This is a genomic window from Erwinia sp. 009765445 (assembly GCF_058137865.1).
The window spans coordinates 1-57,671 of record NZ_JBYUWC010000023.1; the positions used below are offsets into that span (position 1 = coordinate 1).

At 52.9% G+C, this 57,671-nt stretch carries 45 protein-coding genes and 1 pseudogene (1 of these 46 running past the window's edge); 27 read left to right on the forward strand and 19 right to left on the reverse strand.

Annotated elements, in window-relative coordinates:
• The first annotated feature begins 306 nt into the window (after window positions 1-306).
• From AC3Y5R_RS20960 to AC3Y5R_RS20970, 3 genes are all read left to right on the forward strand, one after another.
• The gene (locus AC3Y5R_RS20960) at window positions 307-501 is read left to right on the forward strand and encodes a helix-turn-helix transcriptional regulator (RefSeq protein ID WP_489922941.1); all 195 of its coding nucleotides are present in this window, start codon (window positions 307-309) and stop codon (window positions 499-501) included.
• A gap of 1 nt (window position 502) precedes the next feature.
• Window positions 503-1,342 carry a hypothetical protein gene (locus AC3Y5R_RS20965; RefSeq protein WP_489922942.1) on the forward strand — a complete coding sequence of 280 codons (840 nt, stop codon included), beginning with the start codon at window positions 503-505 and terminating at the stop codon, window positions 1,340-1,342.
• 186 nt (window positions 1,343-1,528) lie between these two features.
• Entirely contained in the window at window positions 1,529-3,139 is a 1,611-nt protein-coding gene (locus tag AC3Y5R_RS20970; RefSeq protein ID WP_489922943.1) for a DUF927 domain-containing protein, read from the forward strand.
• Window positions 3,140-3,397: 258 nt separating this feature from the next.
• On the opposite strand, the gene brxL is transcribed toward AC3Y5R_RS20970, so the two are convergent.
• From brxL to brxA, 6 genes are all read right to left on the reverse strand, one after another.
• Window positions 3,398-5,482 carry a protease Lon-related BREX system protein BrxL gene (brxL, locus tag AC3Y5R_RS20975; RefSeq protein WP_489922944.1) on the reverse strand — a complete coding sequence of 695 codons (2,085 nt, stop codon included), beginning with the start codon at window positions 5,480-5,482 and terminating at the stop codon, window positions 3,398-3,400.
• A 10-nt stretch (window positions 5,483-5,492) separates the two neighbouring features.
• A complete protein-coding gene (gene pglZ, locus AC3Y5R_RS20980) occupies window positions 5,493-8,090 on the reverse strand; it encodes a BREX-1 system phosphatase PglZ type A (protein WP_489922945.1) in 2,598 nt (865 codons plus the stop codon).
• A 189-nt stretch (window positions 8,091-8,279) separates the two neighbouring features.
• The gene (gene pglX, locus AC3Y5R_RS20985) at window positions 8,280-11,981 is read right to left on the reverse strand and encodes a BREX-1 system adenine-specific DNA-methyltransferase PglX (RefSeq protein WP_489922946.1); all 3,702 of its coding nucleotides are present in this window, start codon (window positions 11,979-11,981) and stop codon (window positions 8,280-8,282) included.
• A 44-nt stretch (window positions 11,982-12,025) separates the two neighbouring features.
• Complete coding sequence (gene brxC, locus AC3Y5R_RS20990) at window positions 12,026-15,667, reverse strand: BREX system P-loop protein BrxC (RefSeq protein ID WP_489922947.1); 3,642 nt, start codon at window positions 15,665-15,667, stop codon at window positions 12,026-12,028.
• A gap of 11 nt (window positions 15,668-15,678) precedes the next feature.
• Window positions 15,679-16,281, reverse strand: coding sequence for a BREX-1 system protein BrxB (gene brxB, locus AC3Y5R_RS20995; protein WP_338493630.1), 603 nt, complete (start codon window positions 16,279-16,281; stop codon window positions 15,679-15,681).
• The gene (gene brxA / locus AC3Y5R_RS21000; RefSeq protein WP_338493632.1) at window positions 16,278-16,880 is read right to left on the reverse strand and encodes a BREX-1 system protein BrxA; all 603 of its coding nucleotides are present in this window, start codon (window positions 16,878-16,880) and stop codon (window positions 16,278-16,280) included. Before brxA ends, brxB begins: the two co-directional genes overlap by 4 nt.
• 337 nt (window positions 16,881-17,217) lie before the next feature.
• Between brxA and AC3Y5R_RS21005 the strand changes: the two genes are divergently transcribed.
• Complete coding sequence (locus AC3Y5R_RS21005) at window positions 17,218-17,385, forward strand: hypothetical protein (RefSeq protein WP_338493633.1); 168 nt, start codon at window positions 17,218-17,220, stop codon at window positions 17,383-17,385.
• On the opposite strand, the gene AC3Y5R_RS21010 is transcribed toward AC3Y5R_RS21005, so the two are convergent.
• Together AC3Y5R_RS21010 and AC3Y5R_RS21015 are read right to left on the reverse strand one after the other, a co-directional pair.
• Window positions 17,382-17,999: a Fic/DOC family protein gene (locus tag AC3Y5R_RS21010; protein ID WP_489922948.1), complete on the reverse strand. Its 618-nt coding sequence runs from the start codon at window positions 17,997-17,999 to the stop codon at window positions 17,382-17,384. The genes AC3Y5R_RS21005 and AC3Y5R_RS21010 overlap by 4 nt on opposite strands.
• Before the next feature lie 414 nt (window positions 18,000-18,413).
• Window positions 18,414-19,643: an acyl-CoA dehydrogenase family protein gene (locus AC3Y5R_RS21015; protein WP_489922949.1), complete on the reverse strand. Its 1,230-nt coding sequence runs from the start codon at window positions 19,641-19,643 to the stop codon at window positions 18,414-18,416.
• Between the two features lie 267 nt (window positions 19,644-19,910).
• Here AC3Y5R_RS21015 and AC3Y5R_RS21020 point away from each other — a divergent pair, with 267 nt between their 5' ends.
• The 5 genes from AC3Y5R_RS21020 to AC3Y5R_RS21040 are packed head-to-tail and all read left to right on the forward strand — an operon-like array spanning window position 19,911 to window position 26,495.
• Window positions 19,911-21,551: an ABC transporter substrate-binding protein gene (locus AC3Y5R_RS21020; protein ID WP_489922950.1), complete on the forward strand. Its 1,641-nt coding sequence runs from the start codon at window positions 19,911-19,913 to the stop codon at window positions 21,549-21,551.
• Window positions 21,548-22,564 carry an ABC transporter permease gene (locus AC3Y5R_RS21025; RefSeq protein WP_489922951.1) on the forward strand — a complete coding sequence of 339 codons (1,017 nt, stop codon included), beginning with the start codon at window positions 21,548-21,550 and terminating at the stop codon, window positions 22,562-22,564. The genes AC3Y5R_RS21020 and AC3Y5R_RS21025 overlap by 4 nt, the downstream gene beginning before the upstream one ends.
• Window positions 22,561-23,442: an ABC transporter permease gene (locus AC3Y5R_RS21030; protein WP_489922952.1), complete on the forward strand. Its 882-nt coding sequence runs from the start codon at window positions 22,561-22,563 to the stop codon at window positions 23,440-23,442. The genes AC3Y5R_RS21025 and AC3Y5R_RS21030 overlap by 4 nt, the downstream gene beginning before the upstream one ends.
• Window positions 23,442-25,097 (forward strand): dipeptide ABC transporter ATP-binding protein, encoded by a 1,656-nt coding sequence (locus AC3Y5R_RS21035; protein ID WP_489922953.1) that lies wholly within the window; start codon window positions 23,442-23,444, stop codon window positions 25,095-25,097. The genes AC3Y5R_RS21030 and AC3Y5R_RS21035 overlap by 1 nt, the downstream gene beginning before the upstream one ends.
• 21 nt (window positions 25,098-25,118) lie before the next feature.
• Entirely contained in the window at window positions 25,119-26,495 is a 1,377-nt protein-coding gene (locus tag AC3Y5R_RS21040; RefSeq protein WP_489922954.1) for an NtaA/DmoA family FMN-dependent monooxygenase, read from the forward strand.
• Window positions 26,496-26,733: 238 nt separating this feature from the next.
• Here the strand turns inward: AC3Y5R_RS21040 and AC3Y5R_RS21045 are convergent, their stop codons facing one another.
• Together AC3Y5R_RS21045 and AC3Y5R_RS21050 are read right to left on the reverse strand one after the other, a co-directional pair.
• Complete coding sequence (locus AC3Y5R_RS21045; protein ID WP_489922955.1) at window positions 26,734-26,994, reverse strand: hypothetical protein; 261 nt, start codon at window positions 26,992-26,994, stop codon at window positions 26,734-26,736.
• Window positions 26,995-27,062: 68 nt separating this feature from the next.
• Window positions 27,063-27,824 carry an SDR family oxidoreductase gene (locus AC3Y5R_RS21050; protein ID WP_489922956.1) on the reverse strand — a complete coding sequence of 254 codons (762 nt, stop codon included), beginning with the start codon at window positions 27,822-27,824 and terminating at the stop codon, window positions 27,063-27,065.
• Between the two features lie 483 nt (window positions 27,825-28,307).
• Here AC3Y5R_RS21050 and AC3Y5R_RS21055 point away from each other — a divergent pair, with 483 nt between their 5' ends.
• Entirely contained in the window at window positions 28,308-28,772 is a 465-nt protein-coding gene (locus AC3Y5R_RS21055) for a helix-turn-helix transcriptional regulator (protein ID WP_489922957.1), read from the forward strand.
• 77 nt (window positions 28,773-28,849) lie between these two features.
• Here AC3Y5R_RS21055 and narL read toward each other — a convergent pair whose 3' ends face one another.
• Window positions 28,850-29,497: a two-component system response regulator NarL gene (gene narL / locus AC3Y5R_RS21060; protein WP_489922958.1), complete on the reverse strand. Its 648-nt coding sequence runs from the start codon at window positions 29,495-29,497 to the stop codon at window positions 28,850-28,852.
• 320 nt (window positions 29,498-29,817) lie between these two features.
• Between narL and AC3Y5R_RS21065 the strand changes: the two genes are divergently transcribed.
• The 6 genes from AC3Y5R_RS21065 to lldD all read left to right on the forward strand — a co-directional run bounded on the left by AC3Y5R_RS21065 (window position 29,818) and on the right by lldD (window position 39,371).
• Window positions 29,818-31,212 (forward strand): NarK family nitrate/nitrite MFS transporter, encoded by a 1,395-nt coding sequence (locus AC3Y5R_RS21065; RefSeq protein WP_489922959.1) that lies wholly within the window; start codon window positions 29,818-29,820, stop codon window positions 31,210-31,212.
• 125 nt (window positions 31,213-31,337) lie between these two features.
• Window positions 31,338-35,099 (forward strand): nitrate reductase subunit alpha, encoded by a 3,762-nt coding sequence (locus AC3Y5R_RS21070; protein WP_489922960.1) that lies wholly within the window; start codon window positions 31,338-31,340, stop codon window positions 35,097-35,099.
• Entirely contained in the window at window positions 35,096-36,640 is a 1,545-nt protein-coding gene (gene narH, locus AC3Y5R_RS21075; protein ID WP_489922961.1) for a nitrate reductase subunit beta, read from the forward strand. Before AC3Y5R_RS21070 ends, narH begins: the two co-directional genes overlap by 4 nt.
• Window positions 36,637-37,359 (forward strand): nitrate reductase molybdenum cofactor assembly chaperone, encoded by a 723-nt coding sequence (gene narJ, locus AC3Y5R_RS21080; protein ID WP_489922962.1) that lies wholly within the window; start codon window positions 36,637-36,639, stop codon window positions 37,357-37,359. The genes narH and narJ overlap by 4 nt, the downstream gene beginning before the upstream one ends.
• Window positions 37,360-37,361: 2 nt before the next feature.
• A complete protein-coding gene (gene narI / locus AC3Y5R_RS21085; RefSeq protein WP_489922963.1) occupies window positions 37,362-38,039 on the forward strand; it encodes a respiratory nitrate reductase subunit gamma in 678 nt (225 codons plus the stop codon).
• Between the two features lie 195 nt (window positions 38,040-38,234).
• Window positions 38,235-39,371, forward strand: coding sequence for an FMN-dependent L-lactate dehydrogenase LldD (gene lldD / locus AC3Y5R_RS21090; RefSeq protein ID WP_489922964.1), 1,137 nt, complete (start codon window positions 38,235-38,237; stop codon window positions 39,369-39,371).
• 442 nt (window positions 39,372-39,813) lie between these two features.
• Here the strand turns inward: lldD and AC3Y5R_RS21095 are convergent.
• A pseudogene (locus AC3Y5R_RS21095) lies at window positions 39,814-40,099 on the reverse strand (IS4 family transposase); the annotation flags it as partial.
• On the opposite strand from AC3Y5R_RS21095, the gene AC3Y5R_RS21100 reads away from it, so the two are divergent.
• Window positions 40,100-40,291 carry a hypothetical protein gene (locus tag AC3Y5R_RS21100; RefSeq protein ID WP_489922965.1) on the forward strand — a complete coding sequence of 64 codons (192 nt, stop codon included), beginning with the start codon at window positions 40,100-40,102 and terminating at the stop codon, window positions 40,289-40,291.
• 126 nt (window positions 40,292-40,417) lie between these two features.
• A complete protein-coding gene (gene yajD / locus AC3Y5R_RS21105; protein WP_489922966.1) occupies window positions 40,418-40,765 on the forward strand; it encodes an HNH nuclease YajD in 348 nt (115 codons plus the stop codon).
• 525 nt (window positions 40,766-41,290) lie between these two features.
• Here yajD and AC3Y5R_RS21110 read toward each other — a convergent pair.
• Entirely contained in the window at window positions 41,291-41,869 is a 579-nt protein-coding gene (locus AC3Y5R_RS21110) for a DJ-1/PfpI family protein (RefSeq protein WP_489922967.1), read from the reverse strand.
• A 212-nt stretch (window positions 41,870-42,081) separates the two neighbouring features.
• Here AC3Y5R_RS21110 and mltB point away from each other — a divergent pair, with 212 nt between their 5' ends.
• Window positions 42,082-43,155 (forward strand): lytic murein transglycosylase B, encoded by a 1,074-nt coding sequence (mltB, locus tag AC3Y5R_RS21115; protein WP_489922968.1) that lies wholly within the window; start codon window positions 42,082-42,084, stop codon window positions 43,153-43,155.
• A 9-nt stretch (window positions 43,156-43,164) separates the two neighbouring features.
• Here the strand turns inward: mltB and AC3Y5R_RS21120 are convergent, their stop codons facing one another.
• The 5 genes from AC3Y5R_RS21120 to AC3Y5R_RS21140 are packed head-to-tail and all read right to left on the reverse strand — an operon-like array spanning window position 43,165 to window position 47,485.
• Window positions 43,165-43,941, reverse strand: coding sequence for an ABC transporter ATP-binding protein (locus AC3Y5R_RS21120; RefSeq protein WP_489922969.1), 777 nt, complete (start codon window positions 43,939-43,941; stop codon window positions 43,165-43,167).
• Entirely contained in the window at window positions 43,938-44,624 is a 687-nt protein-coding gene (locus AC3Y5R_RS21125; RefSeq protein ID WP_489922970.1) for an ABC transporter permease, read from the reverse strand. The genes AC3Y5R_RS21120 and AC3Y5R_RS21125 overlap by 4 nt, the downstream gene beginning before the upstream one ends.
• An 11-nt stretch (window positions 44,625-44,635) precedes the next feature.
• Window positions 44,636-45,355: an ABC transporter permease gene (locus tag AC3Y5R_RS21130; protein ID WP_489922971.1), complete on the reverse strand. Its 720-nt coding sequence runs from the start codon at window positions 45,353-45,355 to the stop codon at window positions 44,636-44,638.
• Window positions 45,356-45,413: 58 nt separating this feature from the next.
• Window positions 45,414-46,265: a transporter substrate-binding domain-containing protein gene (locus AC3Y5R_RS21135; RefSeq protein WP_489922972.1), complete on the reverse strand. Its 852-nt coding sequence runs from the start codon at window positions 46,263-46,265 to the stop codon at window positions 45,414-45,416.
• A gap of 29 nt (window positions 46,266-46,294) precedes the next feature.
• Complete coding sequence (locus tag AC3Y5R_RS21140; protein WP_489922973.1) at window positions 46,295-47,485, reverse strand: M20 metallopeptidase family protein; 1,191 nt, start codon at window positions 47,483-47,485, stop codon at window positions 46,295-46,297.
• Between the two features lie 345 nt (window positions 47,486-47,830).
• Between AC3Y5R_RS21140 and AC3Y5R_RS21145 the strand changes: the two genes are divergently transcribed.
• The 4 genes from AC3Y5R_RS21145 to AC3Y5R_RS21160 are packed head-to-tail and all read left to right on the forward strand — an operon-like array spanning window position 47,831 to window position 51,871.
• Window positions 47,831-48,832 carry a TRAP transporter substrate-binding protein gene (locus tag AC3Y5R_RS21145; protein ID WP_489922974.1) on the forward strand — a complete coding sequence of 334 codons (1,002 nt, stop codon included), beginning with the start codon at window positions 47,831-47,833 and terminating at the stop codon, window positions 48,830-48,832.
• Window positions 48,832-49,332, forward strand: a complete 501-nt coding sequence (locus AC3Y5R_RS21150; protein WP_489922975.1) for a TRAP transporter small permease — start codon at window positions 48,832-48,834, stop codon at window positions 49,330-49,332. The genes AC3Y5R_RS21145 and AC3Y5R_RS21150 overlap by 1 nt, the downstream gene beginning before the upstream one ends.
• Window positions 49,329-50,615, forward strand: coding sequence for a TRAP transporter large permease (locus AC3Y5R_RS21155; protein WP_489922976.1), 1,287 nt, complete (start codon window positions 49,329-49,331; stop codon window positions 50,613-50,615). The genes AC3Y5R_RS21150 and AC3Y5R_RS21155 overlap by 4 nt, the downstream gene beginning before the upstream one ends.
• A gap of 23 nt (window positions 50,616-50,638) precedes the next feature.
• On the forward strand, window positions 50,639-51,871 hold the full coding sequence (locus AC3Y5R_RS21160; RefSeq protein WP_489922977.1) for an aspartate aminotransferase family protein: 1,233 nt from the start codon (window positions 50,639-50,641) through the stop codon (window positions 51,869-51,871).
• Here the strand turns inward: AC3Y5R_RS21160 and AC3Y5R_RS21165 are convergent.
• A complete protein-coding gene (locus tag AC3Y5R_RS21165; RefSeq protein WP_489922978.1) occupies window positions 51,852-52,730 on the reverse strand; it encodes a LysR substrate-binding domain-containing protein in 879 nt (292 codons plus the stop codon). The genes AC3Y5R_RS21160 and AC3Y5R_RS21165 overlap by 20 nt on opposite strands.
• Before the next feature lie 95 nt (window positions 52,731-52,825).
• Here AC3Y5R_RS21165 and tam point away from each other — a divergent pair, with 95 nt between their 5' ends.
• From tam to AC3Y5R_RS21185, 4 genes are all read left to right on the forward strand, one after another.
• The gene (gene tam, locus AC3Y5R_RS21170) at window positions 52,826-53,599 is read left to right on the forward strand and encodes a trans-aconitate 2-methyltransferase (RefSeq protein ID WP_489923004.1); all 774 of its coding nucleotides are present in this window, start codon (window positions 52,826-52,828) and stop codon (window positions 53,597-53,599) included.
• Window positions 53,600-54,093: 494 nt separating this feature from the next.
• Window positions 54,094-54,660, forward strand: a complete 567-nt coding sequence (locus AC3Y5R_RS21175) for a fimbrial protein (RefSeq protein WP_233268367.1) — start codon at window positions 54,094-54,096, stop codon at window positions 54,658-54,660.
• Window positions 54,661-54,725: 65 nt separating this feature from the next.
• The gene (locus AC3Y5R_RS21180; RefSeq protein ID WP_489922979.1) at window positions 54,726-55,400 is read left to right on the forward strand and encodes a fimbrial biogenesis chaperone; all 675 of its coding nucleotides are present in this window, start codon (window positions 54,726-54,728) and stop codon (window positions 55,398-55,400) included.
• 76 nt (window positions 55,401-55,476) lie between these two features.
• A protein-coding gene (locus AC3Y5R_RS21185; protein ID WP_489922980.1) for a fimbria/pilus outer membrane usher protein crosses the window boundary here: on the forward strand, window positions 55,477-57,671 show its 5' portion. 331 nt of this gene lie beyond the right edge of the window; 2,195 of the gene's 2,526 nt are visible here — the first part of the coding sequence; the start codon lies at window positions 55,477-55,479; the stop codon falls past the right edge of the window.

Consider the following 57,671-nt stretch of genomic DNA (forward strand, 5'->3'; position numbering starts at 1 on the left):
AATCGTGGTGTGCCCATACGCTCCTCCTATGCTCAAACTATAGGGCAGGATCGTCTACTGGGGTGGGGTCAGTCCAGGGTGGGGTCAGTCCAGTCTACTGGGGTGGGGTCAGTCCACTTATCCAGAAAAGTTATTGAGGCTCAACATATCACTATTGAGGCTCAAACTTATTAAAAAAAACTAATATTTTTTATATGCGTAATTTCAATTGGTTATGTTGGTTTGTGTCGATTTGGTATCCCGTTTTACTTTTCATTTTGTTGAGGCTTTTAAAGAGCTGGCTCCACACACAACCGGAGTCATTAAATGACCAGCCGAATTATCAAGAAATCAGAAGTATTACACCGCTGCGGTATCTCAAACGCGACACTGTATCGCTATATATCAATTGGTTGCTTTCCAAATCAGTTGCGGCTATCGCAACAAGGACGGGCAGTAGGTTGGCTCTCCGAAGATATTGACGCTTGGATTGCTAGCCGTATGCCGGTTAAGGGGGAATAAGATGAAACGACCACATTACACGAACTATACATCAGCATTCCCGGAGCTAGAGAAAGTGGCAAAAGCAATCTGGGAGGTCATGCCAGATTTCGAGACTGTCGATGTTGCGCTGAATGAAAATGTTAAGCGTGCATTTACGTTGCATAAATTCGGTATGCGTAAGGCTAACGAGGAGTGCATTTACGTAGCGAACAAGCTGGAGAGCTGCTCTCCGGAAGAACCGTGCGGAAGTATGGCGTGCAGCTTGTGCCAACGTAACCGGAGGCTTCGGTTTGTGCAGAAGTGGGGGCCCTTCATCAAAACGCATCAAGAAGACTATGTTGCGGTAACACTGGTTTTCTATGCGGATAAACATTCAGCATCAGAACTTTCAGATTGGGAATACAGCAAGTTCAAACAACGCGTATTGAAGGTCATACAACGCATAGGCTTCAAGTCACCGATCATCGGCGGATTCGAGATGGACTACCACAACTATACCCACGATAAGAAGCAAAGCCATTGGTTACCTCATTTGCATTTACTGATGCCAAATGAACCAGAGAAACTGGAAATGTTGAGGCAGTACATGCTTCGTAAAAAGAACCTTCTTGCCCGTGAGGGTAAGCGCAATCGGCCTATGCGTATTGATGTAATCAAGAATGTTGAGCGTCAGATGAGTTATTGCATAACTGGCATCTGGATGGAGTATCCATGGTTTCTCAACGCAGACAACAAGCTTAAGAAGAGTAAGTACCCCCGCCGAATCAAGAGTGCAGGTGTTTACGCCAAATCACTTGTGAAGCTTGATCGCTTAAGCGATGGGATGCTCACGTTCGCTGTAAATGTCCAAGTTGGGTAAAGCATTTACTCGCAAAGATGCCCTCAATGTAGCTGCTAGATGCATCTAGGGCATGAGTTGAGCACATGTTGTGGGTAACACTGATTAGTTTCCCCAGCAGTACTCAAATATTAGGAAATATTACCAAGTAATTTGGTGATTTGGTGATTGGCCTTCCTGATATGAGAAGGCCTAAGGATGAATTCAATGGCTAAGAAGAAGGCATTACCTGTGCGATTACTGGCATTATCTGAGAAAGAGGATGGGCAGGTCGCATACCGCCTGATTAAAGTTAAAGACTGCCACAGTGGGAAATGGATGCTGGTCTTGATTCCGGCCCATATTATTACAGACAAAAAGAAGCTGCGTGAGACGCTGATCGATGCTGGACTCAGTCTGGATTATTCTGAGCGTGTTTTTAACGAGATCATCGATCATCTTAAAACCGTTCCTAAAGATCGCATAAAGTTGTGTATGAGGCCGGGATTTGTAGACGTTGACGGCTCGCTATGCTATCTGACAGGGAGTGGACAGGTTTTAGGCAATGTTGAGGGATGTGCGCCGATGCCATACCCCAATGCCCCGGCATTTAAGGATTGTGAAAATCAAAAGGGCACCTTGAAGCAATGGCAGATGCATGTTGCTTCAGCGGCATTACACAGCCCATACGCCATGCTTACTATGTGCAGCGCTATGGCAGGATATTGCATCTATTTCACGAATTTTGAGTCTGGCGGATTTCACCTTTACGGCGACAGTTCAAAAGGAAAGACCACCGCTCTTCTTGTCGCAGCTTCAGTGTTTGGTAGCGACCAATATGTCTGCGACTGGAATGTTACGGAAACAGCATTTGAAGAGTTTGCAGAGTCCAGAAATAATAGCTTACTCATATTAGATGAACTTGTATTGTTGGATAAAAACGCGAAAGAAGCTGCTCAGAAAATGCAAAAAATGGTGTACCTATTGGGTTCAGGCGGAGGGAAGCAGCGTTCGATTCATTATCAGAAGCATAAAGCTGTATGGCGCTTGAATGCCATTAGTAATGGAGAGAATGGACTTGCACAGCATGCTGCCGACGGCGATATGTCGCGTAAAAAAGGTGAGCAGGCAAGGTTCGTTGACGTGCCTGTAGACTGCGGAAATGATCAGGGTATATTTTTAACTGTTCCTGAAGATATGACGCTCAGTGATTATGCTGAAACTATTAAGGATAATTGCCAGCGCTTTCATGGCACGGCAGGACCAGCTCTGGTAATCAAATTACTTGAGAAAAAAAGCGAATTCCTGACAGAGAAGATTGATCGTTATAGTCGTGAGTTTTTGAAACATCATAAGATTGAAGGGCAGGATGGGCTTGAAAAGAGGATAGCCAGAAGGTTTGCGCTGGCTTATGCAAGTGGTGTTGTTGCCGTGAAATGTAAGATACTTCCTTTTTCGCCACAAGAGGTTATGGAGGGCATATCCTACTGCTATATAAAGGCTTGTGATAAAACACCGCAAACAAAAGAAGTGTTCAATCAGATATTGAAGGATGCGCTGAAGAATGAGGCTTATCCACTTCCAGTTGGTGCTTGGGACATCGAAAAAATTAATGAAGTGAATGTCATTGCAACCACCATTGGTGATGTTGAAGTTCTCGCTGTTAAAGCCGATTTCTTCAAGAAAAATATCATTGGCAATCTATCGCAAGTCACAGATTGGCTGACTAAAAATGACAGTCTATTTGTTGATGCCAGTGGGAGGGCGACCAGGCAGCTAAGGCGCGGTAAATCGTATATCAAACGTCGATATTGTTTAAAAATGCATAATTGGAAATAAGCCTGACGTTAGGGATTGTCGTTTTACCTAAACCTCCGGTGTGTTGTTCGATCCTTGTAGGAATACGCATAATGCTTGAGTGTGAAAGTATAAAAATTATGCTGACTGCAATAATAAGTACGCCCTTATTACCTGGTTTTGGTGTGGTAGAGTTTAATTAAGGAAATGGAATTTTCACATAATATTAAATAGGTTTTTTGTTGTGTTTTGTTACGTCATTGGCGGTCTTATCCTCAATGACGTAACATCTGTTCAGGGTTAATTAACCCCCAATGCTTTATACACCGCATCAACCGGGTCTGAATAAAAACTGACCTGGAATTTAGTAAACAGCTCTGTCGGTACGGTTGGGATGTCCATTGCGGATGCCATGGGTAACAATACGCGCTTCGCACCGCTATCAAATGCCACTTGCAGGCATGCTGCCAGATCCTGCACCGGGTTAATGACACCACCAAGCGTCATGCTACCCAGTACCACCATTTGTTCCTGAACAGGTTTTGACAGCAACACCGAGCAGAACGCAATGAGTGCAGCAAGGCTGGTTGAAATGCTGGGACCGGTGCTATGGAGTTCCACCGCATGCAGATGATATTCATGGTCTGAGAACTTCGCTGTGGCACTGATGCGGCTGAGGTTTCCTTTGAAATAATCAAACCCCACGCGGATAGCTTCTTTAGCGCCGGTATTTGAACCAATCCCGGAAACCGAATGTTTACCGTTCCCCGCTGTCATCTGTGTTTCAAAACGATACAGCCCGGTCATTCCCCCTTCGGCTTGAGTAACCAGATGGACAACACCCGGTTTAGGCATACCAGCAGGAATTAATTCGCTGCCACCCTGTTCTGGCACGCTGACGAAGAATTCTTCCAGCGTCTCGTTATCGATGTAACTGAAATTCACATCAAAGAACTCCAGTCCACCCAGCTTTTTAAGCTGTTCTTTGACACGACGGCGGGCTTCCATGGCGTAGGTCAGGCAAACGCGGACATCTTCTTTGCTGTAGGATCCATTAGGATGCAGCAGCTTCAATAAACCTGATACTGTGCGCCTTACCGCGATAACGTCGCGCTGGTTGAGGTTATTACCCAGCTTGTAGAATTTATCAATGGCACCGGAGAAGCTGCGTTTGCGCATTTCTCGCATGTATTCGGCGAGATAATCAGTGATAAGGCCGTAGCGATTGGTAAAAAATTCCGGGCGCATTTTCGGGATTTCCCAGCCGGGGATATAGGCATGGAAGCGGTCGAAAAATGCTGTGTCGATCATAGCGGCAGGAAAGGGGGCTAACAGATGGCTGGTTTTGACTAACGTCTCTACGCTTTGATTGATGTTGCCGACGAACACCATCGATGCTTTGCCTTCAATCGAATCTCTACCGCGGGAAAAAGAGCCCGACGACATGTAATCTTTCATGATTTGCACGCCGTCTTTGTCTTTGAAAGTGATCCCTGCCACTTCATCGAAGGCCACTACGTCCCACATGCCAACCAGGCCGATCTGGCGGCTGGCCATGTTGTAAAACAGATTTGCAACGGTGGTTTGCCCACCGGAGACTAATAATGAGTTAGGTGAACACTCTTTATAAACATGGCTTTTACCGGTACCGCGTGGGCCCAGTTCGCAGACGTTGTAGTTGTTTTCCACGAAAGGGATCATGCGGGTGACAAGGTGCCACTTGGTACGCTGCTCAATGTTAGCGGGTTCCATCCCCACGGAACGTAGCAGGACATCAATCCACTGATCGCGGTTGAAGTGCGCGCGCGCGGTGAACACCTCTTCCATATCCATATTGGGCATCTGGATAGGTTTGATGGTCATCAGGGAGAAGGGCGACGTTTTCTGCCCTTCCTCAAAGAAATAGTTCACGGTGATCATGCACCAGATGCCGCCGGTCAACAGCTTCTCATTGTCCTTTACCATCTGCGGCGGCACCAGCGCATCTTTAATACCGAGGTTTGAGAGCTGAGCCTCGTAAACATCTTTCTTCTGATTGAGCTTTACCGACACCTTATCAATGATCTTGTAGGATCCGCGTTCACGAATCAGCGATTTCACCTTTTCCGCCTCATCGGGGCGGACGTAGTTATCAGCCAGAATGCGCTTAACGTTCTGCAACCCTTGCTCGACGATCTGGTGATCGTCGGAAGCACAATACATACCGAGTAGATACTCCAGCACATAAACCGGAACGTTAGCCCCTTCCTTGAGCTGCTTGGTCAGATCTTTACGCACCACGCGTCCGCGAAAATGCTGATTCAGCAAAGCGTCCAGATCGTAACCTTCTGCGACGAGTTCCCCTTCGGATATCACTGGAACGGGTAAGTCATGATGGGTTTGCATATCGCCTCACTTAAAAGAAATCATCCTGAAACGCCAGATCGATAATCACAGGGTACTTCTGGTAACCCGTTTCCGTTTGTGCATCTTCAAGAATTAACCAGTACTCATTACGGCGATTGAAATTCGCGCCAATCAGCTTCAGGGTAACGTCACGTACGCGTTTTTCCATGGTGTTGTTATCGCTGTCAAAACTGATTCGCTCTTTGCTGGAAACAATGTTATTCGCACCGTCGACGATGAAAATATTCAGGATACGTGTCTCGTACAGCTCACTTACCGGGTGGGTCTGGAGCAGGCTGACCTTATCAATATTGTTCACCAGCTTGATCATCGGATGATACGCAACAATATCAACCGGACGACGCTGAGGTTGTTTGTCGGCTGCGGTTTTCTGCAGCACTTTCACCTGCAATACCGGCACGCAGACTTCCTGCAACATCGCTCCACCATGCACAAACCGCGCACCACCTGAGAAATGAAAACGCTGGATCCCTTTAGGGATCAGGAACTCGCTGTTATCGCTGACACCCGCGGTATCCGCCACTTTCCCTTTCCAGCAAAAGTCATCGGCAGGAAGCTGATGGCCAACAATAAAGCGTTTATGGTTTTTAATCGTATTGTCCGGCTTGATCTGCAGCGTGGTTTTATCCTGCCCGGAAAGGGGCTGCTGCTGGAACAGGAAACCATGGTCTGCCGTTACGATAATGCGTGTACCGTGGAGTCGGTTTATCACTCGGGTCACCAAATTTTTTAGCTCGACCACTGCATTGCGGCATGCTTCAAAGGTTTTTTCTTCTGTCGATGCGCTGTCGCCGATGGCATCAATAGTGTTATGCCAGATATAAACGACCTCGTAATCGCGAATAAGATCCCGCCCTTCCTGATTTTTCCATTTCAGAAGGTCGTCCGATTTTACTGCCATTCCTTTATATTTCTTGAGAATGGTATCGCGATTAGGCGTACCTGAGGTGGACAACCCGTCCGCATAAACGATGTCGCCATTACCCGGTTGATAGCCCATCTCGTCATGAGGCAGTAATGCTGCCATGCCCATTTGGGTATAGCTGGGTAACACGCCCAACTGGGAACGCAGTTCAGCAGTAAAGCGTTTCTCAGTATTGATCTGGTTGCCCAGTTCTTCAGCCACTTCATAACGCAGCGCATCGGAGATAATCACGAACACGCGCTTGATCTGCGGATTGTTAAACTGTGGTTTGACCGCCTCATTGTAGAAGTTCTGCTGTGACGGAACGCCCGGAATACCCCACTCCTGCATACGATTCTCAGCCGCCAGAACCTTATTCCAGCTCCGGCTCAGTTCCGCAAGATACCAGTTGGAATACAGCGCTTCGATATAGTCATCCAGGCTTTTGAGGATCATTGCGCCTTTGCTGTGAACCAACAGCGCGTATTCGTTAAACAGGCGGTAGGCCTGATCAAAGCGGAACAGCTCTTCGCAGTAGGCTTTCCAGAATGTTGCGCTGTCCTGATAGTGGAAGCCGTCGATGTGACGATTACGCAGGTTCAGCAGTCGTTCGGCCTGACGCAATGCATCATAAATGGCGTAGTATTCCTGGCTTGTCTGGCACCAGTACTTACTCTGACGTTCGGACATGAGCTTACTGAAGGCTTCGCGGTCGAGCGTGGTGCTCTCTTCCTGAAGCTGCGTCACCAGCGCATGAATGATGGTTTGTTCAATGCTCAGCGTTGTTTCGCACGCGTGCAGATCATATGGCGAGCTGAGACGGTACTGGTCTTCTGGTCGCAGCGCATCCTGCATCTGTTGTGCGCAATAATCATAGGCGTCTTTGTAGCGACGATCGGCACGCCAGGTGACCATAAAGGCCAGCGCGGAGGCTCTGCCTGACGGCGTGGTCAGCACGTTTTTTTCCAGCCATGCGCGTTTCTGTGGATCTGCCTGCGCGGAGAGCTCGGTACAGAAAAACTTGAGGATCAGGTTTTCCAGCGAAGGATGTTCGGCCTGGTAGCCCATTTCCTGATTTAGAATGTCCCACAGCACGCCTTCCAGATCGTGGCGTTTCAGCATCGCCTGGGTGTTTTCCAGATCGCTGTCGTCATCTTTCTGCAGATTTACGTATTGGGTTATCAGACTGAACAGGATTTCTTCCGTTTTTGCTGTTTTTACACCAGCGATAACCGCAACCATCTTCTTATCAAGAGAGGCTTCGCTTTCCTGCTCAGTTACCAGACCTTTTAACGCAGAAAGACGTTTAGTGCTGAAAAATGCCTTGCGGCGTTGAATATGCTCGCGCAGGCCAAGCTGCGGAATGCCTAACGTATTCAGCGTGATGGCGGCGAAATCAGCGTGGAACTCCGTACTATAAAGACGAATATCCAGCAGCCAGTCGAACTCTTTGGGAGGCACATCGTAGGGGAACCACAGCAAAAACTGCTGTTCAGGCTCATCAATTTCAATGCGCTTTTTAACCGCCAGCTGCGACTGGTCGGTCATGTCGAGTAGCGTGATGTTCTCCAGTTCGAGATTACCCAGCTCTTCGAGGAAACGCTTATCGGGATCGTGCCAGAAAACGATGCGATGTTCGGCGAATTTTGCTTTAAGGCCGGCAATAAATTCCTGATTTTGCAAGGTCACAATCCCATGTTGATTCGGTAAATTCGAAGTTGTCTGAACGTCTGGAAACTGTGCTCCGCGTTCTGACACAAAGCCGCATTTTATCATGAACTGCAGGTGACGGATGCCTGAATAAGGCTGGTTCCCGTATCGAGATCACCACCGGGCTAAAACCCGGTGGTGTGGAAAGGAATGCTATCTGACTTAAATCACCTCAGGCGCATTGCCGGTAATGGCTTTTACATCTGCCAGCAAATCGCCAAACTTACCGTAGTTAACCTTAACGCCGTCGTCGAGATCAATACTGATTCGCATATCAGCATAGTGGCGTAAGCGATCGTCGAAGCTGCGCAGTTCATTGAATTTTTTGCTCAGGCTATCACGCTCACGCTTCAGACGAGTAGCTTCACCGCCGGACGAGTCATCGACCTGTTCGTTTAGGCGATCGATATTGGCCTGATAGCGCGCCAGCAGCGGAACCACATATTCGGTACGCATTCTCGCTAGTGTCGCGTCGTTGTAGCGATGTAGATAGACCAGGCACTCGAACGCTTTCTCTTTACCGGAACTGAACAGCCAGTATATCGGGCGCTTTTTATACATTTGCATATGATCTTTCCAGAACTGGGTGGAAAGATAGCGGCGGATGTTATCCAGTGCAGATTCACCCTTTTTCGGCTTGATCGCGTACAAACAGAGACTTTCAGCGATAAATTCGAGGTTTTCCTGCAGATGTTCCTCACCCCAGACGGTGCGGACAAACTCTTTGACGCGAGAGGTGACGTCATCGTCAAACCACTCGTCATCCATCAGCGGCAGGATGCCGTCATTGTCGGCCGGGAAGGTTTTGTATACGTCTTCAGCGACCAGTTCGGTAAAGCCTTTATTGCCTTCGTGAGCATAGACAAGACCTTCGCGATCAAGGGAGTAGCGGCCTATTTGGCAGCCTATGATGTAGGATAATAATTCGCAAATATAATCACTTTGAGTTATTGCTGAAATATCAAGTGCTTCTGTGTTGTATCGAAATTGAGGGTTACATAGTAATGTTATATTTTTGTAATCTACAGAGGATGTTAAGAAATTATCCCATTCATAATGAGAAATCATTGTGGCATTGATTTGCTCTTCTGTTTTTTTTAGATTTTCAATTATTTCTTTTATTCGGTTTTTATGGCCATACATGGAAGATGAAATTGTTGTAGTGCCTTTCTCTATTAACGGTGATGATTTAAAGTTAATGTTGAATTCAAATAATGATTCATCCTCTTTTGAAAGTTTTATTGCCTTTTCAACTAATGTGTTGATTGAATCAGGTATGAGTGATATGTCCCCATTAAGAATAGGAAGTGAGTCAATATCACTATTTTGTGTTGATAATGTTGGATTAATAATATTGAGTAAGAAATCACATACTGGTGATGATAAAAAACCAAGGGTTTTATATGTGTTTGAATCTGATGGAAACATCATCGCTCCCTTGTTTGAATCAAACAAAGCTCCAAGATCAGACCATCTGAAAGAAACTGTTGCAGAGGTTAACCCGCCCCATGTTATACCTTTTGAAAAATATTTATCTTCATTAGTGATCTTCCATCCAAGATTATCGCCTAGTTGTGGGTAATTTATTTTAGTAAGCTCTTTTATTTCAAAACCATCACTTTCCCAGTTAACCACTAGGTCATTATTACCATACCAGCGTTTAAAACCACCACCTTTATTATAAGGAAACCACTTGTAATTGCTATTCAAAGCATCGTTTTTATTAAAATAAAGTCCAATCTTACGTATGCTCACTTCTTGCCAATATCTCAAGAAACGAGTGTTATCACCAGTTCTCATACCTGTAAGTGCTTTGCTGAAATTCTTTAAAGGTTCGCTTTTAATATATGTATTAAAGACTTCTTCTGGCGTCCAATAAGCAATAGGAGTTCCTGGTATTTTTTTGAAATCATCTGTTTTAGCTTTATAAAACCATGGGCAATTATTATTGCGAATTGCTTCAAGTGCTTTGGGGCCTTGATTTTGAGCACCACGGAAGTCAGCTAAACGAATGTAGCTGCTTATGAAATTTTCTATCTTTCCCTTTTGTAAGGTAAAAGTGCAAATTGGAACGGTAGCACCATCGAAACCTGAATATTCTAATTGGATTAAGGATGTTAAGTTTTCTTTTTCAATAACTATAGAGCGCAGTGCTTCATAGCTTGAAAGAAACATCCAGACAAAGGGTGTCATAAATCCTAGATGCGCACCATTTTTTGATAATTTTAGATTGTTAATAATAAATGCTGAGAATAAGTCTTTATCATTATTTTTGAAGTTCTCTTTAATATAAGATTTTATGCTTGGAATATGATGGCTACTTCCCATATACGGCGGATTTGCCACCACCGCATCATACCGCTGCGCCAGGATCCACGCCTGCTGAATATACGGAATAAACGCCTTCGCAGCTGCCTTCTGCTGGAAATCTCCTTCCTCTTCCAGGCTATACAGCGCATCGAGAAACGCCTTCAGGTTCGCTTCTTCTTCCTGCGGGACCTGAATCAGCGAGCCCAGCGTTTTGGCATTCACAAACAGCTTCAGCGTGCGCATCAACAGCTGATATTCTGCGCTGTCGGTATGGGCTAATGCGGTATTTTCGGCAAACATATCCCCCATCCTGCCGGTCTGGTTCTGCTGGTGGAAGTTCAACTGCTGCCACAGTTTAGCAATATCCAGATGCAGGCTTTCCTGCAGGGAGACAATATTCAGGCGCACCTCACGGGTGAATATCCGGCGGTCATCCTGACGAGCCATCATTAATAAGGCAAAACCGGAAAGCTGGGCAGCACGGTCATCGATGTCGAGACCAAAAATATTATTTTCCAGGATCAGCTGCGGAATATCGCGGGCGCGATAGCCGCGTTCTTCATAGATATTTTTCAGCACATTATAGGCTTCAATCAAAATATGTCCGGAGCCGCAGGCCGGGTCGAGCACCCTGATGCTTTCTGGTTCGATGCTGGCAGGGGTAATGGCAGCCAGCTGCGCCTGCACTTCCGGCGTCTGTTCGGCTGGCTCAATGTAATAGTCCATTTTGCCTTTCAGCGAAGAGTCCGGGTAGGTCTGCAACCACTGGCGACCGACGGAGTTCTGCACCAGATACTGCACAATCCAGTTTGGGGTAAACAGTTGGGTGGCGGCAGGAATATCTTCGCTCTTTACTACTTTGCCAATAACGGCATCTTTTTTCTCAGAGATATAGAACTGATACAGCCAGCCGATAACTTCGACCTCTTGCCAGTCCTCTTCCGGTATGTTGTCTACCAGATCGCGCAGAATGGAGTCGGAGCGGGTCAGGTTATCCGGTAAAAGCAGCTCGGCTTCATCATCCACCGCGTCAAACAGGAACGGCATGGCGCGGTGCAGGGCATGACACTGTGCTAGCAGTAGTTCTCGGTAAAGCACTTCGTCCTGATTGCCTGAGAGCTTCATCTCAACCAGCTGTGCCTTCTTCTCAGGCAGCAGGGCTTCCGCCACTTCCGGCACATGGTCCAGGACTTCAAAGCCGGTTGGGTTTTCCGGTTGCGAGAGTATGCGGAAACCGTGATCAAGATAACCCTGAATTTCCATATAACGAATGGCACACAGGCGGTTAAACCAGGTGTAGGCACAGTGCTCAACCAGCACGTCAAAGCCCTGCTCGTGAGCGCGTTTGACCAGACGATCGCGGCGGACGAGGGTGGATTTGGGGTAGTCGAACTGGCCATAGCGCACGGTCTCGCCGATGATTTCAGCATCCGCAATCTGCAACGTACCTTTTTTATCGGCGGTAATTCCCAGCGTGGTCAGCTTCTGGATCACCGCATCGCGGAACTGGTTACGGGCCTGTGGCGCGTATTTTTTGATGTTGTTGGTATTCATAGAAAATCCTGCAAAGGACAGCAGAGCGCTGCCCTGAAATGGGGTTACTGAAGACGGATCCGGTCACCTGCCTCAATGGCTGTTAGCAGCGCAGCGCGAAGCGTATCCAGCGCTTTCTCCACCTGCTCGGCAGTTTCCAGCACTTCGCTACCAGCCGCTCTGCGCATCTCACTGGCAACATTCACCAGATGCGTTTTTTTGGGTACCGGTTGGATTGTGGGTTTTTCAGTTGCAACGTAAGACTGCTGTGGTTCTACGGCCTGTTTGGTCTCTTTTAGGGCCCGTAGCTGGGCTTCCTGCTTTTTACGCAGCTCGTCGATCCACTGGTTTATTTTCTTCTCTGCATCCGTCTGCAGCGCCATCGTCTCTTGCTGTTCCGCCAGAATTTCCGGGATCGACTGGCTGACTTCGGCGCGTTTTCTGGCTTTTTGCATAGGTAACAGAACGCTGTTTTGCAGTTCTGCGGTGGCGTGCGCTTCCAGTAAGCGTTGACGGCTCTCTTCAATACGCGCGTCAATGCGTTCCAGGGCATGCTGACGGTGATGTTCGACTAACTGATGGTTGACGTTCTGCACCTGTTCGATCAGCGGCGTAATACGATTGAGATGCTTATAAGGCCCCGGCATCTGCCAGATGTTTTCCAGTTCACCCAACGCTTTTACCGCAACGGCGTCTTTTTCCAGCGCGCTGCGGTTGGATTTAAAGCTGCCATTCAGTGCAGCGCCCAGCTTTTGCCAGGTGGCAAACTGCTTACGGTAAAAATCGACCAAATCTTCGCGATTTTCACTGAAATCCAGCAGTTCATTGGCTTGGCTGGTGAGCTTCTCAATCAGGGAAAAATCTTCTTTTTCGCTAAGAATGGAATTCAGCAGGCGCAGACCTGATTCAATTTCATCTTTTCCTGGATTGTTCCCACCTTCAGCTTTCGCTCTGAAGAGATTTAGTTCCTGTTTCCAGTCGTTGAAGACCTGACGGATATGTTCAACCAGTGGGGGTTCTTCACGCTCGCTAAATGGCTGCTGGGCAATCTGCGCCATAGTTTGCGCGGCTTTGCGAATTTGCGATTCGTCGTGACGGCGAATTTTGTGCAGGCGCAGCTCGCTGTGGCGGCGGCTGTTGTTAAACAGATCCCACGCCTGCTTACGTTCGATATTGTTATTCTGCTGGCTGAAGCTGAATTTACCTTTGCGCGCCAGACGGGCAACCAGCAGCTTCACTTCCTCTTCCGGCCATCCATACGGGCGGCGGGCAAAGTGGTTCAGGATATCGCGTAAATAGACCGGCTTGTTGTATTCAATGTTCATGCCGACCCAGGTTTCCACCTCACGCATCGCGTCGGGATTGGATTCTTCTGTGTCGCCAAGATCAAGTTCGGTGTCATTTTCTAACGTAAGCTTTTCATGAATCTCACGCGCGATTTCGCCATTATAAGGACGCAGCTTTTTTAGTTTGCCGAAGGTATTTTCAATCACGTAGCGGCAGGCTTCATCCACAATGCTGGACGGCGTCGAAGATTTCTTCGGTAAACGCTCGCCAATAGCCCAGATGTCTGCTTCGGCAAGGAGTGACTCCAGCTGTACGCGAAGCATTTTCTCGCGCACGCTGTTCTCGCGGGCCTTTTCTGAAAGCAAGCTGGCCTGTTCCGGGCGCTGACCTGCATTGTCTCTAAGGAATTTTTCAGTCTGGACGACCAAATCTATATCCGTCCAGGTCCGGGCATCGGCAGGTAAACGAATTAAAATGCAGCCATCACCTTCTGAGGTGTATGGGCGGCACGCAGCGTCGTTGTTATAAAAATCATAGGTAGGATCTTTTGGCGTGAGGATTTTCACCACCAGATCGTTAAGCATCGCACCGTCTAACGGGTGCCCGTTCAGGAAGCGGCTGATATCGAAGTCCTGCTTATTTGCCGGGTAGCGATATTTGCGGTTTTTCAAAATATCATCAAAGATGATCGAAGCCAGTTTCTTGTTGATTGCGGAGAAGTCGACTTCAACGTTGCGGATTTCGTTCTCGATCTCTTTTTCTTCATTGGTCAGGAAAACGTGTTTGTCTTCTACACGCGCAATCAACATTTCTCGTTCCAGCTTGTTCAGGCTTTTTTCAACGCGACGGCGCAGCTCAACTTTATCGGTATCAATTTTGTCTATCGAAAGGGTGACCAGGTTATCTAATGTGCTTTTCAGCACATCGACATAGCGGATCAGGAACAGCGTTTTTAGCAAGTTACCATCGAACTCATCAAGGATGCCATTCTGGCAGGCCTGAGTGATGGTGCGGCTGACGGCTGGCTCCAGGAAGCTCTCAATTGCCGCATAAAAACGCCAGAACGGAACCAGAGAATCCAGGCCTTGCGGAGCGATTTGCTTTGCCGCAGTCTGGAAGGCTTCCAGTTGTGAACGTTCACCCATCGCTAACTGTTTACCGGCGGCACCTTTAGTACGAATAGATTCAAAAACCTTCTGCAGAATCTGGTAGTGCCACGGGACAAACGGGTAGTTATCAATAAATTCTTCTTCACTGGTGTAAGGGCGTAATGAAGCGCTTGTTGTGGGATCAAAGGCAAGCTGGTTACGCAGAATGTCGCCTTTTTCCTGCCAAACTTTAGCGAGTGCAGGTTTTGCCGCATCGTTTTTTACCAGCAAACGTTTTTGAATAACTTCGGAAGTATTGGAGCTTGAAAGCTGCAAACGGGTAGAGAAACGGCCCTGGATTTTAGAGAAGTCTTGTCCGTCACGGCTGCTCATACCACCAATGGCCGCATCGATATCCGCTTGAGAGGTGACAATAACCCATGCACGCCCACCGCAGATAACCCCCAAGTTTTCAGTGATGGTCTGCAGCTTCAACATCATCTGCGTATTTTTACCAATAAACTGGCCGACTTCATCCACCATAAAGAGGATATTTTTGCCGTTCTCATCCAGCCACTCTTTAACCCATTGGCAAAAATTATTGATATCCAGAGGAAAATTTTTATCAAGCTGTTCTACCCACTGACGCGAGGCGTCAACGCTTTGACCCGTGGCCTGGCTTAAGGCCTCCGCCATTTCATCGCTGATAAAATAGTAGGAGTCGCGCTCTTTTTCCCAGATCTTACCAGTAATACTTGAGAAAGCCGTTTTAAACGTTTCATATTGCTCGCGTTTAGCCAGTTCGCGCTCAAGATGGGCGATGTGTGGGAAATCAGCACAGTAACCAACCCGGTCGTTAAACACCTTCAGGAAGACTTTAAGGATGGCGTCTTCTTTGTCGTCGACATTAGCGCGAGAATCAATATTGAAGAGAATCACTTCCGTCGGATGGTGGACCGCTTTATTGATATCAGCAAGGAACAACGCATCTTTGATTTTGTCTTCAAAGAAGGCGTAGGCATTACGTTCCGTACCATTATGGCTGACTTTTCGGTTAGACAGCAGATAAGACAGGATCTTGATAAAGTGCGATTTACCTGAACCAAAGAACCCTGAAACCCATACGCCAATTTTGTTTTCCATGCGTATGCGCTCCGGGCCGGTTGCCGGAACATAAGATTCAAAGAAATGGCGAAGATGCCCTTCCAGTTCCCGAGTGATGACGTATTCATCCATCTCAATCCAGGCGCTGGCATCGTCCGTCTGTTCGGCTTTTACAACGCCATTAATATTTCGGTCCAGGCGTTTCTCAAAGATCTGTTCAATATTCATTGCTGTGCTCTTTAACGAGGATTCAATGTCGCCGATGGTCCACTGTCGGGTACCAGCCTGAAGGCGCGATAATAATTCCGGGAGTCTATATCTGTTAACGGGGCCAGGTTATGTCCGCTGTACTTTCCCGGGTAAAACATTAACAGCGGGGTAAAGCCCATTACGTCCTGCAGGGCGCTCATCAGCTCATGTCCACGTACAACAGGCCAGGCATTACCCATACCAGTAAGGATGACGAAATCCTGAATTTTAAGATCGACTTTTTTTGCTATGTAATCGGCTATCTTCTTTTGATTGAGCAGACCTACAAGCTGTTTTTTCAACGCTTCTGTGCCCACTTTCACTTCCTGCTGACAGACGCGCTCAAGTAACTCACGTTCGGTAAGCATGTCGATAATGACCTGAAAGATATTAAGGTGTGCGAACGTGTGGTCTTTTTCCAGATTACGGAACAGATATTTCAGGTGTTCGCGCACCTGTAACTCATTCTGAGCGGGGTAATCAAAAATCCAAAACCCAATCTCGTTTCCGGAACCGTTATTTTTGAGAAAGCGTTCTTCGCTAATGCGGTTCTGAACCTGTGACAGGCGGTACTCAAGCACGGGATCGATCACCGTTGTCCCTCCAGAAAAGAAACCAATTCCTGTTGCCCAAGGCGCTGCAAGGTTGCCTGGGTTTCTGGTAAAAGAAAGACTGACTGGAGATTACGCCGACGCGGCGTATCCAAATAACCCGCTTCAGCTAATGCCTTGATCAGGTTGTTACCCATTTTTTTGATGGATGAATCTGAGTAACTGGTGAGTACTGGCTGCTGACGAAGATGGCTGGCCACAAACTCATCCCAGCTATCCATAGGGAGTTTTTCTTTAAATTGCCTGCGCAGATCGTTCACTACTTCTGCCAGGAAGTCTTTAACAACCGGTGAATGGAGTAGCAGAGCGACAAATAGCAATTGCTGACGCTCGCGCTCGCTCCCTTCCGCAATAAGTGACCACGCTGTTTTATCAAGCCTATTCAGGCGTAGTTTAATTGTTGTCGCATAGCGCTTCGCCGTATTGGCAGAGGAGGCTTGTAGAATGTTATGACCCACGATCTGTTTATGCCAGGTCTGTTCATCCGGGTCGGCAAGCATGAGCTCAGCGATGATTCGACTTTCCCTGCTCATCAGCGGCCCGCCAAGCAGATCACCAATCCATGTTTTGTCGTAATTCATCGTTATAGTTATCCTCAGAAAACTGCAAGCCAGCTCGCAAAAAACAAGGAGGGATTGTAATGCTTAGGTGGAAGGATGTCATGGGTTGAATCGCAAGGAAACGCCAGAGAATGCCTGCATTTTTTGCCATTAGGCACATGAGAGGCCACAGTGAGTTGCTAATCGCGTGTAATTTTTATCGTGAATATGTCATTATCGAATGCTGACTCCACTTGTGGTTTTGCTCATGCTCAGTTGTTAGAGAAGCAGCGTTTGTTGAAGCCATTTGCCAAAGACATGCAGTTCTCAGCAATACTGGATATAATGTAAACAGTTAATTTGTTAATCAGGAGGCGCTATGAGCAACAACAAAAGACATCAGGTAACGTACGCTAAGCCGTCTCGTATGGACATTGTGCGTTCTGTGGCGACGTCTACAGCTGTTGAAACAGGCCAGCCCTCAGCCAGAGTTGAAGCTTCCCTGGAAGCCGCGCGCAAAAAGTTCGCCCATCTTCGCCTTGCCTAATCCCTTCTTAATGCTTCTCTGACCCAGTGTCTCATCGGCTCATAGTCCATTGACAAGCCTGCATGGATAGCCAAGATATACTGGGTTTTGTTCTGCTCCCAGCATTGATAATCCAGCGGTTTGTATCCACCCTGAACGGCCATCACGTCGGCTAATAGTCGCGACAGGCGCCCGTTTCCCTCTCTGAATGGATGTATGAGTATTAGCTCTACATGGGTGATGGCGATAGCGGTGACGAGTTGTTTTTCGTCCATGCCGCTACATGGCGTGAAATGAGCAAGATATTTGGTATCGAATTCGTTCAGCAGTTTCGGCAACTGCGCTGAAGGGTCAAACATAAAGCCGCCTTTGCTGATATTAACCGCTCTTTCTTGTCCAGCCCACTCGTAGATGTTACCTAACCAGCGGCGGTGCCAGCTTTTTAGTATGGCTACGCTGAGCTGTCCTTCCGGGAACTGTTCTTCAAAAACGGACTGGTAGAGTTGTTCTAACAGGACAAGTTCAGCTTCATCCATCTCATCGGAAACAGCGATACCCAGTTTATTAGCCAAAACCTGCTCGCCAGAGTCTTTCTCATACTGGCCTTCACTGCTGGATACATGGTATCGGCTCATGGAGATGCCCTGTGTTATTAGAGGGATGGAAAGACAGAAGGATTATAACGCTGGATGAGTACAGCAAACAATATTCGTAAAATCAGATACTTATAAAAATGTAGGTTAAAACGTAGTTTTTATGCTCAAGTGAAAAATAATCGTTAGTAATCAGCATTAACACACCAATGCATCATTGGGGTATGCGAGGAAAGGTTGTCAGTTGTGCTCATGGCGTAATGAGGTCCATTTCGTTGAGTGTCAGTTTTATCGTGACGGTTATTGTTCTGATCTGAAGGTCACGTGAACTCAATGATAACGGACTCTGCCTGAGAGGAAAACAAGCGCGGACGCTGCCGCGCGCTTTTCATCCCGCTTTACGTGCTGGCTCGCAATTTGCTGCGGGTTGCAGTGTGAATAAAAAGGTTGGCTGATTTATCCTTTATCAGCAATACCAATACGCCACTGGGGCGGCGGCAGCGTGCCGTTCACGGCAAAATCTCCCACGATGCGGTCTTTATAGATGCGCGGATTATGTGACGAAAGGGTACGCGCATTACGCCAGAAACGGTCCAGTGCCAGAGGTCTGAGCGTGGCGGAAGCGCCCAGTGCATCGAAGACGATGGTGGTGGCGTTGAGGATCAGGTCGGTCACCACATTCAGCGACTGAGAGACTTCCAGTTCAGCGATGGCATTCACCTGCGTCTCCTGCTGTTCATCCCCCTGTAAGCGGGCATTAAACGCGAGTTGCAGCGCCTCGGCACTTTTCTGCACGATGGCTCCGCTGGCGTAAGCCGCTCCGCGAACCCGCCCCACAACCTGCAGAATTTGCGGATCCTGAGCGACACGAGGGCCGTTGCCAATGCTGTAGGTGCGCTTACGTGCCGCGACCAGGCTGGCCAGTTCACCGCTCTGCGCCCGGCCAATGCCCGCCAGCGTAGCCAGATGGATCAGCTGGTAGAAGGCGGGCGCATACCTGAACTTGTTCTCCGTGTAGATTTCCTTCTCGCCGAGAAGGACGTTGTCGAAGATAGCCGTGCCGCTGGCCGTCAGTGTCTGACCAAAGCCATTCCAGTCATCAATCACGCTGACGCCTGGTGCAGTGCGGGAAACGGTAACCGCCACTGTCTCTCCTTTTTCATCGGTGAGGCCGACATCAATCCAGTCGGAATAGAGCGAGCCGGTGGTGTAGAACTTTTTGCCATCAAGACGCCATTGGTTGCCGGTTCGCTGAATTCTGGTGGAGAACTCCTGTTGTTTTGTGTCGCCAGCTTCGCTCCAGGCCGGGCCGACAATCTCACCTCTGCCCAACAGCGGCAGCCATTTCTCACGGCGCTGGCTGTCTTCGCTGTTCAGCACGTTCTCCACAAAGCCAAGATGGCCGCGAATTGACTGCACCAGATTGGAATCTGCCTCGCCCAACTCGGTCAGCAAATTAAAAAGCTCGGGCAGCGTGATGCCGCTGCCGCCGTACTGTTGCGGCACCCTGAGTGCGGTGAAGCCACTCTTTTTCAGCCACTCAATTTGTTCAAAAGGCAGCTGATGCTGTAATTCCCGTTCTATTGCACCTTCCCGGATGCGGGAGAATAAAGGACGGAATCGTTCGGCGAGGTATTCATAATTTTCTGAAGGCGCGGATCCCCAGGCTGACTCAAATTGTGACATTACGTGGCCCTGATTGGTTAATTAAAATGGAAGTTATACGATTTGTATTAATATGATGATGTAACACGGTGCGTTTAATAATGGTAACGTTAATAAGTTATAAGCTAATTAAGGCTGGCTATATAATAGTGGTTATCTGTGTTTCTCATAATGACTATCAGTATTGATATTTGCCACCTGCATTCCTGGCATGTTAATCGTTTTATATTCTAAAAAGGTTACTTCTTCATTCTTCCCCTTTCTCTGTATAACCAGGCAGGGGCGGGTTTGGCTGTTACAAGGGAAATCGACATCACTATGCTTCTTATGCGCAAAACAGGGCTTAACACAATTCTGGCGGCCATTACGCTCTGCCTGGGCGCTCAGGCCATGGCAGAAACCGCTCAGCAACGCTCCTCTGACGGCGGCACACTAATCTATTTGCATGAGCAGGAGCCTCCCTGCCTGTGGGGCGGCTGGGTTCAGCAGGCCTATTTATCACGTCAGGTTTTTGATTATCTGGTCAGTTATGATAACGGCCATATTCGCCCGTGGCTGGCGACCAGTTGGGAAGAATCGAAAGATCGCAAGACCATTATTTTCCATCTGCGCAAAGATGTGAAATTTACCGATGGTGATAAATTTAATGCCGATGCGGTGGTGGCTAATTATTCTGCCTGGCAGAAAGGAATTGGCTGGCACGGCTTCACTTATATGAGCGGTTTTACGCGGATTGATGATTATACCGTGGCCCTGCATCTGACCGAACCCAATCCGGAAATATATAACATTCTCGCCAACGGCCATTACGGTTTTCAGTCTCCTGATTCGCTGGCCCATAATACCAGCGAACAGAAGTGTTTGAAGCCGGTCGGAACGGGTCCGTGGAAAGTCGTCAGGTGGTCACGCGGGGAGGAGATCGATTTTGTGCGTAATGATGATTATCACTGGGCTCCTCCCAATGCGCACCACAACGGCCCGGGGTATATCAAGCATCTGCAGTGGAAGTTTGTCCCCGATGCCACCACCCGCTGGGGAGCGTTGATCAGCGGCGGGGCGGATGTCATCTACCAGCCGCCATCCGCGCAGTGGGAAACCCTGCAGCGTGAATATCAGACGCTCTCCTATGTGGCGACCGGGCGGCCGCAGGCTTTCTCGTTCAACGTGCAGCGGGGGCCTTTCACTGACCAGCGCGTGCGGCAGGCTTTTGCTTATGCCATTGATCGTAAACAGATTATCAAAACGGTGTTCAAAGGCGCAGTGCCATATGAAGGCAACGGTTCGCTGAGTAAAACCACGCCGCTCTATCTCAATGTTGATGACCGCTACTCCCTGAACGTGACCAAAGCTAACCAGCTGCTTGATGACGCGGGCTGGACCGGTCGGGATGATGAAGGTTACCGGCTAAAAGACGGGAAAAGGCTGGAAGGTCGCCTGCCCTATATCCAGGCGATTATCGACCAGGAAGGGGCGCTGATGCTGCAGGCGGTACAGGATCAGGTGAAGCACGTGGGGTTCAAACTTGATCTGCTGCCGCTGACGCAGACCGAAGGTTTTGCCGGAGCACTCTCTCAGCCAGCGGACAAAGAGATCAGCTTCGGCTACTGGGTCTGGCCTTCCCCGTCCATTCTGGACATCGTTTACAACCACGCGCTGAACGGCGCGTTCAATGGCAATAACACCAGCTTTTTCAATAACCCCAAAATTGAAGCCCGGATCCTCGATGCCCAACGCGAGCCGGACCCGGCGCTGCGCCAGCAGAAATTTGCCGTGCTGCAGCAGTGGTTCGACGACCAGGCCATCACCATCGGGGGATACAACTTCACCTATAACGTCGCCGTAGCCCATCACATCAAAGGGCTGTGGCAGGACCAGGGCAACGGACTGTTGAATTTCAATGATGCTTATTTCGTGAAGGAGAAGCCATGACTGAAGTCTCTTCCGGGCTCGCCAGGCGCAGCCGAACGGCGAGTGGCAGCCAACCGTACCGCGGGGTCAGCGGCCTGCTACGAATGCTTGCCGTACGTATCGCGTCAGCCCTTTTTGTGCTGTGGGGAACGATAACGGTGACGTTTATTGTGCTGTCCGTTCTGCCCGGCGATCGCGCCACCATCTTGCTTAATATCACTTCCGGGCAGGTGATCGAACGGACTCCGCAGGAGCTGGCACCAATCAATGCCCTGTACGGTTTCGACCAGCCGATTGGCGAGCAGTATCTCCGGTATTTCTGGCAGCTGCTGCACGGAAATTTTGGTCTTTCGTTTGAGCTGCAGCGTCCGGTGGCGCACGTCATTGTTGAACAGCTGGTGCCGACCTTTACCCTGGCAATAAGTTCGCTGCTGCTGGCGTGGCTCATTGCGATTCCCTGGACTCTGCTGACGGCAGGACGTGGCAGACGACTGAGTGCCTTTGGTTCCGCTGTTGAGACGATCATGGCCGGGCTGCCACAGTACTGGATCGGCATCCTGTTGCTGATTGTGTTCGCCATCGGCCTGCGCTGGTTCCCTGTGGTGGGCGGATCCAGCCTGACAGGCATCGTTTTACCGGCCGTCACGCTGGCTATTCCCCTGGCCGGTTTTATCGGTCACTCCCTGCGCGATGAGTTTGAACGCAGCATGCAGGAGCCCTTTGTTCTCTCGGCGCGCGCTCGTGGTATGAGCCTGCGAAGTGTCAGGCTTTTACACGTTCTGCGCCATGCGCTGATCCCGGCAATCACCCTCAGCGGCTGGGCCATCGGGAATCTGCTTTCCGGCGCGGTGCTGGTAGAGGCGGTTTTTGCCCGCCCGGGGCTGGGCAATGTGCTGGTCAACGCGGTCAGCAACAAAGATTTTGCGCTGGTCTCCGGCATCGTGGTGCTGATCAGTTTTCTCTACATCATCATTAACCTGCTGGTCGATGTGATCTATCTGATCGTCGATCCCAGATTGCGAGGCAGATCATGACGACACATTCCTCTGGCTATGCAGGCACAACGGCGAAACCGTCCGCCTTGCGCCATTTTTTCCCGGCGATCGGCAGGACACCATTCTCGGTTTTGCTTTCAACACTGCTGGCGCTGTTCTTTATTGTGGCGGCGGTTGCGCCTGCGCTGCTGGCAACCCATGACCCTTTCCGCACCGATTTATATAACGCATTGCAGGGGCCTTCCGCACAGCACTGGCTTGGTACCGACGATATTGGTCGCGATCTCTACAGCCGGATCATCTGGGGAACCCGCCAGTCATTGCTGATTGGGATGGGAGCGATGGCCATCGCTTTAGTCGGGGCGATCGTTTTCGGCTTTACCGCCGCGCTGGCACCCCGCTGGATTGCCGGGCCGGTTAACCGGCTGCTGGAGATCCTGCTGGCTTTTCCCACTCTGCTGCTGGCTTTGCTGTTCGTGGCGCTGCTTGGCCCCTCGGCCAGCAGTTTGCTTATCTCTGTCGGGATTGGCACTGCACCGGGCTATGCGCGCCTGGTGCGGGCGCAGGCGCTGAAGGTCAAAGGTTCCGGCTATGTCGAAGCGGCCAGAGCGCTGGGGCATTCGTCGCAGAAACTCTTTTTGCAGCATATCGTGCCTAACGTCTTCCGGCCGCTCTCCTCGCTGGTGGCGCTGGGCATCGGTCAGTCGGTGGTGTGGGCATCCGGACTGTCGTTTCTCGGGCTGGGCGTGGTCCCGCCTTCCCCTGAATGGGGAGCCTTGCTTGAGGCGGGCAAGATTAATGTGACGGTGGCGTGGTGGCTGGAAGTGTTGCCAGGCATCGCCATTGTGCTGGTCGCGCTCTCATTTACCCAGATTGGCCGTTACGTACAGCAGCGCTCTGAAGGAGGACAGCAATAATGAACACCAGGAGTAAGGTGATTGAAGTGCGTGGCCTGAACGTCTGGTACGGCAATCAGGGTGGGCGTCGGCATATTGTGAAAGATATCGATCTGGATCTTTTTCGCGGTCAGTGTGTGGCGCTGGTCGGAGAGTCCGGATCGGGCAAGAGCGTGACGGCCAGGTCGCTGGTGGGGCTGGCTGGCGACCAGCTCAGCGTGGAGGCCGACATCCTGACTCTGGAAGGGGAAACATTGCTCAACCGCAGTGACGGCTGGTGGCAGTCGGTGCGGGGGAGAAAAATCGGTTTTATTTTGCAGGACGCGCTGGTGTCCCTCGACCCGTTACGGCCGGTCGGAAAAGAGATTGCCGAAGCGCTTTCCGTGCACAGCTGGGGCACGCGCATCGACCGGGAAGAGAAGGTGCTTTCGCTGCTTAATGAGGTCGGCGTTCCCGAGCCGCATCTGCGGGCAAAACAGCGTCCCGGAGAGCTTTCCGGCGGGCTGCGACAGCGGGCGCTTATCGCCTCGGCGATTGCACTGCATCCCGACGTGCTGATTGCTGATGAGCCCACCACCGCGCTGGACGTCACCGTGCAGGCTCAGGTGCTGGACGTGCTCAGGCAGATGCTGGATCGCGGCACCAGCGTGATCCTGATCAGCCACGATCTCGCGGTGGTGGCGAAAATTGCTGACCAGATTCTGGTGATGCAGGGCGGTGCCATCGTGGAGGCCGGTAGCGCGGAAGAGGTGCTTCAGCGGCCACGCCATCCCTACACTCAGGCGCTGATCAAAGCTATCCCCAGTGAACACACCAGAGGGCAACGGCTTTCGGCCAGTGAACAGCTTGCCACAACGCCACTGTTTACCCATCGCTCAGCTACGGAGCAGCCAGAACTGCTGCTTGAGGCCCGCCATATTATTAAGCAATTTCGTGGGCCGGATCGCCAGTTTCGCACGGTAGTGGATGATGTCTCTTTCAGCCTGCGAAGAGGGGAAACGTTGGGGATCGTTGGGGAGTCGGGATCGGGGAAGACAACGCTTTCGCGGATTGCCCTCTCTCTTGAGCAGCCTGACAGCGGCGAGATCCTCTTCCGTGGGCAGCCGTGGAGCAACGCTTCTCCCGCGACGCAGCGGGAAATCCGTCGTCATATCTCGGTGGTTTATCAGGACCCCTTATCCTCATTCGATCCGCGCTGGCGGGTTTCAGACATTCTTTATGATGCGATTACCCTCGGGCAGCCTGGCAAGGGACAGTCTTTGCGGGACAGTGCGGTAAGCCTGCTGGCAGCCGTGGGGCTTGGCCCGGAGCATCTGGAGCAGTGGCCTGCACGCCTGTCCGGTGGACAGCGGCAGCGAGTCGCCATTGCGCGGGCTATCGCCACCCGTCCCGAGCTGATCATCCTCGATGAAGCCGTTTCCGCGCTGGATGTTTCGGTGCAGGCGCAGATCCTCGATCTGCTGGCAGACCTGCAGACGCACCTGGGCGTCAGCTACCTCTTTATCTCCCACGATCTGGGCGTTATTCACCATATGAGTGACCGGGTACTGGTGATGCAAAACGGCGTGGCGGTAGAGCAGGGCGAAGCCGATGAGGTCTTTTATCACCCGCGCCATCCCTATACCCGGAAATTGCTCAACTCGCTGCCGCGGCTGAAAGCGGTCAGTTTTGCTTGATTACTGAAAAATGGAGTAATAATGTCACGTGAACTTATTTATAACGGGTTTTTACACCTGACCCCGAATCATCACAGCCACGGCTACTGGCGCACCCCGGAAGGGCAGGTGCAGTACGGCTATAACCAACTCGATGCCTACGTCAAAACGGTTAAAACGCTGGAGAAAGGGCTGTTCGATACGCTGTTTATTGCTGACGTGGTCGGTGTCTATGACCTGGATTATGGCGATGGCAAAACCACTATTCAGGCGGGAACGCAGTTTCCGGAACCGGACCCGATTACCATCACTTCGGCGCTGGGTCTGGCGACTGAACATCTCGGCATCGTGGTCACCAGTAACGTTATCCAGGCGCATCCTTTCTCCTTTGCCAGGCAGATATCGTCGCTGGATGAATTTACCCACGGGCGGATAGGCTGGAATATCGTTACCTCCTATTTATCCAATGGGTTCCGTAATTACGGTTTTGATGAGATCGTCCCACACGACGAGCGTTATGAGTGGGCGCAGGAGTACCTCGACGTCGCATACAAGCTGTGGGAGCTGTCATGGGAAGAGGGCGCGGTGCTGCACGACCCGGCGACCAATCGCTTTTTCGACGCCGACAAAATCCATAAGATTAACCACGTTGGAAAACGCTACAGCGTTGAGGGGCCGCATATTGTCGAGCCTTCGCCTCAGCGCAGTCCGGTACTGTTCCAGGCCGGAAACTCAGAGGCGGGCCGACGCTTTGCGGCGCGTAATGCGGAGGTGACTTTCCTGCCGTCTCAAACCCCGGAAACGGCGAAAAAGGACATCGCGATTTTAAATCAGGATGTGGTGGATTATGGTCGCAGGCCGGAAGATCTGAAAAAGCTGGTGATGCTCTCTACGGTGATTGGCTCAACTGAGGAAGAGGCAAAGCGCAAGCAGCAATACCTGTTCGATAATATTGATATCAATGCCCTGCAGGGCTTTTACAGCGGTGGCTCCGGGATTGATCTTTCCAGCATCGATCCCGACACGCCATTGAAAGAGCTGAGCCGACGTGAACAGTTCAGCCAGCATATGCGCTCGAAATTCCGTATCGCGGTGGATGCGGATTACGGCCAGGGCAGGGATCTGACGTGGCGTGAGTATCTGCTGCAACATGCCTTATTGCCAGGACGTTTTGCCGGAACGCCAGAGCAAATTGCCGATAAGGTGCAGGCATTTGCCGACGCAGGCGTCGATGGCTTTAACGTGGTTCCGGTCACCACACTGGGCTGGTGGGATGAATGGGTTGAGCATGTGGTGCCCGTATTGCAAAAGCGCGGCCTTGCTCAAAAGGAATATAAGGAAGGAACGCTGCGGGAGAAAATCTTCGGCCAGGGCAGCCAGCTTGCGGCGTCGCATCCACAAAGAAAACTCGCGCTCTGAAATGTCTTACGGGGGAAAAAGAGTCAGGGCGGTAACCTGCATGATCCAGCGTGCAGGTTACTTATTTTCAGATCGCAGGCTAATCCGGTGCGCTTTCACGCAGGGCTGTCAGATTGGCCTGTTGACCGAAGATGCCCCAGTGCTCTTCTTCAACTTCTTCAATGACGACATATACGGGTGCCAGTGAACCAGGCTCATTGAGTTGTTCAGCGATTATTCGTGTCGCTTCCGTAATAAATCATTGTTTTGCGCCGGCATTCAGTCCTCTTTTAATGACCCGAACCTCCAGCGTTGTGGCCTTGCGATAGGCCAGTTCTGCTCCCATAAAAGCCCCATCCGGCGCGGATTCAATGAAATATAACCACACCGTGCTTTTTACGAAGGGAGATTTGGGGAGCGCCTCGCAGTCGAGGCCCAGCTCTGTCAGTTGCGCGGCAATGTTCTGGCGCGCAGTTAAATCAAAGGTGCCATGAGGCGAGTAAAGATTCATTTTCGGCATGGGTGAGTCACTCCCCTGTGATTGAGTGGGCTGAAGGCGGGGCAAATCATGCCCACGCCCTCCTTTATTCAGATTGTCTGACCGCCGGACACCTCGATTCTTTGTGCGTTCACCCAGCGGTTATCTGTGCCCAGCAGGGAGGCAATCATTGGCCCGATATCATCAGGTACGCCTACGCGACCCAGTGCGGTCATGTCTGCGAACTGCTTGTTGAGGTCAGGGATATCTCGTACTGCTCCACCCAGGAAGTCAGTTTCAATCGCGCCTAGCGCGACGGTGTTTGCCGTGATGCCGCGACTTCCCAGCTCTCTGGCCAGATAGAGCGTAAGGATCTCAACTGCGCCTTTTGCTGCTGAATAGGCGGAAAAACCAGGAAAAGAGACGCGGGTCAGACCGCTTGAGAAGTTAACAATGCGGCCGCCGTCCGCCAGTAAAGGGAGCAGCGCTTGAGCCAGAAAGAACACGCCTTTTACATGCGTATTGAACAACGCATCGAATTGTTCTTCCGTCGTTTCATTAAAGTTAGCCATTACGCCCTGGCCGGCATTATTGATCAGATGATCAAAACTCTCTCTATGCCAGACAGACGAGAGCGCGGCGCTGACGTCATGACTGAAATATTTCAAAGAGGATATTTGCGTGACATCGAGATGAAGCGCGATCGCTTTTTGCCCCAGAGCTTCGATTTCCTCCACCACCGCCTGCGCTGCTTCTGCATCACTGCGATAAGTGATGATCACGTCGCCGCCATGTCGGGCAATACTTAATGCTGTATTACGTCCTAGACCACGATTTGCCCCGGTGACCAGAGAGATTTTTGCAGATGTCATTTTGCTGCCCTTATACGTGTTGAGTGTACAACTATAATGAGGCGGTTAAACACGATGCGGAATACCTAAAACCCTGCTGTTTTTTGCTCAATCATGCAAAATTTTTTTTGCTCATTGATGGTGTTAAAACGTTCCGGAGCGAATCTGTTTATTTTTGTTTTTTTAGTTCATTGATAAATAAGTTTTAAATTGGAGTTTTTGTCAGAAATAAGAGGGGGTGGTAAGTTAACTCAACTTCTTTACTTACCTTTTCCTGTAAACATGAATGTTCCACTCTTAACGGTCGTCCGGCACTATGCTGAGAGCCATGCACCTGAAGCTTCGGTTATTCAGACTCCAATACCTGGGCTGGTGATACTGCGCGAAAAGCAGCCTGGTGAGTTGCAATACGCGATATCTAAGACGCTGTTGCCGTGATCCTGCAAGGGGGGGAAATACGTTGCGATGGGGAGCCTGGCATTTGATTTTGGTCAGGGGGAGTCAATGAAGCTCTTTTCCCGACCTGCATCAATGCCGATCCTGCAACAATCACTGGTGCGTGAATTACATTACTGGTTGCTGACCGGTCGTCATGGTGCTGCGATTCAGGCACTGGGGATCGCGGACAGTCATGCAAAAAGACTGGCGCGCGCGATTGGGCTTCTCCGATCTGAATACGCCAAACCCCTGCTGATGGCACGCCTGGCGGAGTGTGCAGGAATGAGCCTTTCTGGCTTTCATAGCCATTTTCGTGTTTTGACCTCGCTGACGCCGCTGCAATTTCAGAAACAGCTCCGGCTGATTGAGGCCAGAAGGATCATGCTGTCAGACGGGGCGACGGTCAGCGACGCTGCGGTTGCCGTTGGCTATGAGAGCATTCCACAGTTTACTCGTGAATACAGCCGAATGTTTGGCAATTCCCCCGGCCGTGATATTCGTGATGCGCGGGCCCGCAGAGTGGCGGCATAAAACATCGCTAATTGAACAAGGGCCGAACATGGCCCCGTTATTATTGGTTGAATAAAATATCAGGGTGCTAATCGCCATCACTCATGCCCGCTCTGCAGCGCCCAGACCGCCGCTTCGACGCGCGATTTCAGCTTCATCTTTTTCAGCAGATGCTTCACATGCACTTTCACCGTGCTTTCGGTGATCGACAGCTTGCGGGCAATGGCTTTATTGGTCATCCCCAGGGTGATCAGCTTCAGGATATCCCGCTCACGGCGGGTCAGCTGCTGGATATCGCGATCTTCAGCCGGGCGGGTTTCCCGCAGGCTGGCAACCAGCACGTTGGTTAACGTTTCGCTAAGCACCATCTGGCCTGCCGCCGCCTGATGCAGGGATTTCAGCAGCTCTTCCGGCTCCATATCCTTCAGCAGGTAGCCATCCGCGCCGCGCTTCAGCGCGTTAACCACATCGTCTTCATGATTGGACACGCTGAACACCACGATACGGCCCGACAGATCGATGGTACGCAGCTGCACCAGCGTATCCAGCCCGTTCATGCCCGGCATGTTCAAATCCAGCAGGATCAAATCCGGGTCGTGCTGCTCGGCCAGCTCTACGCCCTGGACACCGTTGCTGGCCTCGGCAATTACCTGCAGCTCATCATCCAGCTCAATCAGCTGCTTCACTCCGTTACGCAGCATCGGGTGATCGTCGATCAGTAATATGGTGGCGGCTTCTTCTTTCACTGAGGTGATCCCTTTCGGTCGGTAACAAGGAGGCGAACGTCTGTTTTCGCGCCATTTTACTCATTGCCTGCATGAACCCTATACCACTAAAGGGGTGCCCCTTAATTTCCATTCGGTTTGGCTGTGTGAGTATAGCGGGAAATGTACTTTATAAACCCCATGATTTAAAAGGTTTAATTGAATTAAGACTCGCTACTCATTAAGGAGCGAGGGATGGGTGAGTGTAAAAAACAACCTGACTTCGCGTTGATTTACGTCAACCTGGCTACAGGCTCGCATAAGCAGGATAAGCGCAATAATAATCCTTTAATGAGAAAATTATGTCGCAACTTGCCCCTGAACGGCCAAAAAAAAGTGCTGCGGTAATTGAAGACTGGCAACCTGAAGACGCCGGCTTCTGGCAGCAACGTGGTAAACGAATCGCTAACCGCAATTTATGGATCTCGGTATTTGGTCTGCTGTTGGCGTTCTGCGTCTGGCAGCTGTTCAGTGCCGTCGCCGTCAATCTGAATAAAGTCGGCTTCAGTTTCACTACCGACCAGCTGTTTCTGCTGACCGCACTGCCTGCCGTATCAGGCGCACTGTTGCGTGTACCTTACTCCTTTGTGATCCCGGTCTTTGGTGGTCGTCGCTGGACTGCTTTCAGCACCGGCATTCTGATGATCCCCTGCATCTGGCTGGGCTTCGCGGTGCAGGACATCACTACTCCCTTTTCGACCTTTGTGATCATCGCTCTGTTGTGCGGTTTTGCTGGTGCTAACTTTGCTTCCAGCATGGGCAACATCAGCTTCTTCTTCCCGAAAGCACAGCAGGGTGGCGCACTGGGCATCAACGGCGGTCTGGGCAACCTCGGCGTCAGCGTGATGCAGTTCGTTGCGCCGCTGGTGATTTCCATCGGCGTCTTCAGCGCCTTCGGTGGGGAAGCGCAGGGCGTGGGGAATGGTCAGTCGATCTGGCTGGAAAACGCCGCCTGGGTTTGGGTGCCGTTCCTGGCTATCGCCACGGTTGCTGCCTGGTTTGGCATGAACGACCTCTCGGCGGCCAAATCCTCCCTGCGTGAGCAACTGCCTGTGCTGAAAAGAGCACACCTGTGGGTGATGGCGATCCTGTATCTGGCAACCTTCGGATCCTTTATCGGCTTCTCTGCCGGGTTTGCCATGCTCTCCAAAACGCAGTTTCCGGACGTGGTTATTCTGCATTATGCCTTCTTCGGTCCTTTCCTCGGCGCGCTGGCTCGCTCTGCAGGCGGCATGATCTCTGACCGTTTCGGCGGCGTTCGCGTTACTTTCATCAACTATATCGCTATGGCGATCTTCACCGCGCTGCTGTTCCTGACGCTGCCAGGGGAAGGCCAGAACGGATCGTTTATCGCGTTTTTCGCCGTCTTTATGGGGCTGTTCCTCACCGCCGGTCTGGGCAGTGGTTCTACCTTCCAGATGATTGCGGTGATCTTCCGCAAGCTGACCCTCGACCGGGTCATGGCGGAAGGCGGTTCCGACGAACATGCTCAGCATGAAGCGAAGACGGAAACCTCGGCCGCACTGGGCTTTATCTCGGCCATCGGTGCGCTGGGCGGCTTCTTTATTCCGCAGACTTTCGGTATGTCGCTGTCGATGACCGGCTCGCCAGCCGGAGCAATGAAAGTGTTCCTGGCGTTCTACATCCTGTGCATTTTGATTACCTGGCTGGTTTACGGCCGGAAAAAAGTCAGTTGAAAACACTCTGCTGGCCCGCTCTGAATCCGGGCCAGCTCTATTTTTATCTGCCCCGCACCGTTAAGACGCGCTGCAGATTTAGCAATGTCACTTAATACCCAACAGAGCCTTCAGGAGAATTCCGGATGAGCAAATTTCTCGATCGTTTCCGCTATTTCAAGCAGCAGGGGGAAACGTTTTCAGGTAATCACGGCCAGACGCTGAACACTAATCGCGACTGGGAAGACGGCTATCGCAGCCGCTGGCAGCACGACAAAATCGTGCGCTCCACCCACGGCGTAAACTGCACCGGCTCCTGCAGCTGGAAAATCTACGTGAAAAACGGCCTGGTGACCTGGGAAACCCAGCAGACAGACTATCCGCGTACCCGTCCGGATCTGCCAAACCATGAGCCGCGCGGTTGTCCGCGTGGTGCCAGCTACTCCTGGTATCTGTACAGCGCCAACCGCCTGAAATACCCGCTGATGCGTAAAAAGCTGATCAAGCAGTGGCGCGAAGCCAGGAGTCAGTTCAGCGATCCGGTGGAAGCCTGGGGCTCGATTGTCAGCGATCCGGAAAAAGCCAAAAGCTACAAGGTGGCCCGTGGCCGCGGTGGCTTTGTGCGTTCCAGCTGGCAGGAAGTGAACGAGCTGATTGCCGCCTCTAACATCTACACCGCGAAAACCTTCGGGCCGGACCGCATCATGGGCTTCTCGCCAATCCCGGCGATGTCGATGGTCTCTTACGCTGCTGGTGCGCGTTACCTGTCGCTGATTGGCGGTATCTGCCTGAGCTTCTACGACTGGTACTGTGACCTGCCGCCAGCCTCGCCGATGACCTGGGGCGAGCAGACCGACGTGCCGGAATCGGCAGACTGGTACAACTCTTCCTACATCATGGCCTGGGGCTCTAACGTGCCGCAGACCCGTACGCCGGATGCCCACTTCTTTACCGAAGTTCGCTACAAAGGCACCAAAACTGTCGCGGTCACCCCGGACTATGCGGAAGTGGCCAAGCTGTGCGACCAGTGGCTGAACCCGAAACAGGGCACCGACAGCGCGATGGCGCTGGCGATGGGCCACGTGATGCTGAAAGAGTTCCACCTCGACCGCGAGGTGCCTTACTTCCGCGATTACGTCCGTCGCTATACCGATATGCCGATGCTGGTGCTGCTGGAAGAGCGTGAAGGCGGGCATTACGCTGCTGGCCGCCAGTTGCGTGCCAGCGATCTGGTGGACAATCTGGGCCAGGAGAATAACCCGGAATGGAAAACCATCGCTATTGACAGCAACAGCGGCGATCTGGTGGCTCCGCTGGGCTCCATTGGCTACCGCTGGGGTGAGAAGGGCAAGTGGAACCTGCAGCAGCGTGAAGGCAAGGCGCAGCAGGAAGTGGAGCTGCAGCTCAGCCTGCTGGGCAGCCATGACGACGTGGTCGAGGTGGGCTTCCCGTACTTTGGCGGCGCAGCCAGCGAGAACTTCAACAGCGTGGCACTGGACGAGATCCTGCTGCATAAGCTGCCGGTGATACGCCTGCAGCTGGCCGATGGCAGCGAAGGTCTGGTTACCAGCGTCTACGATCTGATGCTGGCGAACTACGGCCTTGAGCGTGGTCTGGGCGACGAAAACTGCGCTCAGAACTATGACGAAGTGAAAGCCTACAGCCCGGCCTGGGCTGAGCAGATCACCGGTGTTTCACGCCAGAACATCATTCGTATCGCCCGTGAATTTGCAGAGAACGCCGAGAAAACTCGTGGCCGTTCAATGATCATCGTCGGTGCCGGGATGAACCACTGGTATCACATGGACATGAACTACCGTGGCCTGATGAACATGCTGATCTTCTGCGGCTGTGTCGGGCAGAGCGGTGGCGGCTGGGCGCACTATGTCGGCCAGGAAAAACTGCGTCCGCAGACTGGCTGGACGCCGCTGGCCTTCGCCCTTGACTGGCAGCGCCCGCCGCGCCATATGAACAGCACCTCGTTCTTCTATAACCACTCCAGCCAGTGGCGCTACGAGACGGTTGCCACCAGCGAGCTGCTTTCCCCGCTGGCGGACAAAACCCGCTACAGCGGTAGCCTGATTGACTTCAACGTGCGTTCAGAACGCATGGGCTGGCTGCCATCGGCGCCGCAGCTGGGCACCAACCCGCTGCACATTGCCGCGCAGGCGAAGGCTGCTGGTCAGTCACCCATCGACTTCACCGTCGACAGCCTGAAAAACGGCAGTATGCGCTTTGCGGCGGAGCAACCTGATAACCCGCAGAACTTCCCGCGTAACCTGTTCGTCTGGCGCTCCAACCTGCTTGGCTCCTCCGGCAAAGGGCATGAGTATATGCTGAAATACCTGCTGGGCACCGAGAACGGCATCCAGGGTAAAGACCTGGGCCAGCAGGGTGGCGTGAAGCCGGAAGAAGTGGAATGGCAGGATCAGGGCGGTGAAGGCAAGCTGGATCTGGTGGTGACACTCGACTTCCGCATGTCCAGCACCTGTCTCTATTCAGATATCGTGCTGCCAACCGCCACTTGGTATGAAAAAGACGACATGAATACCTCGGATATGCATCCGTTTATTCATCCGCTCTCTGCCGCCGTGGACCCGGCCTGGGAATCCAAAAGCGACTGGGAAATTTATAAAGGCATCGCCAAATCCTTCTCCGAGCTGTGCCCTGGCCATCTGGGCGTGGAAACCGATGTGGTGACTCTGCCAATCCAGCACGACTCCCCGGCTGAACTGGGCCAGGCCTTCGATGTGAAGGACTGGAAGAAAGGCGAATGTGAGCTGATCCCGGGCAAAACCGCCCCGCATATCATCGCGGTGGAGCGTGACTACCCTGCCACCTGGGAGCGCTTCACCTCGCTCGGCCCGCTGCTCGACAAGCTGGGCAACGGCGGCAAGGGCATCGGCTGGAATACCCAGACTGAAGTCGACTTCCTCAAGCAGCTGAACTACACCAAAGCCAGCGGCCCGGCAACAGGACGTCCGAATATCGACACGGCCATTGATGCAGCGGAAGTTATCCTCTCGCTGGCCCCGGAAACCAACGGTCAGGTGGCGGTCAAAGCCTGGCGTGCCCTGAGCGACATCACCGGTCTGGATCACACGCACCTGGCGCTGAACAAAGAAGACGAGAAGATCCGCTTCCGCGATATTCAGGCCCAGCCGCGCAAAATTATCTCCAGCCCGACCTGGTCAGGTCTGGAAGATGAACACGTTTCGTATAACGCCTGCTACACCAACGTACATGAGCTGATCCCGTGGCGCACCCTGACCGGCCGCCAGCAGCTTTATCAGGATCATGAGTGGATGCGGGCCTTCGGCGAAAGCCTGCTGGTGTATCGTCCGCCGATTGATACCCGCGCGGCCAAACCGTTGCTGAACCAGAAGCCGAACGGCAACCCGGAGAAGGCGCTGAACTTCCTTACGCCGCACCAGAAATGGGGCATTCACTCCACCTACAGCGATAACCTGCTGATGCTGACCCTGTCGCGCGGCGGACCGATTGTGTGGATGAGTGAAGATGACGCGAAAGAGCTGGGCATCGTCGATAACGACTGGATTGAAGTGTTCAACTCCAACGGTGCGCTGACCGCCCGTGCGGTGGTCAGCCAGCGTATTCCGGCCGGGATGACCATGATGTACCACGCGCAGGAACGTATCGTGAATATTCCTGGCTCGGAAATCACCAGCCAACGCGGCGGTATCCATAACTCGGTGACCCGCACCTGTCCGAAACCGACCCATATGATCGGCGGCTACGCGCAGCTGTCTTACGGTTTCAACTATTACGGCACCGTCGGCTCCAACCGCGATGAGTTCGTGGTGGTGCGCAAAATGAACAACGTTAACTGGTTAGACGGTGAAGGCAACGATGACTGCCAGGGCAGCCAGCAGGAGAGTAAATCATGAAAATCCGTTCACAAGTCGGCATGGTGCTGAACCTGGACAAATGCATCGGCTGCCACACCTGCTCCATTACCTGTAAAAACGTCTGGACCAGTCGTGAAGGGATGGAATACGCCTGGTTCAATAACGTGGAAAGCAAGCCGGGCGTAGGCTATCCGACCGCCTGGGAAGATCAGGAGAAGTGGAAAGGTGGCTGGATCCGCAAGATTAACGGCAAGCTGGTGCCGCGCATGGGTAACCGTGTCGGCCTGCTGTCGAAAATCTTCGCCAACCCTGACGTGCCGGGGCTGGATGATTATTACGAGCCGTTTGATTACGACTACCAGAACCTGCACAACGCCCCGGCTGGCAAGCATCAGCCGATTGCGCGCCCGCGTTCTCTGATCACCGGTCAGCGCATGAAGAAGATCGAAAACGGACCGAACTGGGAAGAGATCCTCGGTGGCGAGTTTGAAAAGCGTTCGAAGGACAAAAACTTCGACCACATCCAGAAAGAGATGTACGGCCAGTTCGAACACACTTTCATGATGTATCTGCCACGCCTGTGCGAACACTGTCTGAACCCGGCTTGTGTGGCCACCTGTCCGAGCGGTGCCATCTATAAGCGTGGCGAAGACGGCATCGTGCTGATCGACCAGGATAAATGCCGCGGCTGGCGTATGTGCCTGACCGGCTGCCCGTACAAAAAAATCTACTTCAACTGGAAGAGCGGCAAGTCGGAAAAATGTATTTTCTGCTATCCGCGTATCGAAGCGGGCCAGCCTACGGTCTGTTCCGAAACCTGCGTTGGCCGTATCCGCTATCTCGGCGTGCTGCTGTATGACGCCGATCGCATTGAGCAGGCGGCCTCAGCAGAGAGCGAAAAAGATCTCTACCAGAGCCAGATGGACATCTTCCTGGACCCGAACGATCCGGAAGTGATTGCTCAGGCGCTGAAGGACGGCATTCCGCAGAGCGTGCTGGACGCGGCGCAGCGTTCGCCGGTGTATAAAATGGCGATGGATTGGAAGCTGGCGCTGCCGCTGCATCCGGAATACCGCACGCTGCCGATGGTCTGGTACGTGCCGCCTCTGTCTCCGATTCAAAGTGCCGCCGATGCCGGTCAACTGGCACATAACGGCGTGCTGCCGGATGTCGAGAGCCTGCGTATTCCGGTGCAGTACCTCGCCAACCTGCTGACCGCTGGCGATACTGCGCCGGTGCTGCTGGCGCTGAAAAGAATGCTGGCGATGCGTCACTACAAGCGTGCCGAAACCGTGGAAGGTGTGGTGGATACCAGCGCGCTGGAGCAGGTGGGACTGACCGAAGCTCAGGCGCAGGAGATGTACCGCTACCTGGCGATTGCCAACTACGAAGACCGCTTTGTGGTGCCCTCCAGCCATCGTGAGTTGGCGCGTGAAGCCTTCCCGGAAAGTAAGGGCTGCGGCTTCAGCTTCGGCGACGGCTGCCACGGCAGCGATTCGAAGTTCAACCTGTTCAACAGCCGCCGCATCGATGCCATTGATGTGACGAAGAAAACCGACCGCCGGGAGGATGCCTCATGATCTCCGTGCGAGTCATCGGCCGCCTGCTGGATTATCCGGACAGCGACCTGTTTGAGCATCATCAGGAGCTGCTCGCTGCGCTGGAAACGGCCAGCGAGCTTCCCCGCCCGCACAGCTCGCGGCTGGTGCAGTTTATCAGCGAGTTCTGCTCCCGGCCGCTGCTGGACGTGCAGGCAGAATACTGCGAACTGTTCGACCGAGGCCGCGCCACCTCGCTGTTGCTGTTTGAACATGTGCACGGCGAATCACGCGATCGCGGTCAGGCGATGGTGGATCTGATGGAGCAGTACCGGGCCGACGGCCTGGTGCTGGACTCCAAAGAGCTGCCGGATTTCCTGCCGCTGTATCTGGAATATCTTGGCAGCGGGTCGCCTGAACGCGCCCGCTCCGGCCTGCAGGATATCGTGCCGATTCTGGCGCTGCTGGCGGCCCGTCTGCAGCAGCGTCAGAGCGCGTACGCCGTGCTGTTTGATGCGCTGTTGTCGCTGTCGGGTAGCGAAGTGGAGCCTGATGCGCTGCAGATACAGGTAGAGAAGGAAGCCCGTGACGACACGCCTGCCGCGCTGGATGCGGTGTGGGAAGAGGAGCAGATTAAGTTTCTCGGCGAGCAGGGGTGTGCTTCCGCTCAGCAGGCTGCGCACCAGCGTCGTTTTTCCGGAGCGGTTGTGCCGCAGTATCTGGACGTGGCAGAGGCCACTCAGCGTTCCAAAGGACATTAATTATGCACTTTCTAAATCTGTTCTTTTTCGATATCTATCCGTACCTGGCGGGTGCGGTGTTCCTGATTGGCAGCTGGCTGCGCTACGATTACGGCCAGTACAGCTGGCGCGCGGGTTCCAGCCAGATGCTGGATAAAAAAGGCATGCGTCTGGCATCGAACCTGTTCCACATCGGCATTATTGGCATCTTTGGTGGGCATTTTGTGGGTTTACTGACCCCACACTGGGTGTATGAATCCTTCCTGCCGGTTGCCGCCAAGCAAATGCTGGCGATGGTGGCGGGGGGAATTTGCGGGCTGATGACGCTGGTGGGTGGAGGATTGTTACTGAAACGCCGTCTGACCAACCCGCGCGTGCGGGCAACCAGCAGCGTGGGCGATATTCTGATCCTCTCGCTGCTGGTCATTCAGGCTAGTCTGGGATTGTTGACCATAGTCTTCTCCACTCAGCATCTGGATGGTTCTGAGATGATGAAACTGGCTGGCTGGGCACAGGCTGTTGTCAGCTTCCAGGCTGGTGCAGCACAGCATCTTGAAGGCGTGGCGCTGGTTTATCGGGTACACATGGTGCTGGGAATGACGCTGTTCCTGCTGTTCCCGTTCTGCCGTCTGGTGCATATCTGGAGCGCGCCGGTGGAATATCTCACCCGTCGTTATCAGCTGGTGCGTAATCGTCGCTGAGTCAAATATTGTTGCAAGTTTGTTGTTTATGTTGAGACGTTGGTCAGCGTAACGGCCAGATTTATTGATTACACTTCCTGTACTTGTGAGCGCCGGGACGGATCCTGACAGTATCCCGGTGGCTCATTCCAGAGTTCGCTGTGGTACTGGCTCAGGGATCTCGCCAGCGAGCGCATCATAAACAGGTGTGTACAGATGATCATTTCAGCCTCAACGGACTACCGGGCAGCGGCGAAGCGCAGGCTGCCTCCTTTCCTGTTTCACTACATCGATGGCGGTGCCTACAGCGAGCATACACTTCGGCGTAATACCGCTGATTTAGCCGACATCGCGCTGCGTCAGCGCATTCTTAACAACATGTCCGAGCTGAGCCTGGAAACCACGCTTTTCGATGAAAAGCTGGCGATGCCGGTGGTGCTGGCACCAGTTGGTCTGACCGGGATGTATGCCCGCCGTGGCGAAGTGCAGGCCGCGAGAGCCGCCGCGAAGAAAGGCATTCCCTTCACTCTCTCCACCGTTTCCGTTTGTCCAATCGAAGAAGTCGCTCCTGCAATTAACCGCCCGATGTGGTTCCAGCTGTACGTGCTGAAAGACCGGGGCTTTATGCGCAATGCGCTGGAGCGGGCGCAGGCAGCAGGCGTGAAAACGCTGGTGTTCACGGTGGATATGCCGGTTCCCGGCGCGCGTTACCGTGATGCCCATTCAGGCATGAGCGGGCCGAATGCAGCTCAGCGCCGCATTCTGCAGGCAGTGATGCATCCGCAGTGGGCGTGGGACGTGGGGCTGAACGGTAAGCCGCATGACTTGGGCAACGTGTCAGCCTATCGCGGCAAGCCGACCACGCTGGAAGATTATATCGGCTGGCTGGGTGTGAACTTCGATCCCTCCATTTCGTGGAAAGACCTGGAGTGGATCCGGGAGTTCTGGAAGGGACCGATGATCATCAAAGGCATTCTGGATCCGCAGGATGCAAAAGACGCGGTGAGCTTTGGCGCGGATGGCATTGTGGTGTCGAATCACGGTGGCAGGCAGCTGGACGGTGTGCTTTCAACTGCGCGGGCGCTGCCAGCGATTGCGGATGCGGTAAAAGGCGATATTAAAATCCTTGCTGACTCGGGCATCCGTACCGGACTGGACGTGGTGCGGATGATTGCGCTGGGGGCGGACAGCGTGCTGCTGGGCAGGGCATTTGTCTATGCACTGGCGGCGGGGGGAGAAGCGGGCGTGGTGAATCTGCTGGAGCTGTTTGAGAAAGAGATGCGGGTGGCGATGACGCTGACCGGCGCAAAATCTATTGCGGAAATTACCCGCGATTCGCTGGTTTCGCTTTAAGGTCGGGAAGGGCAGGCCCACTGCCACATAGTGATTGGTGTTGGTCGGGTCTGCTTAACTGCCACACAGTGATGGCATTGGAAAGACAACATCAACTGCAACACGGTGATCGGTGTCGGTCAGATCTGCTTAGCTGCCCTCATAGTGATCGGTGCCGGTCAGACCCGGTGCAGTCGGGACGGCGTAAATACGTCCATGTAGCCTTGATTGCCGCGTCCATGCGGCAAACACCCGCCAGCACCGGGTCTGACCGCCACCCGCGAACTTCTGAGTCGTGGGTGAGTGAAACCTGAGTCGCTGATGTAATCCTTTCTCACTCTGTTCAGAGATCGGCTTCGATCAAATCTGCTTAAAACGTTCCTCAGTCTTTGATGGTGATCGTCCAGGCAGAGAATGTACAGAGCGTAAAAAAGCCTTATGAGGCTGAGGGAGCGCCACTAAATCACTGCTGATAAACCAACACCATAGTTCTACAGATTCTTGCAAGGTGATTAAGAACAGCATCCAGTTCGATTAAACTTATATTTAGCGAAGAGTGTTGCAGGACATTCTCCGCTAACGTCAGATACCAGATCACCCGCCTTGGTTTCAGGCTGTCAGCCTGGTACTTCATTTAGATTTCATCCTTTATTTTCAGGGTGATACCCGAGTAACCACATTAACGTCGTGGCAAGTGTGGCCAGCTGGCTCAGTACAAACCTGCGGCAAGTTGAACGGCTGTAGCTGGAATGAATCCCGAGCCTGAAGCCATCACCAGATACTGCCGTGCCTTAACTCAGGTATTACTCAGCCGCGCAGCGGATTCAGAGACTCAGGAAGTGCTTACCGAATTGCTGTTCGATCTGGTGAACTTTCAGGTTGAGGATCTGAAAGCGCCGCGCTACATCGAGACGTACAGCGGGCTGGTCCAGGTCAGGTAAAAGATGTCCTTCTGCCACTGAAAGCAGTGCTGTTTTCGTGGCAGAAGGGGTTATCCGGAAAAAGTTGTAAGTGGTATATTGGGGCATTCTCGTAAAACACTCTCTTTGAAACAGGTAACATCGGAAATGGCTCTGATCCCAAAAAACTACATGCGGCTTGAAAGCGGCTATCGTGAGAAAGCCCTAAAAATCTACCCATGGGTATGCGGACGTTGCTCGCGTGAGTTTGTTTATTCAAATCTTCGCGAATTAACGGTTCACCATATCGATCACGACCATACCAACAACCCGGAAGATGGCAGTAACTGGGAGTTGTTGTGCCTGTATTGTCATGATCATGAACATTCGAAGTACACGGAAGCAGACCAGTACGGTACAACCGTTGTGGCAGGAGAGGATGCGCAAAAAGATGTTGGTGAAGCAACCTACAATCCGTTTGCCGATCTGAAGTCGATGCTTAATAAGAAGAAGTAATGTCCGTTATAGGCACAAAGCCGCCTATCAGATCAGCTCTGAGCGACAATAATTCATATGAAGAGATACCCTGTTTAAGGATCTGATCTTCCAAAGATTCATCCGGCTCAAACTCTTTTGCCACAAATCCCATTGTGCCATCACAGGTTCCTCCTCTTAAGAAAACACAACTCGCTGCCCCCCAAGCACTCAGCCCTCAATTATAAAAAACCAAATTCAAAGCAACACCTTATTGCAGCAACACCTTAGCTAATGGCAGGAGGGGCTATACGGATAAGCGGACTGTGTCGCGCATGGACGCGCGACTCAAGCCATCAGGGACGATTTAACGGCGTGTCCGTGTTCCGTATAGCCCCTCCAGCTACTGCGGCACTTTCAGCGACTAAACACACTTACCCGCGAATATTAGTGCTTACCATTCGGCAGTGGCACTTTCAGCGACTAAACGCACCTACCCGCGAACACTAGCACTCACCACACCACCAGTAGCCCTTACAGCGACCCAACCGCACCTACCCGCAAACATCAGCGATCCCCACTCCGCCAGTAGTCAAAGTAGATATGCTCGGCCTGGAAATCAGCGGTTTGCGTATCGCCGGTTAATCGCCATGCCAGCTGGAAGGCAAACTCGAAACTCTTACCCAGCCCCTTGCCGCTAATCAGGTTGCCGTCTTCCACCACATCCTCCGTGCTGTAGACACCATCCGTCACCGCTTTATGCAAATCCCCGGAACAGGTATAGCGCCGTCCTTTCAGCAGATGATGGCCTCCCAGAACCCTGGCTGCAGCCGAACAGATCGGGGCTATCCATTTCCCGGCATCATCGTGGCGGCGGATAAATGTCGTCACCAGCGGGTTGGCTGCCAGGTTCACCGTGCCTTCCGGCCCGCCTGGAATAACCACCGCATCAAACAGCTCATCCTGCAAATCCGCCAGCAACACATCGGCAATCACCGGCACGTTATGGTAGCTCGGTATCTCACGGACGGTATGACAGCCAACGGTGGTCACCTTGACGTGCAGACGGTTCAAAATATCAATAATAATAAAGGCTTCTGCTTCTTCAAAACCCGGTGCTAACAGTATCGCAGCCTGCTTACTCATCATTCCTCCTGAATAATTTATAGGACTAAATAATATTATTGAAATAGCGTTTTATTTTTATCATGTCAATCCGCACAGGGCAGGGATGCGGTCCATCGCAGAAAAAAGTAAACAAATCCCAACGAGTAACGCCTTTACATAACATCTCCTTTTCTTCGCGCCAGGCAATGCTTTACCATAACGACAACTCTTACCGCCCATATGGATATTCAATGCGTTATCTGGCCACACTTCTGCCCGCGCTCCTTCTTCTTTCGGCCTGCAGCAGCTCCAAAGCTCCCGAGCAGGTTGAACCTCACGGTAACCCTTTTAAAGGCGGCAACGGTTTTCTGCTGGAACCCTCGCACGATATCGCCCCGCTGGGTGGGGACTTTGCCAGTAATCCTGCGACGGCTGCTTTTATCGATAAAATGGTGCGTGAACATAACTTCGATCGCCAGCAGCTGCATGACGTGCTGGCGCAGGCGAAGCGACTGGATTTTGTGCTGCGGCTGATGGATCGCCAGGCACCTTCATATCAGGCACCCACCGGGCCAAACGGCGCGTGGATCCGCTACCGCAACAAATTTATCGTGCCGGGTAACGTGCAGAATGGCGTGCAGTTCTGGAATCAGTATCAGGATGCACTGAACCGTGCCTGGCAGGTCTATGGCGTGCCGCCAGAAATCATCGTGGGTATTATCGGCGTGGAAACCCGCTGGGGCCGCGTGATGGGCAAAACCCGCATTATCGATGCGCTGGCAACGCTGGCGTTTGACTATCCGCGCCGGGCCGAATACTTCAGCAGCGAGCTGGAAACCTTCCTGCTGATGGCGAGAGAAGAGAAAGACGATCCGCTCGATCTGCGCGGCTCCTTCGCCGGAGCGATGGGTTACGGCCAGTTTATGCCTTCTTCCTTTAAGCAGTATGCGGTCGACTTTAATGGTGACGGCCACATCAACCTGTGGGATCCGGTTGATGCCATAGGCAGCGTGGCGCACTACTTCAGCGCTCATGGCTGGCAGAAGGGCGGTGCGATTGCCGTTCCGGCCAACGGCCAGGCCCCATTGATGGAGAGCGGTTTTAAAACCCGCTACACCATGGGCCAGCTCTCCGCAGCCGGATTATCGCCGCAGGTGCCGCTGAACGGTTATCAGCAGGCCAGCCTGCTGCGCTTCGATATGGGCAAATATTATCAATACTGGTACGGGCTGCCGAACTTCTACGTGATCACCCGTTACAACCACAGCAACCACTATGCTATGGCGGTGTGGCAGCTGGGTGAAGCGGTGCGCGACGCCCGCTAAGGGCATCTCTTAATAATTGCGCTGGAAATGGCTGCTGACAAAGGCCCGGCAGCGATCGGAGTGGGGATCGGTGAAGACCTGCTCCGGCGGGCCTTCCTCCTCAATCATCCCCTGATGCAGGAAAATCGCTTTGTTCGACACTTCGCGGGCAAAGCCCATCTCGTGGGTGACGATAATCATCGTCCGGCCTTCTTCGGCCAGCCCGCGGATCACCTTCAGCACGTCGCCCACCAGTTCAGGATCCAGCGCGGAAGTTGGCTCATCAAACAGAATCGCCTTCGGATGCTGGGCCAGCGCCCGTGCAATGGCGATCCGCTGCTGCTGACCGCCCGACAGATGGGCAGGCCAGGCATCCCGTTTGGCAAACAGACCGACTTTTTCCAGCAGCGCTTCAGCTTCTTCAATGCACTCTTTGCGGTTACGCTTCTGTACATGGATGGGAGCTTCAATAATGTTTTGCAGCACGGTCCGGTGCGGCCATAAATTAAAGCTCTGAAAAACAAAGCCCAGCTGTTTGCGAATATTTTTAATTGCCGTCTGCTGAGCTTTGCTCAGCGTGCCGTTATTGCCGTTCAGGTTAATTTTCTCATCCGCCACCTGAATCTCACCGCCCTGAGCCACTTCCAGGAACGGGATGCAGCGCAGCAGGGTGCTTTTGCCGGAGCCGCTTGCCCCAATCAGTGAAATCACGTCGCCGTCGTTGGCCGTCAGGCTGATATCGTGCAGCACCTCATGCTGACCAAAACTCTTTTTAAGATTACGCAGCGTCAGGGTAGGTGTGCTCATGCTCTTGCTCCGGACTTCTCGGGTGAAAGGTATTTTTCAAACATGGCCAGTGCCTTGGTTACCAGCAGCGAAATCACCAGGTAGATCACCGCCGCACTGATAAACACTTCCAGCGCCCGATAGGTGTTGGAAACCTCGGCGTTGGCAATGCCGGTCACTTCCATCAGGCTGATGGTGCTGACCAGCGAGGTCGACTTGGCCATCGAGATCACTTCGTTGCTCCAGGCCGGTAACGCCTGGCGAATGGCAATCGGCAGAGTGATGCGTCGCAGGATGGTGAAGCGGGACATGCCGCAAACACGGGCCGCTTCAATCGATCCTGTCGGGATCGCGCGAATGCCGCCGCGCAGGATCTCTGAGGTATAAGCCGCATCATTGAGGATCAAAGCCAGCAGCCCGCACCAGTAAGGATCCCGCAGGAAAGGCCACAGAAAGCTGTGGCGAATAAAGCTGACGTTGCCCAGCCCGTAGTAGATCATAAATATCTGGATCAGCAGCGGTGAGCCGCGAAACAGAAACACGTATCCTTTTGCAACAACGCTACCTGGTTTGGTTGCACGCAGCAGATTAAGCAGCAGCGCCAGAATGCCGCCGCCCAATAGTGACAGCACCGCCAGGTTCAGAGTCAGCGGTAGCCCGGCCAGCAGTTTGATAAGAGTCTGTTGTATAAACGAAATATCCATGCACCGTGCCCCTAAAGCTGAGTGTAATCCTGACCGCGCAAGGACCATTTCTCAGCCTGGCGAATAACAAGTTCAGAGACGGTGGTGATCACCAGGTAAATCACCGCGCCAACGGCAAAGAAAAAGAACGGCATCTGGGTGGACCCGGAGGCAACCTGTACCTGATTCATGGTTTCCACCAGTCCGGTAACCGAGACGAGTGCCGACTCCTTGATGGCAGATTGCCACTGGTTGCCCAGGCCGGGGATCGCGGTGGTCAGGGCCTGTGGCACAATGACGCGGCGGAACATCAGCCATTTGCCCATCCCCACCACCGTCGCTGCTTCCAGCGTGCCTTTCGGGATGGTGCCGTAAGCCCCGCGGAAGACTTCGCCCTGTCCGGCACCGGAAATCAGGCCGATTGCCAGCGCACCGGCGACAAACCCGCTGATGTCAAAAGGACCGGCAAATCCAAGCGCATGACCGAAAAAGGCCATCACCTGACGTCCGCCAAAATAGAAAATGTAGATTACGATCAGGTCGGGAATGCCGCGCAGCACCACGGTGTAGCCTTCGGCGAGCCTGCTGAGCCAGCGGTTCCCGCCGATTTTGGCCCAGGCGACCAGACTGCCAATCACCGAGCCGAGCAGAAAGGCGCACAGGGAAACGGAAACCGTGACCCCGGCAGCCTTAAGCAGCACCGGCCCCCAACCCTCAGGACCGAAGCCGAGGAGCTGCCAGTCAATGCCCATATTTATCCCCACTGCGGCCCTTCAGCCACCGGCAATCTTTAACCATACCGGACTCCATTTACGCTTTTGGTGACAGATCCATGCCGAACCATTTGATGATTAACGCTTTCATCGTGCCGTCTTTCACCATCGAGTCGATGGCCGTGTTCAGCTTAGCCTGCAGTTCGGTGTCGTCTTTCCGCAACCCGATAGCCGAGCCTGCGCCCAGCACGCCGTTCTGGAAGGTGTAACCTGTCAGTTCGCCGTTGCCGTTAGAGCGTTTTACATAGGCGGTCAGGTTTGGCACGGCTGCCATCACCATATCGACGCGCCCGGCATCCAGATCGAAGAAGGTATCCTTGCCGCCCGGATAGGTGCGGATGGTGGCGATATTGCCGAAGTATTTCTGCAGGAAGTCAGCCTGAATGGTGGCAACCTGTACGCCAATCGTTTTGCCTTTGACGATTTTCGCGATGTTGTCGATGGCGGTTTTTCTGGCGGCTTCATCGGTCAGCGAAATGCGTGTACCGGTGCCTGGCAGGCTGGTGATGCTGCTGTCTTTGTTGGTGACAAAACCGGAGCCGCCATTGATATACGGGCTGGTGAAGTTAATGGTTTCCTGGCGTTTAGGCGTGATCGACACTGCATCGACAATCGCATCGTATTTGCCATCCAGCAGGCCGGGGATCATTCCCCCCCAGCTCTGAGCGACCAGTTTGTAGCTGAAACCCGCACGCTTCGCGATCTCTTTCAGCATATCCGGCTCGAAGCCAACGATTTCACCGCCCGGTGTGGTCATGTTGTACGGAGGGAAGGCGGCTTCGGTGGCGAAGGTCAGCGAGGAGAGATCCCGCGCCTGCAACTGTGGCAGAACCAGCAGGCCGAGAGCGGCAATAGCACCGGTGAGAAAACGTTTGCGTGTCAGAGTCATTAGCTACACCTGTTAAATTTGAAATACGGTTAAGAAAGAATATCCAGCGTTAAGCGGGTCAGGGCGATGGCACCCAGCGAGATGCAGCTCTCGTCCGGCTGGTAGTCAGAGTTATGTACGTGGTCGTCACGTCCCGGTTGCCCCGATCCGATGTGGATCTGGCAGGCAGCCATCAAATCGGAGAAGTAAGAGAAGTCCTCCGCGCCAAAACTCCGGCCCTGCTGGATCTCCGGCTGTTTGCTGAACTGGCGGGTAATGCTCTTTTCGGCGAGATCGACCATCCGGTCATCATTCAGTAGGGGAGGGACGCCGCGCTGGTAGTTGATGTCCACTTTCACATTCATCGACAGCGCCACGCCAGCACAGATACGGCGGAATGCCGTTTCCACATGATCGCGCGAGGCAGTTGAGCGGGCACGAACGGTTCCCCGGAACAGGCAGGAATCCGGAATAATGTTGTGGATCGCGCCGCCTTCAATATGGCCGACGGTCAGTACGGCTGATTGTGCCGGGTCCATTTCACGGGAGATGATGGTCTGCAGCTGGGTGATCAGATACGCCGTGGCAACGATAGGATCGGCGGCAGCGTGCGGGCGGGCAGCATGTCCTGACACGCCGGTCACCACCACATCAAATTCATCGCAGGAGGCGGTACTGGCCCCGCGTGTCAGCAGAATATTGCCTGCTGCCAGTTCCGGACGGTTATGGAAGGTGATCGCCATATCCTGACCTTCAGCCGCGCCATCGGTAATCATCGCCGCTGCGCCACTTTCGGTGGTTTCCTCAGCAGGCTGAAATACCAGACGGACTGAGCCCTTCAGCTGGGGCTGCAGCTCTTTCAGCGTGGCAGCCACACCGAGCAGGGTTGCGGTGTGCAGATCGTGGCCGCAGGCGTGCATTTTGCCCGGGTAAACGCTGGCGTAGGGAAGGCCGGTTTTCTCTTCGATGGGCAACGCATCCATATCGGCACGCAGCAGCAGGTTTGGCCCTTTCTCTTCGCCGTGAATATCCAGCACAATCCCGGTTTTGCCGATGCCTCTTTGCGGCTGATAGCCCAGCCTTTCCAGCTCCTTCGCCACCACTTCCGCCGTGCGCACCGTGTCAAAACCCAGTTCCGGATGTGCGTGAATGTCGCGTCGCAGGGCGATCAGCTGCGGTTCGAGCTCTTTCACAATTCCGGCAATTTTTACCTCAATCCCCTGTGGATGAGACGGTTCCATGCATGCACCTCGCGTGGGTCAGGAAAGTATTGACCCTCGATAATGGCCAAAAGAGCAGCGTGAAACAAGAGGTTAGCGGGCATCGGATGCACTTCAGCCCTGCTGCACTGGTCCGGCTGAATACGGCAGTGGAATCAACCGGACTCTGTGGCTGAGACAGAATTTTCCGGGAGCATCAGGGCCTTTTAAAAGTAGCTTTCAGCGGCTTATTCATTGACCTGTCTGCGCTGGGGAGCTTGTATAAAAATTTGTATCCCACTATTAAAACTCTTTATTTCTCATCTTATGCAGAATCCCTATGCTGGGGTCATACTCTACTGACAACCAGTAATATGAGGATCGACCATGGCAGCTTCCCCGGGTAACGTTTTTTGCCGTCATCTTATCGCCATTGCCGTTCTGAGCGCGGGCAGTGGACTGTATGCCACAAGCGCTTCTGCTGCTGAAACCCTGCGCCTAGCTCACGCCTCCAGCAGCGACAGCCTGGTCAACCAGGCGATGGTCCGTTTTGCGGCAGAAGTGAAAGAGAAGTCGCACGACGCGCTGGAAATTCAGATATTCCCTGATGGCCAGCTGGGCGATGAGGGCGCGATTGCTGACTCAACCGGGTCTGGTGCAATCACTATGGGACTGGGCGGCGTGGTGGATGCTATCGATCCGCGTCTGAATGCGGTTTCCCTGCCTTTCCTGTTTAAAGACGCTGACTCGGTGCACCATTTCCTCGACAGCTACGCGGGCAAGAAACTTTTGTCGATGGGCGAGAGCCGTGGCTACGTGATGCTGTCGGCGCTGGACTCCGGTTTCCGTCAGTTCGCTAACAGCAAAAGAGCCATTGTGAAGCCGGAAGATCTGAGCGGCCTGAAGATCCGCACGCCACCAAACCCGGTAATCCTCGCCACCATCAAACAGCTTGGCGGCCTGCCGCAGTCAATTCCGTTTGGTGAAGTTTATACCTCTCTGCAGTCTGGCGTGGTTGACGGCGTGGAGCCAGAGCTGCGCGACTTCAGCGACCAGCGCTGGTACGAAGTTGTGAAGCATGTCTCGATGGCGAACTACATCTGGTCAGCCAACTTCTGGTACATGAACAAATCTGCTTATGACGGGCTGAGCGCGGAAAACAAAAAAGCACTGACTGAGTCCGTGGCTGATACCACCACTTGGTATCGCAGCCAGCTTGACCAGGTTTACGCCAAACTGACCGACCAGTTGAAAGCGAAGAAAGTTGAATTTAACGAGGTGGATCGCGCGGCCTTCGTGGCCAAAGTCGGCCCGGTTTACGACCAGTTCAGCAAAGCCTGGGGCGCAGACTTCGTCAAACAGCTGCGTACTGACGCGGGCAGTAACTGATGACGCCGGTTCACTACGCACCAACCAGTGGCCCGCGGTGGCTGACGTTACTGCTGATGTGGACAGGCGGCGCGATGTTCCTGGTGACGATGGGCTCCACATTGCTGGGGATCGTCGCCCGCTATTTTGCCTGGACGGGGCTGGAGTGGACCTTTGAAACCGCTGAAATCTCGTTTATCTGGGTGACCTTCCTGGGCGCGGTGCTGGCTGAAATTCGCGGCGAGAACGTGAGCTTCACCAGCGTGGCAGCACTGTGCCCGGCAGGTGTCCGGCGCTGGCTGCGGCTGTTTTCGGCGCTGGTGCTGCTGGTGCTCAGCGGCTGGCTGCTGACAAGTGGGATGAAAATCCTGCAGACCTCCGCCTGGGTGCCGACACCGGTGCTGAGGCTGCCGAATGCAGTGATTACCTGCTCGCTGGCAGGGTTTGCGGTGATGCTGATATTCCTTTCGCTCTGGCGGATTTGGCACTTTTTCTTCTCACGCTCGGGTGAAGCGCTATGACTGTTTTAATTCTGATTGCCGCCTTCCTGGTGCTGCTGTTTGCCGGGGTGCCCATCGCCTGGGCGATAGCGGGCGGAAGTATTGCCGCACTGGCGCTGGGTGACTTCCCGATGCCGATTGCCTGGCTGGCTCAGCAGACCCTGCGCGGCGCTGACACCACCTCGCTCATCGCCATCCCGCTGTTTTTATTTGCCGGGGAATTGATGAACCGCGGCGGGCTGACTCACCGCATCATGCACGTTGCCGAGCACCTGTTCGGGCGTTTTCGTGGTGGCCTGGGACTGGTTAACGTTGCCACTGCTTTTGTGTACGGTGGCCTGACCGGTTCTGCCACGGCGGATACCAGTACCGTGGCAAAGGTGATGATCCCGGTGATGGAGCAAAAGGGCTATCCACGCGATTTTGCGGCGGCGGTCACGGCGGCCTCCGGCACGCTGGGGATTGTGGTTCCTCCCAGCGTGATCCTGCTGCTGTACGGCGTCATCACTAACACTTCCATCGGCGGGCTGTTTGTCGCTGGTGTGATCCCCGGCTGTATGCTGGCCGTGGTCTTTATGCTCACCGCCTGGTTTATCGGCATGCGGGAAAATTTCCCAAAGGTGGAAGGGAAGTTCGATTTCAAAGCCTTCTGGCGGGATTTCTGGCGGGCGTTCCCGGCGATGTGTATGCCGGTATTTGTTCTCGGCGCTATCATCACCGGTTTTGTCACCGCGACCGAAGCGGCCGGGTTAGCCGTAATTTATGCGCTGCTGATTGGTGGGTTGTATTACCGCGAGCTGGGGTGGCGCGACCTGATCCCGGCGATTATTGAATCGGTCACGCTGACCGGATCGGTGATGATCATCATGGCTGTGGCGGTACCCTTCGGCTGGCTGCTGACGGTTACTCAGGTCCCGCATATGGCCGCCGCCTGGATTGGCGGGCTGCATGCCGGACCGATCGCCACCATGCTGCTGGTGATCCTGCTGCTGAAAGTCGTGGGCTTCTGGCTGGATCTTGGCCCGGCGATGATTATTCTCGCGCCGATCCTGGTGCCGATTGCCAAAACCGCCGGATTTGAGCCTTACCAGATTGGCCTGATCTTTACGCTGACGCTGGGCTGGGGGCTGTTCACGCCGCCGATTGGCACCAATATTTTCGTGGTCTGTAACGTGGCAAAAATTGATATCGGCCCGGTCTCACGCAGGCTGATCCCGTTCTGGTTCGCGACCGCCTTCGCTATCGCGCTCCTGATTTTCTTTCCTTCATTAACCGGATGGTTGCCCGCAACGCTGGGCTACTGACAGTCAAACAGACGAGAACTGTGATGAAACATTTAGTTGGTGGAATATCCAGCGCCGGCCGCGCTTTGCCTGAAATTGACGGCCAGACGCTGATGATTGAAAAAGCACAGGGTGCCTGGCTGTGGAATGCGGACGGTCAGCGCTATCTGGATACGGCTTTAGGTTTTGGCGCGACGCTGCTGGGGCATAACCCTCCGGCGGTTGTCGATGCCGTGCAGCAGGCAGTTAAAACAATGATGATGCCAGCCTACTCACATGCTTTAGAAGAAGAGGCGGCAACCACTCTGAGTGCCTTCACCGGGGAACTCAATAAAGTTATTTTCGTAAACTCAGGTAGTGAAGCAGTCCATCTGGCCTGCCGGGGAGCGCGCGCCGTGACTGGCCGTCATAAGGTGGTGAAATTTGCCGCCGGTTATGATGGCTGGTTCGACAGCGTGGCCTTCGGCAATGCCGGATCGGCGATGGCAGAGATGCCAGGAGCCACCCGTCCGGAAAAGGAAGGGATGCTGCTGCTGCGCTACAACGATTTTAAAGATGTCGATGCGCTGTTTGCTGAACATCCCGATATCGCCGCCGTGATCGTGGAACCGGTCATGGCGAATGCGGGCTGTGTTGAACCCGCCGAGGGCTATCTGCACTATCTGGCCGACGCCGCGCACCGTTCTGGTGCAATGGTTATTCTGGATGAAGTGCTGATGGGTTTTCGCCTGCATGCCGGGCTGAGTGGGCATCTGTTTGGCGTGGATGCTGATTTCGCAACGGTAGGCAAAGCCATTGGCAACGGCACCGTTGTCGCTGCGCTGGTGGGTAAAGAGCAGTACATGAAGGTGTTTGAAGATGGTCGTGCTGTGCGGGCAGGAACCTACAGCGGTAACCCGCCGGTTTGTGCTGCGGTAATCGCCACGCTCAACGAGCTGCGTAGCAAGGATTATATGCAGCTGCTGCGCAGCGGCGATGAACTGTGCCGCAAGGTAATTGCCGACTGTAAGGCGCAGGGGGTCGAACTCGCCAGTTCCGGATATGGCACGGTCTTCACCTTCTGGCAGCAGGCAACCGCACCTGAAACTTATGCTCAGGCGGTGGCGGCTGCCGATCATCAGTGGAGTATGGCGCTGCACGTGGCGCTGCGGCGTCAGCACATCCTGTCGATGCCTTCCGCGTTTGGCCGTTTCTATCTGTCATTCAGCCACGACCAGCAGGCTGTCGACCTGCTGGCTGCGGCGTGCAGTCAGGCGATCATAGCGCAGTCTGCATAGGCAGAGCTTCCACCGCTGAAACCAGCTCACGGATGAATTGAGCCAGGCGGCGGGTGCCCACGTGGGCATCTTCCGGCACCAGCAGTGCCAGATCCAGCGACTGCAGGGCGGGCAGCTGTTCATTCTGGCCGAGGATCCGCCAGTCGTCAGGGATCACCGAGGCAGGCAGAACGGTCAGCGCTTTGCCAATGCGGATTGCGGTCTGCACGCCTGCCAGATGTGATGAGGTGCAGACGATATGCCAGCGCAAACGGGCTTTACCGAGTGCGCTGATGACCTGAGGCCGCGCACGGCAGCCTTCGGGAAACAGCACCAGCGGCAGAGTGGTTTGCTGCTCCGGAAAGCAGTCCGGGGCAGTACACCACAGCTGTGGCTCTTTGCGAAGAAACTCGCCGTTCTGTTCACCAGGCTGGCGGGTGAAGATCGCCATCTCCAGATGACCATCGTTGACCAGCTTCTCCAGCTTGCAGGAGAAGTCGCTGACGATCTCCACCTGCAACTGCGGATTGCGCTGCGAAAAGTTTTCAATCAGCTCTGCACCAATAGTGCCCAGATAATCGTCTGGCATCCCGATACGAATGCGTGATTTTGCCGCGAAACAACCCAGCGCGGTGAGCGCTTCTTCTTCCAGTGCCTGCATCTGCCGGGCGTAGCCAATCAGCTTTTCACCGGAGGGGGTGAGGGTGATGCCCTGGCGCGAGCGCTCCAGCAAACGCTGGCCCAGATGTTTTTCCAGCCGGCTCAGCATGATGCTGACGGCAGCCTGGGTTTTTCCCAGTTGTTCTGCGGCAAGAGTAAAACTGCCGTGGTCGTAAACCGCGATAAAAGCGGCCAGGGTATCATTATCAAGATGACGCATAAGTCTCTCCGATCAAAAAGCGAGCAGGGGAGGTAATGCAATTTTTATTCCAGGCTACAGTTATCAGCGTGGTTGATCGTTTTAATGAGGAACAAATGAAAGACTGGAATCCCGATCTCTACCGTCAGTTCGAGGCTGAACGTACCCGTCCCGCTAAAGAATTACTCTCCCGAATTCCCCCCCGTGAAGTGAACTCTGCCACCGATCTCGGTTGCGGTCCCGGTAACAGCACAGAGCTGCTGCGAGAGGCCTGGCCCACCGCACGGATTACCGGGCTGGACAGCTCACAGGCAATGCTGGAACAGGCGCTGAAGCGTTTGCCCGACTGCCAGTTTGTGCAGGTGGATATTCGCGGCTGGCAGGCTGAAAAGCCGCAGGAGGTGATTTATGCCAACGCTTCGCTGCAGTGGCTGACCGATCATCAGCAATTACTGCCGCACCTGGTGGATCAACTGGCGAAGCGTGGCGTGCTGGCAGTGCAGATGCCGGACAACCTGGACCAGCCGACCCACAGCCTGATGCGTAAAGTCGCTGAGCTGCCCGCCTTCCGGGATAAAATTGGCCCCGGAGCGGCTGATCGTAAGCGCCTGCTCACCACGGAAGCGTATTACGATCTGTTGTGCCAGGCGGGGTGTTCGGTGGATATCTGGCGCACCACCTACTATCACGTGATGCCTTCACACCAGGCCATGATTGACTGGCTGAAATCGACCGGGCTGCGGCCTTTCCTGGCCCCACTAAAAGAAGAAGAGCAGGAGGCTTTTCTCGCTCACTATCTGCAGGAGCTGACATCAGCCTATAGCGTTCGTCAGGATGGCAACGTGCTGATGCCTTTTCCCCGTTTGTTTATGGTGGCGCAGAAATGCTGAAGCCTCTTCCTGCGCCCCTGCTGAGCGGGGCGCAATTAATCCCGATCAGAGTACCACGCCAGTCACAGCGCTGAACCTGTTGAAGATTAAGTGTTTTCAGTGCCGATAAACACCTCAATTAATTTATTTTAAAAATTAATAATAAAAAAAATTTAAGTCAGTTGACCTTTCTGTCGTATTTATTTTGCAACGAGTGTGAACTGTTTTGGTTTTGTTTACTGAGGAGTGGTTAATATTTACTCGCCAGGTTGGTTGTACTTATCTGGTTCAGAAAAAAATACCGGTATAAGCCGGATTTGGAAGTCTTATTGCACTCTTTTGGTTGTTTTAATTTTGTTATAGATAATTGTTGTGAACGTTATCGACAAGATAACTTGTATATTTATGGTTAACGATAATAGTGCGCGAATAATAAAGAGAGCCGGGAGTTATCTTTCATTGTTATTCACCAAGTGGCTATTTTCGAAAGTTATTTACATATGGAGAATGTAATTATGCGTTTTATGCTGAAATCAGTCACGGCAATGTCCGTTTGTGGTGCATTGGCTCTGCTGCCAGCGATGTCCTGGGCCGAAGACCCTGTACCAGTCACTGTAGATGGTGGCACCCTGAATTTTGAGGGCAGCGTTATCACCGCCGCTTGTGCACTATCCAGCGGCTCGGCGGTTCAGAACATTAATATGGGGCAGGCTCGTGCCGCCTCTCTTGCGACTGCCGGAACCACACTGGCAACAGGCAAAACCTTCACCATCAGTCTGGAAGATTGTGACAACAGTACTTTTAAGAATGTTGCCGTAACCTTCTCCGGAACTGTTGATGCAGATGATGCAAGCGGTCTGGCAACTGGCGTCAATGGCGGCAGTGGTTCAGCACAGAACCTGTCAATTCGTATTTTTGATGAGGCAGGTTCACAGGTTAAGTTGAATGAAGCCAGTGGTAATACTGCACTGCGTGCGGGCAGTAACACCCTGAACTTCACCGCGAAATACCATACCGAAAAAGGTAGCGTAACCGCGGGTGATGCAAGTGCTGTTGCGACTTACACCCTGACTTATTCCTGATTAAATTAACCTGGATTCAGGACCGAAAGGATCCTGAATCCTTTTTTCCCCTGAGGTAAATTATTATGCGTATTCCTGCTCTCTTTCTGGCGATATGCTCATTGCTGTTGCCTTTGGTTGCCAGTGCTGGCGGAGTGGGTCTGGGAACGACTCGTCTGGTCTATAATGCCGGAGATAAACAAGCTTCGCTGGATATTCGCAATACTCATACTACTTCACCTTTTCTTATTCAGACCTGGTTGGATAATTCAGCCGGAACTAAAACGCAGGATTTTGTGGTGGTACCGCCGCTGTCGGTATTACGCCCAAACAATGAGAATACTTTACGGGTTATTTTTACCGGAAAAGGCCTGCCTGCCGACAGAGAAACGCTGTACTGGATGACGGTGAAAGCCATCCCTCAGAGTGAGTCTCAGGGAAATAATACCCTGCAGCTTGCTGCTGCCAGCCGCATTAAAGTTTTCTATCGTCCGGCAGGGCTGACTGAAAAAGTCACTGAAGCCCATAAGAAAATCACCGGCTCCCTCAGCAGAGGACAGCTGACGCTTAAAAACCCCACGCCCTATTATCTGACGCTGATTACGTTGCGGGTGGACGGTAAAGAAATTAAACCCCTGATGCTGCCACCAAAAGGAAGTGCGGTCGTGCCGGGAACGTTCAACGGTGCAAAAAACTTCAGTTATCAGACCATCAATGATTATGGCGCGTGGACCACGCTGCTGAGCAAAAAGCTGGATTAACGTTCATCCGTTTTAACCTAATGGGTTGCAGGCTAATACTATTATGAATTCCTCCTTTTCATTCCAAAAAAATGCGGTGGCATGCGCGCTTTTACTGGTCATTCACCAGGCTGCTGCTCAGGATAAATACCAGTTCAATCCTCTTTTCCTGGGCGGGAAAGATGGCGACGTGGCTGATTTATCCTGGCTGGAAAAAGGAGGTGATATTCCTGCCGGAAAATACCGCACGGCTGTTTTCGTCAACGGTGAATTTATCGCCGAAAAGGAAGTGACGTTTATTGCCGGAATGGATAACGGGACTCCACAGCTGCTTCCCTGCTTCACTGGCGAAGAGATGGATGAGCTGGGGCTGGATCGTCGTCATGCCGTGAAATTATCGCCGCAGGATGGCTGCATGCCATTAACCGATCTTTTTCGGGGGCATGATATTCAAAGCGATTTCGATGCCGGAAAAATGGCCCTCAGGCTGACTGTTCCTCAGGTACTGATGCAAAACAGGCCCAGAGGATTTATCAGCCCGACAAGCTGGGAGCAGGGGATTACTACGGCTTTTGTCAGCTATAACGCTAACGGCTCGCAAAGTGATTACCTGGGCGACAGCCGCTGGCAGCGGACCAACTATTTCCTCGGGCTGAACAGTGGCATCAATCTTGGCGCATGGCGGGTCAGGGACACTTCCAACTGGAATTATACCAGCAGCCAGGGCGGTGAATGGGCGCACATCAGCACCACTGTGCAACGGGATATTGTGCCGTTAAAAGCTCAGGTTACCCTGGGCGAAACTTATACTTCTTCCGCCATTTTTGACAGTGCGGGAGTCCGGGGCGTGCTGCTGGCGTCAGATGACAATATGCTGCCAAACAGCATCCGTGGTTACGCACCGGAGGTCAGAGGCATTGCCCGGACTAACGCGACGGTGCGTATTCGCCAGAACGGCAATGTGATCTATCAGACCAGCGTCACGCCTGGTGAATTCGTTATTAACGATCTTTACCCGACCTCTTCAGGGGGCGATCTCGACGTTTCAATCGAGGAAAGCAACGGTCAGGTCACTCACTATGTGGTGCCTTTTGCCAGCGTGCCAAATCTGGTCCGGCAGGGACAGTTAAAATATTCCCTCAGTGCGGGAAAATTCCGCAATAACGATCAGCAATCCTCCCCGGCATTCACGCAGAACGATTTTTTCTATGGCTGGCGCTACGGGCTGACGTTCTATGGTGGAGTGCAGTTTTCAGACCACTATCGTGCTTTTGCGGCAGGTGTCGGCCAGAACCTCGGCGCGTATGGTGCCTTCTCTGTCGATGCTATCCATGCCAACAGTACGCTGGCGGACAACAGCAGCCACAGTGGTGATTCAGTGCGTTTTCGTTACAGCAAGGTGCTAAACACTGCGGGAACAACCCTTAATTTCTATTCATGGCAATACACCACCAAAGGTTTTTATACCCTGAGCGATACCGCTTATAAACGGATGAAAGGTGGCGAAAGCACGATTTCACTGGATGAGCACGGCCAGCCAGTTGTTGATACCAGCAGCTACTACAACCTGAATTACTCGCGCAAAATGCACAACCAGCTGCTGCTGTCACAGCGCATTGACGGATATGGCTCGGTTTCCCTCTCTCTGGATCAGCAGCGCTACTGGAATTCCGCCAAAACCAACAACAGCGTGCAGGTGGCTTACAACACCAGCTGGAAAGCTATCTCACTCGGCCTGGCGTGGCAGCACAGCCAGACACTCTGGTCCGACAAAAGTGACAATACGGTGGCATTCTCGGCTTCTGTCCCGCTGGACAAATTGCTGCCAGGTTCGCGGGCCAGATATTCGATGACCAACAGCGCCCGCAATGGCACCACTCATTCCACCGGGATCAGCGGCTATATGCCGGAGCATGATAATTTAAATTACAGCCTTAACGCGCGTTACAGCGCCCGCAGCAACAGCCAGAGCGGGGCGGATATGTCGATGCAGTATCAGGGCAGAAACGGGATTTATAATGCCGGATACAGCTACACACCGGACAGCCGTTATTACAACTATGGCGTCAATGGCGGTATTGTCCTGCACGAAGATGGCATTACTTTCAGCCAGCCGCTGGGCAATACCAATATCCTGGTGAAGGCTCCCGGTGCTGCCAATATCAAAGTCGGCAATCAGAAAGGGATTTATACCGATTCCCGGGGTTATGCCGTGATCCCTTACGCCTCTCCGTATCGTGAAAACCGTGTTGATCTTGATGTGAAAACCCTCGGAGAGAATATTGAGATCCC

Coding starts and splice junctions, on each gene's coding strand:
- AC3Y5R_RS20960 (WP_489922941.1), top strand. CDS start 307: ATGACCAGCCGAATTATCAAGAAATCAGAAGTATTACACCGCTGCGGT.
- AC3Y5R_RS20965 (WP_489922942.1), top strand. CDS start 503: ATGAAACGACCACATTACACGAACTATACATCAGCATTCCCGGAGCTA.
- AC3Y5R_RS20970 (WP_489922943.1), top strand. CDS start 1,529: ATGGCTAAGAAGAAGGCATTACCTGTGCGATTACTGGCATTATCTGAG.
- brxL (WP_489922944.1), bottom strand. CDS start 5,482: ATGCAAACCCATCATGACTTACCCGTTCCAGTGATATCCGAAGGGGAA.
- pglX (WP_489922946.1), bottom strand. CDS start 11,981: ATGAATACCAACAACATCAAAAAATACGCGCCACAGGCCCGTAACCAG.
- brxC (WP_489922947.1), bottom strand. CDS start 15,667: ATGAATATTGAACAGATCTTTGAGAAACGCCTGGACCGAAATATTAAT.
- brxA (WP_338493632.1), bottom strand. CDS start 16,880: ATGAATTACGACAAAACATGGATTGGTGATCTGCTTGGCGGGCCGCTG.
- AC3Y5R_RS21005 (WP_338493633.1), top strand. CDS start 17,218: ATGAGCAACAACAAAAGACATCAGGTAACGTACGCTAAGCCGTCTCGT.
- AC3Y5R_RS21010 (WP_489922948.1), bottom strand. CDS start 17,999: ATGAGCCGATACCATGTATCCAGCAGTGAAGGCCAGTATGAGAAAGAC.
- AC3Y5R_RS21015 (WP_489922949.1), bottom strand. CDS start 19,643: ATGTCACAATTTGAGTCAGCCTGGGGATCCGCGCCTTCAGAAAATTAT.
- AC3Y5R_RS21025 (WP_489922951.1), top strand. CDS start 21,548: ATGACTGAAGTCTCTTCCGGGCTCGCCAGGCGCAGCCGAACGGCGAGT.
- AC3Y5R_RS21030 (WP_489922952.1), top strand. CDS start 22,561: ATGACGACACATTCCTCTGGCTATGCAGGCACAACGGCGAAACCGTCC.
- AC3Y5R_RS21035 (WP_489922953.1), top strand. CDS start 23,442: ATGAACACCAGGAGTAAGGTGATTGAAGTGCGTGGCCTGAACGTCTGG.
- AC3Y5R_RS21040 (WP_489922954.1), top strand. CDS start 25,119: ATGTCACGTGAACTTATTTATAACGGGTTTTTACACCTGACCCCGAAT.
- AC3Y5R_RS21045 (WP_489922955.1), bottom strand. CDS start 26,994: ATGCCGAAAATGAATCTTTACTCGCCTCATGGCACCTTTGATTTAACT.
- AC3Y5R_RS21050 (WP_489922956.1), bottom strand. CDS start 27,824: ATGACATCTGCAAAAATCTCTCTGGTCACCGGGGCAAATCGTGGTCTA.
- AC3Y5R_RS21055 (WP_489922957.1), top strand. CDS start 28,308: ATGAAGCTCTTTTCCCGACCTGCATCAATGCCGATCCTGCAACAATCA.
- AC3Y5R_RS21065 (WP_489922959.1), top strand. CDS start 29,818: ATGTCGCAACTTGCCCCTGAACGGCCAAAAAAAAGTGCTGCGGTAATT.
- AC3Y5R_RS21070 (WP_489922960.1), top strand. CDS start 31,338: ATGAGCAAATTTCTCGATCGTTTCCGCTATTTCAAGCAGCAGGGGGAA.
- narH (WP_489922961.1), top strand. CDS start 35,096: ATGAAAATCCGTTCACAAGTCGGCATGGTGCTGAACCTGGACAAATGC.
- narJ (WP_489922962.1), top strand. CDS start 36,637: ATGATCTCCGTGCGAGTCATCGGCCGCCTGCTGGATTATCCGGACAGC.
- narI (WP_489922963.1), top strand. CDS start 37,362: ATGCACTTTCTAAATCTGTTCTTTTTCGATATCTATCCGTACCTGGCG.
- lldD (WP_489922964.1), top strand. CDS start 38,235: ATGATCATTTCAGCCTCAACGGACTACCGGGCAGCGGCGAAGCGCAGG.
- AC3Y5R_RS21100 (WP_489922965.1), top strand. CDS start 40,100: ATGAATCCCGAGCCTGAAGCCATCACCAGATACTGCCGTGCCTTAACT.
- yajD (WP_489922966.1), top strand. CDS start 40,418: ATGGCTCTGATCCCAAAAAACTACATGCGGCTTGAAAGCGGCTATCGT.
- AC3Y5R_RS21110 (WP_489922967.1), bottom strand. CDS start 41,869: ATGAGTAAGCAGGCTGCGATACTGTTAGCACCGGGTTTTGAAGAAGCA.
- mltB (WP_489922968.1), top strand. CDS start 42,082: ATGCGTTATCTGGCCACACTTCTGCCCGCGCTCCTTCTTCTTTCGGCC.
- AC3Y5R_RS21120 (WP_489922969.1), bottom strand. CDS start 43,941: ATGAGCACACCTACCCTGACGCTGCGTAATCTTAAAAAGAGTTTTGGT.
- AC3Y5R_RS21125 (WP_489922970.1), bottom strand. CDS start 44,624: ATGGATATTTCGTTTATACAACAGACTCTTATCAAACTGCTGGCCGGG.
- AC3Y5R_RS21130 (WP_489922971.1), bottom strand. CDS start 45,355: ATGGGCATTGACTGGCAGCTCCTCGGCTTCGGTCCTGAGGGTTGGGGG.
- AC3Y5R_RS21135 (WP_489922972.1), bottom strand. CDS start 46,265: ATGACTCTGACACGCAAACGTTTTCTCACCGGTGCTATTGCCGCTCTC.
- AC3Y5R_RS21140 (WP_489922973.1), bottom strand. CDS start 47,485: ATGGAACCGTCTCATCCACAGGGGATTGAGGTAAAAATTGCCGGAATT.
- AC3Y5R_RS21145 (WP_489922974.1), top strand. CDS start 47,831: ATGGCAGCTTCCCCGGGTAACGTTTTTTGCCGTCATCTTATCGCCATT.
- AC3Y5R_RS21150 (WP_489922975.1), top strand. CDS start 48,832: ATGACGCCGGTTCACTACGCACCAACCAGTGGCCCGCGGTGGCTGACG.
- AC3Y5R_RS21155 (WP_489922976.1), top strand. CDS start 49,329: ATGACTGTTTTAATTCTGATTGCCGCCTTCCTGGTGCTGCTGTTTGCC.
- AC3Y5R_RS21160 (WP_489922977.1), top strand. CDS start 50,639: ATGAAACATTTAGTTGGTGGAATATCCAGCGCCGGCCGCGCTTTGCCT.
- AC3Y5R_RS21165 (WP_489922978.1), bottom strand. CDS start 52,730: ATGCGTCATCTTGATAATGATACCCTGGCCGCTTTTATCGCGGTTTAC.
- tam (WP_489923004.1), top strand. CDS start 52,826: ATGAAAGACTGGAATCCCGATCTCTACCGTCAGTTCGAGGCTGAACGT.
- AC3Y5R_RS21175 (WP_233268367.1), top strand. CDS start 54,094: ATGCGTTTTATGCTGAAATCAGTCACGGCAATGTCCGTTTGTGGTGCA.
- AC3Y5R_RS21180 (WP_489922979.1), top strand. CDS start 54,726: ATGCGTATTCCTGCTCTCTTTCTGGCGATATGCTCATTGCTGTTGCCT.